This window comes from Dyadobacter chenhuakuii, from assembly GCF_023821985.2.
Lineage (GTDB): Bacteria > Bacteroidota > Bacteroidia > Cytophagales > Spirosomataceae > Dyadobacter > Dyadobacter chenhuakuii.
The window spans coordinates 4983872-5041542 of sequence record NZ_CP098805.1 but is presented as its reverse complement, the minus strand read 5'-3'; the positions used below and the strand labels follow the sequence as shown (position 1 = coordinate 5041542).

Genomic DNA, 57671 nt, shown 5'->3' with positions numbered 1-57671 from the left:
CCGGGCATCATATCATGAAGCATTCCGCGCCAGCGCAGTTCTTCAACAAAATCAATCGTCATTATAAATGGTGTTTCTTATTTCAAAATCGAAGCGCAAAGGTAAACGTTATCGGTTTACCGGGAAAGTGCCTATTTTAGCATGATTAAAAGATTTTCCTGCATTCAAATCTCACATACTAATGATCAGAAATATTTTACAAGCCATTTCCTGCGCATTTATTGTCCTCATTTTCCAGTCTGCCGTTGCACAAACGACCTATTGCAACCCGATGGACATTGATTACAAATACAATTTTGAGCAGTTGAATGAAAAAATAAGTTATCGTTCCGGCGCTGATCCGGTGATCATTAATCATAAAGTTTCGGGAAAAGGCAGTGATTATTACATGTTTGTGACGATTCAGGGCGGTTACTGGCATTCTAAAGACATGATCAACTGGAAATATCTGACTGCCAACCGCTGGCCTTTCGAGGATATGTGCGCACCGGCGGCTGTTTCTGTTCGTGACACGCTTTTTTTGTTCCAATCGACATTCGAATCTCGGCCTATCCTCTATTCCGTTGCACCAGAGAAGGGAATTTGGGAATTTTATAACCGCTGGACGCCGCGCCTGCCGAAGGACATTGGGCCGTGGGATCCGGCCATTTACCACGATCCAGACACCGACAGATGGTTTATGTATTGGGGCTCATCGAATGTCTATCCGATTTTTGGCGCGGAGCTTGACCACAGCAAAAAGCTGGCTTTCAAGGATCAGTATAAGGCCATGTTTTGGTTAAATCAATACGAGCACGGCTGGGAACGCTTCGGCCCGAACCATTCCGATCCATTCAAACCATTCACGGAAGGCGCCTGGATGACCAAGCATAATGGCAAATATTACCTGCAATACGGCGCGCCTGGCACGGAATATAATGTTTACGCCAATGGCACTTACGTCGGCGATGACCCGCTCGGGCCATTCACTTATGCGCCTTACAACCCGGTTTCCTACAAGCCCGGCGGCTTCGCGACCGGTGCCGGGCATGGGAATACATTTCAGGATAATTTTGGCAATTACTGGAACACCGGAACGTCATGGATCGGCTACAATTGGGGCATGGAACGAAGGATTGTAAGATATGCAGCCGGTTTCGACAAAGACGGACAAATGTTCGCCAACACCCGGTTCGGCGACTTTCCGCACAAAATGACAACCAAAAAGTGGGAAGGCAAAGGCGATGAACTTTTCACAGGCTGGATGCTGCTTTCCTACAAAAAACCTGTCACGGCATCGTCCGTTATGGACACCATGTCCGCCGCAAAAATCACCGACGAAAACCCCAGAACTTTCTGGGTCGCCAAACAAAACAAACCCGGTGAAACGCTGACCATTGATCTGCAAAAAGAACAGGAAATCAAAGCAATCCAAGTCAATTATTCAGATTACAAATCAGACATTTTCGACAACAAGCCAGAAGTCGTTTACACACAATTTAAAATTTTGACTTCGGTTGATGGCAAGAAATGGGACGTTGTAAGCGACCTCACGCAGGAGCCCAAACGTGATCGCCCGTGCGCCTACATTGAGCTGGCCAAACCGGTAAAAGCACGCTATGTTCGCTATGAGCATATATATGTTGCTTCACCCAGTCTGGCGATCAGCGAATTCCGTGTTTTTGGAAATGGATTTGGAAAAGCGCCTGAAACGCCCGCAAACTTCTCAGCCATTCTCCAAAAAGACACTAGAAATGCAGACTTAAAATGGGAAAAAGTGCCGGGAGTAATTGGCTATAATGTGCTCTGGGGAATCGCGCCGGATAAATTGTATCAGACTTACCAGTTTTGGAATGATGAGCCGAATACATTTGAGTTAAGGGCATTGAATGTGGGCGTGCCTTATTACTTTGCTATTGAGGCGTTTAATGAGAATAGCGTTTCGAAGATGAGCGAGGTTGTTGGGGTGAAGTGATTTAAACAATCTCTTCATCAGGAATGAAAACGATGTTTTCGTAAATGCCTGAAAGTGTTATGTTAAAATTTAGCAATTCGAAATTGATAATGTCGCTTGGCTGATCAAATGTTTGATACGTCCAAATATCTTTCTGCTCAGTGCGAGTGAAAAGCTCGACATAAAATTCGTTTTGAGACACTAGCATGTAATATTGTAGTGAGGGAATTCCTTTGTACATTCTCAGCTTAAAACCGCGGTCATAGATCGCAGAAGTTCTAGAAAGAACTTCAACCAGAATGCTCGGATGCTTGACGATATATTTTCCGTTCACGTCCTCTTTTGCACAAGTGACGATCACGTCAGGATAAGGATAGAAAAAATTTGGGACAGCCTCAACCTTGATATTTTCTGAGAAAACTCTGCAACCCTTTGGAACAAAAACGCTTTTCAACAGTGACCGAACGTTGTCTACGATATCATTATGATTCATAGTCGTTCCTGCCATGGCGAAAATCTCTCCATCGTAAAATTCATGACGGATTTCGCTTTTCTCCTCCATTTCCAGGTATTCGGCTACGGTGTATTTTTGTTCTGAAATTTGTGCGTGTCCCATATTGGTTGATTTTTCAAAACAAATTACATCAAAATTCGAGCATTTTCAAATTGCACTTAATCCTTCCGCCACAGCAACGAAGAATCCCCATAACTCAAAAACCGATAATCATTCTCCAAAGCCTCAGCGTAAATGCGTTTCCAATCTTGCCCGGTAAGCGCGGCAACTAAGAGAATGAGCGTGGAGCCTGGCTGGTGAAAATTGGTTACTATGGCCTTGCAAAGGCGGAATTTGTAGCCGGGGAAGATGAAGATTTCGGTTTCACCTACAATGTGGTCGGTGTTTTGTTCCTCCATGAAAGCTAAAATTGAATGCAATGCTTCGCTTGCAGATGGAAGATCCTTTTCTTCGAAAGGATAGGGATAAAGCTTTTCTATGAAAAAATCAGTCGTCTCCTGGCGATAGAGCTTTACACCGAACCAATACAAACTTTCCAAAGACCGCAATGATGTAGTGCCGACCGGAATGATCATTTCCAAGTTTTCAAGCAAATCGTTAACCAATTGTTTGGTAAAAACAACCTGCTCCGAATGCATCCGATGCTCGGTTACGGAGCTTACCTTGATTGGCTGGAATGTCCCTGCGCCAACGTGAAGGGTGAGAAAAGATCTCTTAACACCTTTTGATTGGAGTTTTTCAAAAACCTCCGGCGTGAAATGCAGGCCGGCGGTTGGCGCTGCGACTGCGCCGTCGTGATGGGCGTAAACGGTTTGGTAAGTTTCTGAATCGCGTGCCTCAGTGTCGCGGTTCAGATAAGGTGGCAATGGAATTTCGCCAAGAGCTTTTACAATGTCAAGAAAAACACAATCTCCATTCCAATTAAGCAGAACCAAGTTTCGCTCATAATCCTCGTATTTAACACTCAAAACAACAAGCTGACCATTAATGCTGATTTCTGTTGTCAATGTATCGGCTAACTTCCAGCGCTTTTTATTCCCGATCATGCATTCCCAAACGCAGGAATTTTTCACCAACATCGCATCATTAATCACGCGCGTCGGCAGCTCAGGATGCAGCAGGAGAATTTCAACAACGGCTCCTGTTTCCTTTTCAAAATAAGCCCTTGCGGGAATTACTTTGGTGTCATTAAAAACGAGAAGCGTTTCTGCAGGGAGATTTTCAGGCAAATCCGTAAAACGCTTGTGCGCGATTTCGCCGGATTTATAGATTAAAAGCTTCGATTGATCCCGGTTATCCAACGGATATTTCGCAATCCTTTCGTCAGGCAGATCATATGAATAGTCTTCCAAACGAATCGATTCTGCCGCTTTGAGCCAGTCATTTTGCCAATTTTCGCTGCCTTTGGATCCTTCCTCTTTCATTTTCCCTTTTACAATTTGTCCTCAGGAGCTGGCGTCCACAAAAGCCGGAGAGGCAGAAGAAAAACAATGATCATTAATCCCAAGCCAGCATAATACAACCACGAAAAATCGAAAACGTCAAGCTTATATTGCTGACTGTTAATGGTTGCGAGGGCAAAAAGGCTCATCCCAATGATCGTATTGATGACCGCAACGAGGCAGTAAAGCCAGTTGATCAAATGCTCATTCAACTCTTCGCGGTGCTGCGCCCAGACTTTTTTGTTCAGAATAGGCAGGTGCATCGGATCCACATTGGGAATATGTCGCGCAAGGCCGGTTATCAGCACATTATTAAGCAGAAAGAGCGCCATTACGATGTAAAAAATGTGTTCTTTTTCAAGATATTTTTCCGCCAAACCATTGTCTGAGAAATCAACAGCAACCGTCTGCGGAAAAACCGAATAAGTCCATACGAGCGCACCAATAACCAGGACCAACGACAACCAGCGCCATACTTTTATACCAAATGTTGTAACTTTCATGAATCAGTAACCTTCAAGAGGTTTTTTTGCCATAGTAAATTTGGCTGCAAAATTAGGTTGGGGAGTTTCTAAAACCTAATTGGGAACGTTAATGATTATAAATGTTACCTTTGAAAGTTGGCATTTCTTATTACACACTATATACATTTTGATGATTGAATTTGAATGGGATAGCCATAATATTAAACATGTTATAGAGGACTATCCAAGTCGAGAAAATACCATAAGTGAAGTAGAAAGCGTTTTTTAGATCCATTTGTAATCTACCGAAAAGGCAACCATGTTGCTGCCGAGCAGAGATACAGAGCTATCGGTTTAAGCAACTTAGGAAGAATTAATGTTGTTATCTTCACTGTCAATAACGGAAAAATCCGACCTATAAGCAGCTGGCCTGCAAATACACAAACTAGACGACTTTATCATGAAAGAGCGAAAAACTAAGACAATCGCTGTAATCCGAAATCAGCATACGAAGGCGGAGATGAAGGCAATTGAAAAGGAATTATTAGATCCTAATGCGAAAAATTATACGCTTCAGGAAATATTTGAAATGAGTAAAAATGAAAATATACACCAAAACAGGTGACAGAGGAACCACGTCGCTGATTGGCGGGACGCGGTTGAGTAAGGCCCATGTGCGGATTGATGCTTATGGAACTGTGGATGAGCTGAATAGTTATATCGGCATGCTCCGCGATCAGTCGGTGAACGAGCATCGCCGTGATCTTTTAAAGGAAATTCAGGACCGGCTTTTTACGATTGGATCGCATTTGGCTTCGGAATCGGATCAGGTGAAGCGGGTTTTGCCTGATTTGCTGGATACGGACGTGACCTTACTGGAAACTGAAATGGATGTGATTGATTCGCAAATTCCACCTTTGAGAGCATTTGTCCTGCCAGGCGGACATCCGTCGGTTTCGTTTGGGCACATTGCGCGGACTGTCTGCCGACGGGCTGAGCGGGCGGTGATCCATTTGCAGCAGGGAGAAGAGGTTGAGGATATCGTCGTTCGTTACCTGAATAGGCTTTCGGATTATTTATTTATGCTCTGCCGCGCCATGACTTATGAGCTGGAAATTGAGGAAGTTACGTGGAAACCGAGGGTCGCTCCAAAAAAATAATTGTTATACTAAATATCTGTTGATTATTGATTTATTTTTTTAAATTGCGAGACTTAGGAAAGCCGCAAAACTTCCTCAAAAAACAATATCCGCAATCTAAATTTTTGGCATTATGACAGCCGACACGTTGCAAATAGAGGTTCAGCAGACAACAAATTCACGTTTGCAAGAGGTTGATTTCAACAATCTCGTTTTTGGCCGGAACATTTCCGACCACATGTTTATCGCCGAATATCGCGAAGGCCAATGGCAAGACCTCCGGATCGTCCCTTATGGTGATCTCGCGCTAAGTCCTGCAACAGCCGCGCTGCATTACGGTCAGGCTATTTTTGAAGGCATGAAAGCCTATAAAAGTGCCGAAGGAGAAGTGCTTCTTTTCCGCGCTATCGACAACTGGAAACGTCTGAATAAATCCGCCGAACGCCTTTGCATGCCTACAATCCCGGAAGAAATCTTCATGAGCGGGCTTACAGAATTGCTTCGTCAGGATGCGGACTGGGTGCCTTCACAAGAAGGTTGCTCGCTATACATTCGCCCTTACATGTTCGCAACGGACCCCTATATTGGCGTAAAACCATCTGATTCTTACTACTTTATCATATTCACAAGCCCGGTTGGCACGTATTATGCGAAGCCTCCGCGGGTAAAAGTGGAAACGCATTTTATCCGTGCTGCCGAAGGTGGCGTAGGCGCAACCAAATGTGCCGGAAACTACGCAGGTTCATTGTATCCGGCGAAACTGGCGCAGCAGGAAGGTTACGATCAATTGATCTGGACCGACGCCCGCGAGCACGCATACATTGAGGAGTCCGGAACGATGAACATTATGTTTATCCTGGACGGCAAGCTAGTTACGCCATATGTTTCCGAAACCACATTAGACGGCATCACGCGTAAAAGCATCGTTGCCATTGCACAGCACTGGGGCATTCCGGTGGAAGAACGCCGTGTTAGTGTGAAAGAAATCATTGACGGCCTGAAAGACGGAAGTCTGGAAGCTGCATTTGGTGCTGGAACGGCGGTTGTGATCTCTCCATTCGCGAGCATTGCCTACGAAGGCGTGGATTATCCTCTTCCTGAAATCAAAGAAGATTCATTTGTCAATAAAGTAAAGCGTTACCTGACGGATTTACGCACTGGCAAAGAGGAAGATACATTTGGCTGGATGCTGAAAGTATAGTTCTGATATTTTATACAAAAGGCCCGGTTAAGCGATCTTAACCGGGCCTTTTGATTTATACATTAACAGGGCTTGTTTTATATAAATGTCCTCGTCCCTGAATAATTGTCGCGGAATTCCTTTGGCGTGCAGCCATTTTTATTCTTGAAAATCCGGTTGAAATAGGACAAATTATTGAACCCGCATTTGTAAGCAATCTCCGAAATCGTGTTCGTCGTATTAATCAGCGAGCGTGATGCATGGCCGAGCCTTATCTCATTCAGGCTTTCGATGAATGTCTTGCCTGTCCGTTTTTTGATAAATCTACTAAACGAAACTTCCGACATGCCGGCCAGCTTGGAAATGCCTTCCAGATTGATCTCTTTGTCGTAATTATCGCGCATATAAGCAAACACTTTTTCGATTCTTCTGCTGTTATAATTAACGTTTTCGCCTGTAAATGTGCTGTTTGAAAGCGTTCGCATGTTTCTGGAAACGGACAGATCGTGCAGGATAGACATCAATTCAAGAATAGAATCAAAACCACTCTTTTGAACAAGGGCTGTAAGCCGGGGCGTAATGCGTTCAATGGTTTCTCTGGAAAATGCGATTCCTTTCGACGATTTCTCAAGCAGTGAGCGGACGAAAAACAGCTGGTTGCGTTTCAGGAATTTGTCGTCAAACAAGTCGCGATGAAACTGAACGGTGATCTCCTGCACTTCGGGAACGCCTTCCTGCCATTTATACGCATTTGTTAACCACCCATGCGGCAAATTATTTCCAACCAACACCAGCTCCGCATCGTCAATGACCTCGGTATGGTCCCCCACGATCCGCTTCACACCCTTACCCGACAGCACGAGGTTCAGCTCAAATTCATCGTGGCTGTGTAAAGGAAAATCGAAAACGGTTTTTTTCCTGTCAAAGATTGTAAAGCAGTCATACTGAGTCAATGGGGTAATTTCACGGTAAATTTCACTCATACAGATCTTGGTTACAGAATGTGCTAAATATAATGATTTCGTGATAATAATCAGCGATGGGCAAGGGGAAGAATTGGCGTTACATATTGAAATCTGTCATTAGTATTCTAAATTCACTGTGATAAAAATACCATGGACGCCGGACCTTCTTCATGAAAATAAAACTGATTGATTTCCTTGTCATCATTGCCTATCTGCTGCTGGTAACGGTGATTGGAATCATACTCAAAAAACAGGCGCAAAAGAGTAAAAATGATTACATGCTTGGCGGGAGATCCATGCCGTTCTGGATGTTGGGCGTTTCCAATGCGTCGGGAATGTTCGATATCTCCGGAACCGTCTGGATGGTTTCCATCATGTTTGTTTACGGTGTAAAAAGCATTTGGCTGCCGTGGTTATGGCCGGTTTTTAATCAGATATTTATGATGGTGTATCTATCCATCTGGTTGCGGCGATCCAATGTTTCAACGGGCGCTGAATGGATGCTCACACGGTTTGGGGATAAAAAAAATGCGTTGCCATCACATAAGACCATAATTGCCTTCGCGCTCCTGAGCTGTCTGGGTTTTATGGCCTACGGATTTATCGGATTGGGCAAGTTTATCGAAATTTTTATTCCCTGGCATTTTGTCCAGCCATATTTGCCATTTACAATTAGTGCAGCATATGCGGCGCATGTTTATGGCGTCATTTTTACATTGTTTACGGTTTTTTATTCACTACTCGGTGGCATGAAAAGTATCGTCTGGGCCGATCTGATCCATTATGCGATCATGGTTGTCGTATCTGTCGCCATCGCTGTCATTGCTATGACCGCGTTACACGATGCCCGATCGCTGCCTGTGCCGATGGGTTGGAATAACCTGTTTTTTGGCAAAGAACTGGATCTGGATTGGAGCACGCATATTCCTGAGGTGAACGAAAAAATTAAGGCCAATGGCTTCTCACCTTTTGGTTATTTCTTTGCGTTGATGACGGCCAAGGGCATTTTGGCGAGTCTGGCCGGGCCTGTTCCGAGCTATGATATGCAAAAAGTCCTGTCGGCAAAAACACCTCGCGAAGCTGCCCTTATGAGCATGATCGTGAATGTGGTGCTGCTTCCTACGCGTTACCTGCTTATTATCGGCGTCACCGTTCTCGGATTGCTATTTTATAAAGATCTCAGCATTTCAATCGCCGACAAAACGGATTTTGAGCGGATCCTACCTGCTGTACTCAACACCTATATTCCCTCAGGCTTGCTTGGATTGGTGTTAGTTGGACTGATGGGCGCTTTTATGGGGACATTTGCGGGGACATTCAATGCTGCGCAGGCTTACCTTGTTAATGATATTTATCTAAAATCCTTTAATCCAAAAGCGACCAACAAGCAGATTTCCAGGATGAATTACCTGCTGGGCCTTGCCGTGGTAACGATCAGCATCTTGCTGGGTTTTTTGGCGCAAGACGTCAACAGCATTCTGCAATGGATCGTTTCCGCGCTTTTTGGTGGTTATATTGCTTCCAATGTTTTGAAATGGCATTGGTGGCGGTTTAATAGCAGTGGTTTTTTCTGGGGAATGCTCTCCGGCATCCTTTGCGCTTTGGCAGCGCCATCCATTTTCCCGGGAACGGTCCCGCTTTTTTATTTTCCAATAATCCTGCTCATTTCAACAATTGGCGCAATAACCGGCTCATTACTGACGCCCGCAACGGATTTTGATACATTGAAAAAATTTTACAAAACGGTCCGCCCGTGGGGATTTTGGAAACCTGTGGCCATTGCTGTAAAATCGGAAGATCCATCATTTGAGCCCAACCGTCGTTGCAAATGGGATATGTTTAATGTTGTGGTGGGCATCACGGCGCAGACTTCCATCACCGCCTTACCTGTATTTCTGGTGCTGCTCATGCCCGAACAAACCGCCATCGCAGCAGCCACACTGGCCGTTTCAGCATGGGTTCTCTGGAAAACCTGGTACAGGCAGTTACCCGATCATTAAATCATAAAAACCTGACTGCCACAAGGAAATTACCACTAAAACGGCTAAACAATACTTGAACGTATATAGCAAGGCGACACTCTGGAAAATAGTGTCAGCAAGGAGAATTTGCCTTCACAATTTTTCTTAAAGGTTAATGCTGATAAACAAGGCATTAGAGCAAATATTACTGCAAAAAAATAGCCCTGATATCTTGAACAACTGTCAAAAATGTGTTATTTTTAGATAAAAAAGAACTATAAAGGTATGCTCTTCGAAGTGGTATATTTGAACCGGATTGTTCAAGATCCAATGTTATGAATTGATTAACCTATTTTCCAGAAAAAGAAAGCGTATGAAAAAACTTGTACTGAACATTGTGTTGGTACTGCTCTCCATGCTCGCCCTCCAGGGCTATGCACAGGATATGACAGTATCCGGGAAAGTAAATGATGCATCCGGCGGAGAAATCGCCGGTGTAAACGTGGTGGTAAAGGGAACAACCCGGGGAACTACCACGAACGACAAGGGAGAATATTCCATCTCAGTCGAAAAGGGGAAAACATTGACATTCAGCTATATTGGTTATGTTTCGAAAGAAATTGTTGTCAATGCGAGTGTGCTTGATGTGAATCTTGCAGCAGAAGCCACTGCCCTGAATGAAGTTGTGGTTACTGCACTTGGTATCAGTCGTGATAAGCGTGCATTGGCCTACTCCATTACAGAAGTGAGTGGCAACAACCTGACGGCTGCCCGTGAAGCTAACCTTGGAAATTCCTTGGCAGGACGTGTTGCAGGTGTGAATGTGAGCAAAGTGGCATCTGGCCCGGCCGGATCTTCCCGTGTGATCATTCGTGGTAATAAATCGCTGCAAGGCAATAACCAACCGCTTTATGTAATTGATGGTATCCCCATGGATAACAGCAACTTCGGACAAGCGGGCCTTTGGGGCGGTTCTGATGAAGGAGATGGTCTTTCGAGTATTAACCCTGATGACATTGAGTCCATTACGGTGTTAAAAGGCGCCAATGCAGCGGCGCTTTACGGCTCGCGTGCAGCCAATGGTGTTATTAACGTCACCACAAAACGCGGCACGAAAAGAAAAGGCGTCGGCATTGAATTCGGCTCAAACTATGTTTTCGAAAAACTCAATGACCTTTCTGATCTGCAACATTCATACGGAGCTGGGGGTTACGTAAATGGTGTTGCAAGCAAGCCATCAAACCAGGCGCAGGCTTATGACTGGGGTGATGATTCGTGGGGACCAAAATTTGACAATAGCGAAGCAATCGGTTTCGATGGTAAAATGCACCCATATTCCTACGCTGGCGACAATTTCTCCCGTTACCTGAAAACAGGGCATGCTTTTACCAATAACCTGGCATTCTCAGGCGGAAATGAAACACAGAATTTCCGGGCATCTGTTACCAACCTGAAAAGCACGACCATTATCCCTAATTCAGGGTTTGACCGGATTAACCTTTCACTTTCAACGCAATCGAAATTTGGCAAAAGACTTTCTTTCGATGCCAAAGTGCTTTATTCAGAGGAAAAGGCGAAGAACAGACCAAATGTTTCCGATTCCCCTGGTAATGCGATCCAATCAATCTGGCGGATTCCGGGCGACCAGAATGTGCTTGATTATTACGGAGATCCTGCCAAGCCGGGTGCAATTCCAGCAGGCACCGATCCAGCCAGCCTGGCCATCTGGGGTGTTTCCGAGTCGAGAGCAGTAGGAGAAGAAATGCAGCAAGCCAGCAACAACTGGGGCCAAAATCCATACTGGGTTGCTTATCAGTTCATTAAATCGGATCAGAAAAACAGGATTATTACTTCCGGTCAGTTGAAATATCAGATCACCGACTGGCTTTTCATCCAGGGACGGGTTGGTTTGGACAAGTACAGCAGACGCGCAGAGTCCCTCACACCCGAAGGAACCGGTTACCAGCGTGGCGGCGCCAGAAACCTTGGAAACTGGAACGTTTCGGAGCTTAATGCAGAGTATACAATCGGTGCGAGCAAGGAGTTTGGCAAATTCGGTTTCACTGCATTTGCAGGTGGAAACCGGATGAGAAGAAAATATGAATACACAAACGTTTACGGAAACGGCTTTAATGTTCAGTTTTTCCCGGCTTTGAACAACGTAAAAGACAGATCTTTCACTTATGACCCTAAGGAAAGCGGCATTAATTCGTTGTTAGGATCTGCCGAAGTTTCGTATGGCGGTTATTTGTTCCTTACGGCAACGGCAAGAAACGACTGGTTCTCAGTGCTTAACCCTGAAACAAACAGCATTTTGTATCCTTCTGTTGGTGGTAGCTTTGTATTTTCTGATGCTTTCAAAGGACTTCCATCCTGGCTGTCTTATGGTAAAGTAAGGGCGTCGTGGGCGCAGGTGGGCAATGTTACCATTGATGCTTATCAAAACAACCTGACTTACTCCCTGAACGGAAACCCGCATCTGGGCATTCCTATGGCATCATTCTCGCAGGCGATGGGTAACGGCGGAAACATTCCTAACCCGGCTCTAAAACCACTGACAGTTACAGAGACGGAAGTTGGAATCGATTTCAGGGTGTTTAATAACAAACTGGGCATCGACTTCACGTATTACGATCAGCAAACCACGGACGATATCCTGAATGCTACGATTTCACGGGCATCTGGCTTCGGAAGCACTTCGGTGAATTTGGGTAAATTACAGAACCGCGGTTTGGAGCTTTTGTTATCCGCAACGCCACTTAAAAGCAACAATCTGGTTTGGGACCTGACGGTAAACCTTGCAAAAAACAATAGTAAGGTAAAATCGCTGATCGAAGGAACAACCGAGTTGGTGATGGACGAACCAAGAACCCGGAATGCCTTTATCAAAAACGTTGTTGGCCAACCGTTTGGAATGATCACGGGCCGTGTGCAAAAAATGTCGCCTGATGGCCAGCCGGTATTCGATAAAGACGGTCGTCCGGTGAGTGAGGCGGGATATAAGGTGATTGGAAATGGTATTGCAAAGATGACAGGCGGCGTAACCAACTCATTCAATTACAAAGGATTCGACCTTTCTTTCCTGGTTGACTTCAAAGTGGGCGGCGACATTCTTTCCGGAACGAACATGAGACTGGATCAATGGGGATTAAGCAAAAATTCCCTGAAAGGCCGTGAAGGAGAAGAGCCACTTACAGTGACCGGTGTTACCCAAGAAGGCACCGAATACAAGCCATTTACGAAAACATTAACGCCTCTGGAAGCATACAATTACTGGGGAGCTGTGGGTGGTGAAGGCGATAATGCTGTAACCACAATGTATCTCTACGATGCGTCATTCATCAAATTGAGACAGCTTACGGTGGGTTATTCTTTTCCTAAAAAGCTGCTTGGCAAAACGCCTTTGCAAAACCTGACACTTTCATTCGTGGGTCGTAACCTGGCTATTCTGTTCAAGAACACGCCGAACATTGATCCTGAATCGAATTATGCGAATGGTAACTCCCAAGGTTTCGACTACTTCGGGTTTCCTTCGACACGCAGCTACGGTTTCAATTTGAGAGCAACATTCTAATTTACCAAAGATGAAAAATTTGAAAAAATATATCAAATACGGATTGGCAGTGGCCTTGGTGACAGGATGTGATACCAAGCAATTGCACGATCTGAACATTAACCCGCAGGCCCTGAACGAAGTAAATCTGAACTTCATTTTTACGTCGGCTGAACTGGGCATTGCCTCCAATGGTACAACGGGCGACAACCGCTACATCGACTGGCGGACTAACATCGGCATGTTTTCCTATGCCATTCAGCACCTGGCCAACTCGGGCGGCGGCATTGCGCCTGGCGATAAATACACCGTTAATGCGGAAACAAACGCTGCGCCATTTGAATTTACTTACAATGATCAGCTCAAAAACATTGCTGAGATTCTGAAACAGTCCGGACCGGGCGGTTTTGCGGAAGGTAAATACAAAAACACGCGCGAAGCTTCCCGGATCCTCCGTGCATTCAGTTTTGCCCGTCTGACGGATTTGTATGGAAACATTCCTTATTCGGAGGCAAATAAAGGCATTGAAGGCATATTTTTCCCAAAATATGATACGCAGGATGTAATCTACGCCGACTTGCTGAAAGAGCTCGATGAGGCAACAGCAGCATTAAGCACTTCCAATCCGGATGAGGGGTTCAAAGCAGCGGATTTCATCTACAACGGTGACATTGCCAGATGGAAAAAATGGGGTTATTCTTTAATGCTTCGCCTGGCAATGCGTATTTCTAATGTGGATGCGGCCAAAGCGGCAACTTACGTAACCAAAGCAGCTGCGGGAGGTGTTTTCACAAGCAATGCAGACAATGTGTGGGTGAAAATGGCCGATGGCCCGAGCGAGTGGGTGAATCAGAACGGTATTTCGCGTGCGTTTGATGCGGGTGATGGCGGTCAGCCTACTTATTTAAGTGCGACATTGGTTAATTTCCTGAAAGGTGCGAACCCGGCTGTTGCCACAGATGATGATCCGCGTTTGATGATCATTAGCGGCGGAATAGGCAGCGGAACGGTGATTACGGACCCGGTGAAGCAAAAAGGAATGCCTAACGGATATGATCTGGCGATGCTTGAAAAATTGGAAAACAAAAAGCCGATCGATGTCTCTACAACCTATTCAAGAATTAATTCAAAAATGTTGCAGGATTCTGATCCTTACCAGATCATGAATTATGGCGAAGTGGAGTTCCTGCTTGCTGAGGCGATTGAGAGAAAGATTGGAACCGGCATTGCAGGCACAGCCAAATCACATTATGAGGCCGGCGTGAAGGCTTCTATGCAAATGTACACGCCATTCGACGCGTCCCTGACCGTGTCCGATGCAGCGGCTGCCAAATATCTGACGACCTATCCTTATGGCGTTACAAAACCAGCCCTTGAAATGATCGGTGAGCAAATGTGGGTGAACAAATTCTTCAACTGGTGGGAAGCATGGTCCGACTGGAGAAGAACGGGATTCCCTAAATTGACACCAACCAACTATCCAGGCAATGTAACAGGCGGAACAATCCCGGTAAGACTTCGCTACCCAACCAACGAAGTGGCAGGAAACCCGAATTACCAAACCGGGGCAACATTACCTGACGACTTCACTACCAAAGTTTGGTGGGACAAATAATATAAGTTAGTAGATATAATTCAAAAGGTGCCCTGAATATTTTGGGGCATCTTTTTGTTTTTTATCCTAATTTTGAAACCATCACTGATTTTACCAACATCACAATTTATGATACAATCTTTCACCGCGACAGCCGATAAGGATGTTGTATTTGCCAAAGTTCAGCAGTTTATCGACGAACAGGGTTTCACTGTTGTAAGCAAGGATCATTCGCGGCCGTGGGGCGGTTTTTTTGTTTTGGAAGAAACGGAAGCTCCGAAATTCATATCCACATTCTTCCCTCATTTGTCGCTTGAAGATTTTGCAGGTTACGAAAAACTGAGCCCTAAAATATTGGTTGTAGCGCCTAATAAACGTCTTTCCTGGCAGTATCATCACCGTCGCGCTGAAATTTGGAAGGTAATTGGCGGCAATGCGGGCATTGTGATCAGCGATACAGACGAAGAAACACCATTGCGCCAATTGCCGATCGGGACAGTTGTGGAACTGCAAAAAGGAGAGCGTCATCGCTTGGTAGGGGTTGACGAATGGGGTTTTGTGGCAGAAATCTGGAAACATACAGATGCCGCAAATCCATCCGATGAAGACGATATCGTTCGCGTCCAAGACGATTTCGGCCGATAATTCATGAGATTTTTCCGTCGGTTTAAACCGACGGAAATTCTTCTTTATATATATCATTGATCCATTTTAGACATTAGACCATGAAATTCGGGAAAGTTGATAATCCAGAAGATGTTGATTTTAAGTTGCCGGACGATGCGGCTGCTAACAAGCAATTGTTGAACGACGCAAAGAAAGGCAAGCCGAATATTTACATTGGTTGTGCTAAATGGAACAAGGCAGATTTAAAAAGTTTTTATCCGAAAGGAACAAAGGATGAGCTCGGTTACTATGCAACTCAATTCAACAGCATTGAACTGAATGCGACTTTTTATAACAACTTTCCCGTAGAAACGATCGAAAGCTGGTATAACAAAACGCCTGCTGAATTCCGGTTTTTCCCGAAACTGCACCAGGGCATTAGCCATTGGAAACGCCTGAAAGATGCGAAAGAGCCCACAGAAGTGTATCTGGATGGCATCGCACATTTGCAGGAAAAACTGGGCATGCTCTTCCTCCAGATGCCCGACAATTTCGGCCCGAAAAACTGGGACGTTTTGAAAGCATACCTGGAAGAATGGCCTTCCGGCTTCCCGCTTGCATTGGAACTACGCCACACAGGCTGGTACGACGGCTCATTCAACAGCGACGAGCTTTACGAGGTTTTGGAAAAAAATAACATTACCCACATTGTCACAGACTCCGCCGGTCGCCGCGACTTACTGCACATGCGCCTGACCACGCCGACTGCATTTGTGCGTTATAATGGTGCCAATGTGGATTCCGATTATACGAGGCTGGATGACTGGTTTGAGCGATTGAGATTGTGGGTGGAAGAAGGAATTGAGAACATTTACTTTTTTGTCCACCAAAATCATGAAGAGGCTTCTCCGTTGCTTTCCGCTTACTTGATAGAAAAATTCAACGAAAAGCTCGGAATGGAGCTCAAAGTGCCTGTGCATCCGACGCCGGTTCCTGCTAAAAAATAATGCTTTCAACTTCCGGGTGCATGTTATTTCGGCCCGGAAGTTGTTATTTCAATTCAAATGCTTTGCCCTGTTCCGGGAAAATAAGGTTTAATCCAAGCGCATTATCACTCGCTAATTCCGCCTTAATCTGCGACTCATTATCTGCCGTTGGCTTCATATGTGTGATAATTACATTCAGGCCCTTCAAGCTTCCTGCGCCTGAGATTTCTGACAGCACATTCAATTCTTTCATCAGCCATTTTGGCGTTAAATGTCCGTATAATTGTCTGTCCGGCTGCTTGTTAGTATAAGATACTTCTAAAAATATTCCCGCCAACTGTTTTGCCTTCACCAGCGGCGCAACCGCCTTCCAGACCTGCTGCATTTTATCAGACTTCTCAATTTCGTCAGGACCTGTATCACCAAAATACAGGACATATTTTTCGCCTTTCCGGATTAGAAATGCAGTGCTTTCGTATGGATTGGAATGACTTAGTTTAAATATTTTCACGGACATTTCCGTCTGCTCAATATCAACTTCCTGATCCTCACCAAGCATTTTATAACTATACTTTTTCAAAGCCGGACTCGCACCTTCGTTCGTCAGGTTAGGCCAGCTTTTCCAATTGAAATAATGGCTTTTCAGCGTTTCAATGCAATATTCTGTGCCATAAACATTCTTCGCCGTGTCTTCCACCGAATTGATCACCATGCCCGAAACGTGATCCAAATGTGGATGGGAAATCAAATAAGCCTTGATATATTTTCTCAAAACAACATCCGCGGCAACTGAGAACGCCTTGTTTGTCAATGCTTTGGAAATCCCATTCGTCACAGTCCCCGCATCCAAGCAAACATAAGCATTGGAATTTACCGGTGCGACCATGTAGGCCGACAGGTTTCCATCATCCCCGCCTCCCCTAACCCCCAAAGGAACGACTCGGAAGCTGTTTTGAGCAGAACAAACAGAAACAAAACAGGTTAAGAGCAAGAATGCAAGGATTCGCATGGTTTTAGTAAGGAAGTTGGTCGGCATGTATCGATAATGAATAGCAAATGAAGGCAATTACGTTAATTTTTCCACATCAGTTGTTTCATCCCCATCCGGCTGTTGCAGCGGGAAGAGAGGTTTTTCTGATGGAAGAGGATCTATATTTCAACCAATTTTCATTTCACAAGCACAAATTATTCTTCCACCGCGCTTCGATGCAGGCTTACAAGCTGCATTTAGAAAGCCAGAAATTAAATGTGCATTACATTGACGCGCAGGATCTGCTGGCTGATGTCCGGAAACTGGTTCCTATGCTTAAAAAAAAGGGTGTTGAAGAAATTTTCTATGTGAATGTTACCGATAACTGGCTCCAAAAACGACTTTCAACGTCTGCAAAGATGAACAATATCGAGCTGATCGAGTTTGAAACGCCGATGTTCGTGAATTCCAAAGAAGATCTGGAAATGTATTTCATGAACAAGAAAAGATATTTCCAGGCAGATTTTTACAGTGCTCAGCGCAAAAAATACAAGATCCTGCTGGACGAAGACGGTGACCCGGAAGGTGGCAAATGGAGTTTTGATACGGAAAACCGATTAAAATTCCCCAAAAAACAAATGCCGCCAACTATTCATTTCCCGGCTTCAAATGAGCATTATGACGAAGCGAAACGTTACGTCGGGCAACATTATAAGGACAATTACGGCGACATTCCCGACGAAATCCGCTTCCCGATCACCACCGAAGAAAGCGAGGCCTGGCTCGATCAGTTTATGGAAAAGCGTTTTGAAGAATTTGGCAAATACGAGGATGCCATGGTGATTTCAGAACATTTTCTCCATCACAGCGTGTTGACGCCCATGCTCAATACAGGCTTACTAACGCCTAAAAAAGTCATAAACGCAACCATAAAGTATGCGCGAAAACATGATATTCCGCTCAACTCACTGGAAGGCTTTATCCGGCAGATCATTGGCTGGCGGGAGTTTATGCATGGGGTTTACGAATACAAAGGCAGCATAGAGCGGACGCGAAATTATTGGGGCTATACACGCAAAATCCCTGAAACGTTCTGGACCGGCACAACAGGCATCGAGCCGGTTGATATTGTTATCAGGAAAGTCCTCGATATCGGTTACTGCCATCACATTGAGCGCTTAATGGTGCTGGGAAACTTCATGCTATTATGCGAATTCGACCCTGATGACGTTTATCGCTGGTTTATGGAGCTTTTTATTGACGCATACGACTGGGTAATGGTCCCTAATGTCTACGGAATGAGCCAATTCGCAGACGGTGGATTACTAGCAACCAAGCCTTACATTAGCGGCAGTAATTATCTGATGAAAATGAGCGACTTCCCCAAAGGCGACTGGCAGCAAACCTGGGACGGACTTTTCTGGCGGTTTATGGATAAAAACAGAAAATTCTTCCTGAAAAACCCACGCTTGGGTATGCTCATCCGCACATTCGACAACATGGATGAAGGAAAGCGAAAAGCACATTTGCAGCACGCAAATGATTTCCTGACCAAATTGGACAAACAATAATCTGCTATTAATCCTCTAATTTCGCGATCCATTTCCCGACACGCGACCAATGATCAGAACAAACAGCGAAAACCCCGATTTCAAAAAGCTAACCGACCAGCTGGACGACGAACTTTGCGCTATTTACAATACCAATAAGGCTGATTACGAAGACTATAACCGCATTACCAATCTGCCAACCGTGCTTCTTGCTTACGAAAATAATACGGTCGTAGCCTGCGGCTGTTTCAAGATTTACGACGAAAGCACGATAGAGTTAAAGCGCATGTTTGTCGTTCCGGCGTTCCGCGGCAAAGGCATCGCCTCCACCATGGTACGCGAACTGGAACAATGGGCCATCGAACTAGGCTACAAAAATGCCGTCCTGGAAACCGGCACTGGCCAGCCCCAAGCCATCGCAATGTATCAAAAACTAGGCTACACCAACGCCGAAAAACCCGGGCAGAATGAGGAGATCGGGCATAGCGTGTTTATGGTGAAGCGGTTGGTTTGAAACATTTTCCAAGAAGATTCTTTTTTACATTATATTGAGTCACTAAACAATTGAAATGACTTCCCTCACCCCCGCCCCCTTCCACGAAAAGCTTACCTACTCCCTCCTGGCCATAGGCCTCATCATGCTGGGAATCTATCTGGGTCAGGATATTATTGTCCCTCTGGCTTTGGCAGGGTTGATTGCGGTTTTGCTCAGGCCGGTGGAGGCTTGGCTGACGCGGCTGGGGATGCATAAGGTGCTGGCGATCACCCTGGCGGTGTTACTTGCGGTCGTGCTTGTGTCCGGCGTCGCGATCCTGCTATCAATGCAACTTTCAGATTTCTCGGATGAATGGCCGAAATTGAAGCGGAACATTAATGAGTTTTACAGGGATGCGCGGCGCTGGATACGGCGGGAATATAGCGTCAGTTATAGCAAACAGGCCGAATATCTCAAAAATGCCCAGACAAAAACGCTCGAAAATTTCCAGGGTGCCGAGACGCTCGGCGTGGTTACGGGACCGCTCGCAACATTGATCCTTATCCCTATATACGCATTCTTGCTCCTTTATTACCGTACGATGCTGCTGCATTTTATGGTCGTCCTGTTTGCAGAGAAGCATAAGCCGCGCGTGCTGGAAGTGCTTAGCGAGATCAAAGCCATTATTCAAAGCTATATGGTGGGTTTGCTGCTGGAAACGGCTGTTGTTGCGGTGCTGAATTCGGTAGGGCTGCTGCTATTGAATGTTCAGTATGCGATGCTTTTGGGCATCATGGCCGCGATTTTAAATCTTGTCCCTTATATTGGCGGACTTGTGGCAACAGCGCTGGCGGTTATGGTGACGTTTATCAGCCATCCCGATGCGCATACATTGCTGGGCGTTGTGGGCGTATTTATTGCTGTTCAGTTTATTGACAACAATTTCCTGGTGCCGCTCATTGTTGGTTCCAAGGTCAAGATCAATGCGTTGGTTTCGATTGTGGGCGTGCTGGTGGGTGGCGCCTTGGCCGGATTGTCCGGAATGTTCCTATCCATCCCGGCAATTGCGATGATGAAAGTGGTCTTTGACCGGATTGATGGATTGAAACCTTGGGGAATTTTACTGGGAGATCAAACGCCGGAACAGGCGAATAACAATCTGTTCAGGCTTGTGAACAAGCGTAAGCCTAAAAAGAAAACCGACGAAGATGCTTAGTCTTTCGCCGGTTTGAACAATTTGATAATCAATATTTTATGCCACCAACTGCTTCGTTTCCACGGTCGCTTTCAAATCATGCAACAAGCTGAAAAGCCCGAAGAACGTGCGGTTGATGTAAATAAAATGTTTTGAACCGCGGTTGACATTCATTTTGCGCAGTTCTTTATCATTTGCATATTTCTCACCCAATTCTGCCAGTTTTCCAAAGAATATTTCATCCGAAAAATCAAATGTATCCGACTGGAACGGCTGGGTTAGCAACGATAAAATCTCTTTAAAAAGCTTCGAAAAATAAACCGTTTCCTGAGGCGTGTCCTTGCTCGAAAGAATTTCCAGCGCTTCCATTCTTGAATAGAAAACCTCAGGATCATTCAACTTATCCGGCTCTGCCAGCTCAAAATAAGGCGTGTAAAACGACTCCGGAATCTCCTTAATGCACCCAAAATCAATGGCGATCAGGTTCCCGGCATCGTCTACCAGAAAATTGCCCGGATGAGGATCGGCATGCACTTTTCGCAACTGATGCACCTGGAACATATAAAAATCCCAAAGCGCCTGCCCGATCTTGTTGGCCAGATTCTGGTCCGTATTCGTTTTCGTGAATTCCGACAAATGCTTGCCCGTCATCCAATCCATTGAAATCACCCTTTCGCAGGATAATTCCGGATAATATTTTGGGAAACGCAGGTTAGGAATGTGTGCGCAGGCCTCGGCAATTTCCGTGCTTTGGGCTATTTCAAGATAATAATTGGTTTCCTCCGTCAGCTTGGTCTCCACCTCCTTGAAATATTTATCAGAATCCTTCGCCTGAATGTTGAACATGCTCATCGCAATCGGTTTCACCATCGCCAGGTCCGAAGAAATGCTCTCCGCAACACCCGGATACTGGATTTTCACAGCCAGATCCTTGCCGTCTTTCGTCGCTTTATGCACCTGGCCAATGCTCGCAGCATTGATCGCATTAGCGTCAAAGGAATCAAAAAGATCAAGCGGCGATTTGCCGAAATACTTTCTGAATGTCTTCACAACCAGCGGAGCCGACAACGGCGGAACGGAGAATTGGGACAAAGAAAATTTCTCCACATAAGCTTGCGGAAGGAAGTTTTTCTCCATACTCAGCATTTGCGCCACTTTTAGGGCACTGCCTTTCAGGTTCTTAAGTCCGTCGTAAATATCCTCAGCGTTGTTTGTATTCAAGTTATCCCGCGCCGATTCAGGATTGGTGATTTTCTCACCGTAATATTTTAAATAGTTACCCCCGATTTTTACACCGGTCGAAATCAATCTGGTTGCACGCTGAATTTTCGAAGTAGGGATGCTGTCAATTGTTTCCATTCCTACTTTAACTTTTCTTTGATGAGAAATTTACCAAAATCGATAACGCTTTCCAGCGGCGTAATGTCGATCAGATCGAATGTCGCGCGGATTGATTTTTCGATGAAAAGGTCTGTTTTTTCAAAGCCGATAGACTCGTCATCCAGCCAGAATTTGAGGGTTACCATAAACTGTATCCACGCACCTTCTTCCAATGCATCCTGTTGCGCCTTGCGGATCCGCTCGCTTTTGGATTTCAGATAACCTTCGCTGATTTCATTAACGAACGATTTAAACTGACTCCTGAAATCTTTCAACTTCATTAATCCAGCCAAACGGTTCTTTTCACTTTTGAGATCAAATACAACATAACTTCTGTTTGCCGTAAGTATCTCAAAATAAGTAAAATAGTAAGTTAAAAGCTTATCCCGAAAACCAAGCGACGGCATATCGCCACTTTGTCTCATGAGGTTAACGGCCAGTCTGTGAAAGCTCACAAAAACGCTTTTTTCAATTGCTTCGATTGAAGAGAAATGTTTGTAAAATTCCTTCTCGACAATGCCATGCCGCTTGCAGAACAGGTAAACCGACTCCGGCTTTTTATTCTGTTCCAGGCAATCGTGCATATATAATTCAATGATCTTATCGGATGTAATTTCCCGTGCCGCTGCCGGCTCGGCCATATTCGGCTCTCCTGCATTCGGAAGTTCCCTCAATTTTGCTGCCATTATTTTATTTGGTTTACAAGGTGTTGATCCACGCTTACACAACGAATGTTGGTCAGCATAAAATATTCATAGCGGACTATTAGAGAACAAAATAAAGGGCCGTAATCATTCACCGAAAGGCCTATTAATTTTTCGAACTCTGAAAATATTGAGGTTCAGAAAGTCATTCCTGAATTTCCCTTTCGGATCCATTTCCTGGGCCAGCTCCTTGAATTCTTCCATTTTCACATAACGCTTTGCAAGCAGATCCGGCGAAACCGAAAACAGCTTTCCCCAATGCGGACGCACATTGTAGGGCGCAAGCTCACGCTCAATGACTGGCAGCAGCTTGCTCACGGCGTCCCATTCCTGCTTCCACGTAAAATGAATCGCCACAGAATCCTGCTTATAACAAGGGCTCATCCAGAAATTGTCCGCCGCGATAGTTCGTATTTCAGAAGTTAGCAAATGCGGCCCGACCTGGCTTCCCAGCTTGGAAATGGCCATAATCGCATCCACCGCGTTTTTTCTGGGCACAAAAAATTCTGATTGCAGCTCCACACCGCTGCTGGGAGTAAAGCCCATTTTGAAATGCGGCATGCGCTCATACCAGGGACCGGAAACGCCCATTTGCTCGGTGCAGTTTTCGGCAGACAGTTCTGGGATCGGGTGCAGGTTTTTAGTCGCCAGTTTCGCGCCGAAGAATTCTTTTTCTGCTTTCAACGGCTTTCCGTCTTCTATTTTTTGCTTAACCCAAACCTCCGTAATGTCGTTACTTTGCCAGTTTGTGAACAAGCTCACGCTGTATCCGCTCGATTCTATTTTTTCAAAATTATCCTTCAGTTGGTTCAGAGGCAGGTTTTCATACACAAACTGCCCCATCATGAATGTCGGCACAATATCCAGTGTCACTTTCGTCACCACGCCCAAAGCGCCCAGGTTTACAACGGCCGCATTGAATTTCTCCCCATCCTTTTTACGGCTCAGTTGCATCACATCACCCGCCGCTGTAACGATCTCCATTCCCGAAACCGCAGTCGCCAGGCTACCATTTTTATCCCCGGAACCGTGCGTGGCCGTAGCGCAGGCACCCGCAACCGAAATGTGCGGCAAGGATGCCAGATTATGCAGCGCAAACCCTTTTTGATGCAGATAGGGACTTAATTGTCCGTATTTCATGCCGGAATTCACGGTTACAGTTTTGTTTTTTTCATCCAAAACCATCTGCTCCTCCGCATTTACCAAGGAAATAAACTGATCCTTAGTGTCCGCAATGTTATTGAAGCAATGCTTGGTTCCCAGCACTTTAAGCTTTGGATATTTCTTCACAATGTCCTGAACCTGTGCCAGATTCTTCGCCTGATCCAGCTTTTGCGTGCTGTATTCTAAATTCCCTGCCCAGTTTTTCAATTTATCGGTGTTTGCCCAGCCGGTTAATGGTGTAAATAATGGAGCTGTCATTAATGCGGATGAAAGTTTAATAAAGGTTCTCTTATTCATATGTTGGGAAGAAAGCAAAGTGAAAACCAGAAGGATATGATTAAATCACAAATTAATTGAATAATTCAGGATTTCAACCGCCGTCCGGATTTCTCCTTCATCCAGATTCCCAAATCCAAGCCGCATAGCACTCAGCTGGCCGGTTTGGAAGAGTAGTGTCTGTGGTAAATGCAGGTTTTGTTTCAAACAGTTCTTGCTAAGGCGCATTAGATTAACATCCTTCCGCCATTCTGTCCAGATCGCCAGGCCGCCGGGAGGTGTTTTAAAATGGAGATATTCCTGGAAATCTGCTTGCAGTAATGTTCCCAAAAGATCGCGTCGCTGATGATAAACCTTCTGTGCTTTCTTGATATGCCGCTGAATTTCTCCTTCATCCAAAAGTTCACCCAATGCCTGCTCCATCATCAGATCTCCCTGGCGGTCGATGATCCTCCGAAATTTCCCCAGTTCCGTAATCAGGTTTTGCGGCGCCACAATGTAGCCGGAGCGCAGTCCGGGCGCCAGCGCTTTGCAGAATGAGCCGATATAAACCACCATTCCCGCCGGATCGGCGCTTGCAAGCGGCAAAACCGGACTGCTATTATAGTGAAAATCATAATCATGGTCGTCTTCCAGGATAATGAAGCCATATTGCACCGAAAGATTAAGCAATTCCATGCGCCGCTCCGCGCTCAGCGTCACCGTTGTGGGATAATGATGATGCGGTGTGATGTAAAGCATCCGTATCCGTTTTGTTTCGCACAACTTCCGCACTGCTTCCACCGATATGCCATGCTCATCCACCAGAACCGAAATAATGTTGGCCCCGGCCTGTTGGAAAATCATATTCGCAGTATAGTAACTCAGGTTACCCACCACCACGTGATCGCCTTTTTTGAGGAGCAGCATGGAGGCCAGGTAAATGCCCATTTGAATGCCTCGCGTGGTGATAATGTTCTCTTTGCCAATATGCAAGCCGCGCGTATTATTCAGGTAATCAGCCAGTTTCGTCCTGAAAAACGCATTGCCTTCCACATGCGAGTAACCGAGCAATTTGCGGTTATTATTTCGCCTTAAAACGCTGGAATAGGCTTTTGCCAGCTTGTCCATGGGAGCCAGGCGCACGTCGGGAAGACCGTCGGTGAATTCCAGCTCGGCTTTGGAAACGGAAACCGGCCTGTCCAGCAGCATGCTTTCTTCAAATGCAAAACCCGTTTTTTGAGGATATTTGACAAGATAATCAGCATTAAAAGACGCCGGACTATCAGCAATTGCAGGTGATTTTTGGGTGACGAATGTCCCCTTGTTCGGCCGAAGTTCGATCCACCCCTGCGCATCGAGTTCATTATAAGCGGCCACCACGGTTTTTCTATGAACCGATAAGATCTCAGCCAATGACCGTGTTCCGGGCAATCTGGCACCTGTATAAAGCACGCCGCGCTGGATCGCATTGATCATCTGACGCGAAATTTGGAGATAAACCGGCGTCTCATTTTGCCGGTCAATGGTCACAATACTTTGGAATGGGATTTCAACCGGACTACTCATAAACTTAAAACCGGAGCATGTTAACAGTCCGGCAAGATAGTAAGTTTGTAAAAAATATATTTGATTCTGATATCTCAGCCATGATGACAACTATCCTTTCTCTTCTGATCCGGGCTTTGAAAAGCCCGGCAATTTTTGTTTTTACAAGCCTTGGACTTATTAGTTTATTAGGCATTTTGCATCCGCTTTATGCGCAGGATATTTCGCTTGACCCGGTTACTGTCACTTCCTCTCTTGTTGAAAAGCGCGCTTCGCAAACCGGCCGTAACATTGCTGTTATTAAAGGGGAGTATTTCCAAAACCTGCCCGTGCACAGCATCGATGATCTGCTGCGTTATGTGCCGGGCGTGGAAATTCAGGCACGCGGGCCGATGGGTTCGCAGAGTGACATTGTGCTACGCGGTGGAACGTTTCAGCAAGTCCTGATCATTCTGGATGGTTTACGATTGAATGATCCCAACACCGGCCATTTCAATGCTTATATCCCAATTTCTCCTGCTGAAATTGAACGGATTGAAGTTTTGAAAGGCGCATCTTCGGCTATTTATGGCTCCGATGCGGTGGGCGGTGTGATCCATGTTATTTCCAAAACATTTGCAGCACGGTTACAGTCAGGTAATGGTGCTGAAAATGCTGCTGAAACAACAAAAACGAGCATTAATGCAGCATTGACGGGTGGAGAATATGGGTTAAGAAATGCAAATGTCGGCGCATTCGTTCAAAGAAATAAACTGGCGGTTTCAGGTGGTTTTTTATCAAATAATGCCTCAGGCGTTCAGCAGCGTGGCATAAAAGGATACTTTCATAACAACACCGCATCCCTATCCCTGAACTACGCACTTTCCCCGAACTTGAATGTGGCCGTGAGAAGTTCCTATGATCACCGGGATTTCGCTGCTCAGAATTTCTACACAGCTTTAAAATCCGACACGGCCAGTGAGAAGGTAAAAACTTCCTGGAATCAGATTAAAATCGGTTATAGGAAAGCTAAAACGGCCATCACGCTCGATGGAGGCTATAAATTTGTAAGGGATCAGTATATGTTTAACCCGCATTCCATTGCGAATGACAGCAAATCACAACTGTGGCAGGGCTTGCTGACCTGGCAGCAAACATTTACCCAAAGCACGAACCTGATCGCCGGACTCAATTACCAGAACCGCAACATTGCCTCCAATGACCGTGGCGATCATTCGCTGAGCCAGCTCGCACCATTTATTTCTTTGGTACAAAATATCGGTTCCGATTTCACTGTAACGCCTTCTGTCAGATTGGATTGGCGGGAAAGCATTGGTTCGGAAGTGGTGCCGCAGATTAATTTATCTTACAGAAAAGAAAACTGGCAAATACGCGGAAGCGCAGGCAAAACGATCCGGGATGCCGATTTTACAGAGCGGTTTAATAACTTTCAAAAAGCATTGGTAACGGGCGGAAATGTGGGCAATCCTGCATTAAAAGCGGAAAGATCATTCAGTTATGAAGCGGGCGCCGATTGGTTTTTGACTAATAGCAGCACCAATCAGCTGAAAATTTCAGGCACATTTTTCCAAAGGCTCCAAAACGACCTGATCGATTATGTTTCAACGCCGTATGCCCAGATGCCGCGCAAAGACAACCTTTCACCCACCGGGACTTTTGGACTTGCATTGAACATTGCGGAAGTGAACACAACCGGCTTTGAACTTGATTTTCAAACATTCAATACAATTTCTGCCAATCAAAAAGTCATTTTCAATGCAGGGTTAACCTGGCTGAACAGCGAAAGCAGCAATGTTGAGCCCTCATTCTACGTCTCGTCACACGCCAAATTCCTGGGTAACTTTTCTGCGATTTACCAGATTTCCGCGTTTTCGTTCAGTGTGAATGGTTTGTATAAAAATAGGGCAGAACGGGCGGCTTCGGCCATTGAGGCGAACATTTCGAAAGATTATTTTTTACTCAATGCTAAGGCTGAATATGCTTTCCTGAACCGCAGTCTGGCCGTATTTGTGCAGGCCGATAATGCATTCGACGTTCGGTACAGCGACTTGCTGGGATCCAAAATGCCGGGGCGATGGGCTATGGGCGGACTCAGGTTCAATTTCGCGAAGTAGCTCAATCTTTTTCTTAGTCCCTTACGTATATTCGTTTGGCTTTTAAGATCGATTATGCTTTCGAATATCAACATTTCCCACATTTGCCTGACCATCTATCTAACGGTTCGGAGCGCCGAAATTTTCGGTCAGTCTACGTTAAATGGTGCGAACCGACCGTTAGAAAAATCGTTTGTAGCAAATTTAGGAAATGAGCATACTTTATCGGCTGGAACGGCGAATACGCACCAACGACCAACAGCGCCGGACAACGATAAAATGAATCTCTACTTTTTGAGCGGCTTAGGCGCTGATAAACGTGTTTTCAGCAAATTGGAACTGGACGACCGTTTTGCGGTACATTATATAGATTGGATAGAACCATTAAAAAAGGAAAGTATAACAGATTATGCGGGCAGGCTCGTTTCACAAATTGACACAACCCGTCCCTTCCAGTTGGTAGGCTTATCATTTGGCGGGATTGTCGCCTCAGAACTTGCACATATCGTTCATCCAGAGCAGATTGTCATCATTTCTAGCACACCAACCGGCGTCCCGGTTTCAAAATTTTATCAGGGGTTAACCAAATTTTTGTTACTAAGCCCATTCGCAGCTCCGTTTTTGAAATCAACCAATACATTTACCTATAAATTTTTCGGTGCGGATACACCCGAGCTGAAATCGCTGCTGAAATCCATTTTACACGACACCGACAGCCGTTTTTTAAAATGGGCTTTGGTAAGAATGGGCAGCTGGAAAAGACAGGACAATCTGGAAAACCTGTATCACATTCACGGCACCGCCGATAAATTGATCCCGATAAAAATGGTGAAACCCGATGTGTCAATCGATGGCGCCGGACATTTGATGGTATACGCGCAGGCAAAACAGATTTCAGATATTTTGAATAAGAAATTAAGCGACAACTGGGTTACGACTCCCAATCATTAACCAGGACAATTTTCCCGATATGCCCGCTCGTTTCCATTAATGCCTGTGCTTTTGAGGCTTCGTTTAATGGAAATTGAGCTGCTATAACGGTTTTGAAATCTCCGCTTTCTATAATCGGCCAAACATTCGCCCTTATTTCCTTCGCAAGTGCCGTTTTGAATTCATCGCTTCTATTGCGTAGCGTGCTGCCGGTGATTGTCAGGCGCTTTTTCATGATCATGCCGAAATCTACTTCGGTGCCTTCGAGCTTGCCGCCTTTCATGGTGTTGATAAAAACAAGCCGCCCATCTTCCCGCAGTAACCGGATATTTTTAGGAATATAATCACCGCCTACCATATCCAGAATGACGTCTATGCCTTCATTTTTCAGCTTTTCTTCAAAATCATCGGTTTTGTAGTTAATACAAATATCCGCACCCAGCGTAACGCAAGCACTGCATTTTTCCTCCGAGCCAGCCGTCGCAAAAACCTTTGCGCCCCAGGCTTTTGCAAGCTGAATGGCCGTAATCCCGATTCCGCTTGTGCCACCATGAACCAGGAAATTGTCGCCGCTTTTTAAACCGCCCCTTTGAAATGCATTGTGCCAAACCGTAAAAACCGTTTCCGGAAGGGAAGCCGCCTGCACGAAATCGAAGCCGCCGGGAACAGGCAGACAGTGGCCTGCTTGCGCAACCGCATAATCCGCATAACCGCCTCCTGGCAGCAATGCACAAACGGCATCGCCTTTTTTCCAATCAGCAACATCATGCCCAACCTGCTCAATAATTCCAGCAACTTCCAGTCCCGGAATATCCTGTGGCGCCCATGCCGGCGGCGGATAATTTCCCTTCCGCTGAAACACGTCGGGACGGTTGATCCCTGCCGCATAAACCTTGATCAGGACTTGGTTAGCAGCCGGTTGAGGCATTGGCCGTTCCTCTATTTGAAGCACTTCCGGGCCGCCGGGCTGCGAGATTATAATGGCTTTCATGTTTTTTACAGTCAAATGAAATAATGACTAGTAAATTTCTTTGCCAAACGGCGTGAAGGACAAGCTCATCAGCTTAAAATGTTGGCGCGCAAAGGGCAGACCGATAATCGTTATGGCAAGGATCACACCAAAAATAAGATGCGTAAGCGCAATCCAGATGCCGCCCAGCACAATCCAGAGAATGTTGAAGATCGTGGATAAACAGCCGGTGTTCCCCGGAACCTCCCTAACCTGCTGCCCGAAAGGAAATAGCGTCAGAAGACCTATTTTAAAGCATTGTATACCAAACGGAATGCCGATGATGGTCAGGCAGAGCGCCAGCCCGGCAATCATATATTCCAGAAAGACGATGAATCCGCCAAAGATGAGCCAGATGATGTTGCCTATTAAGTTCATGTCGGGGTTGTTTTCGTTATTGCCAGTTATCGATCTTCAATAACCTAAAAAATTCGCTTTCCTCAATTTCTTTTACACCACCGGCAGCAAGGTCTCCCAATTCCAGATCCTCTATACTGACCCGGATAAGTCGTTTGCAGCGGTGACCAGCGGTCCGCACCATTTTACGGATCTGATGATATTTCCCCTCTGTCAATGTGATTTTGAGCCAGGTGTTGGGCACGCCTTCCCAGCTTTCACTCGCATGTGGCACTAATATCTCAGGCCTGGGAATGATCTCAACTTCGCAAGGTGACGTCACATATTCAACGTCGCCTTTTATCCGTATTCCAATGCCCGTCCTGAGTTTATGCAGCGTTTCCTCACTGACGTGATGCCCCACATTCACCCAGTAAGTGCGCTTATGCGGAACCTCTCCCTGAAACAGCAGATTGGTTACTCTCTTATTCGTGGTAAGGATCAAAAGCCCCTCAGAATGTCCATCCAACCGTCCAATCGCATGAATCCCTTCCGGAAATTCAAACGCCAGATCCCCCAGCAACCCCACATCATCCGGACTCACAAACTGTGAAACCATATTGGGGGGCTTGTTGATAATGTAGTAATGGTGGTGGGTGTGGGTTGTTATCATACACAAAGTTAATGCGCCTTCTCATAATGCCTCCGCAACATATCTTCCCCAAAATCATTTACCAAATCCCTTACCACCGAATGAATGTGGTTGCCGCTGTTTTGGGTGTTGTCAAATTCGATGAGGAAGGTGGGGCCGTGGATTCGGTAATAGTGGCCCTGGCCTGATCCGATGATGTTTTTCTGATCGCCCATCCAGGCGAAATGTATTTTGTCGAGGCCGGTTTTTTCCAGCTCGGCCCATTGCTGGTTTTTTAATGTTACGTGGTAACGCTGCAAATATGACATGATGAGTTTTTTGAATGCTGCTTTCTGCGTAGCGATCATTTCTCCCATCGGGATGCCTTGCATTTTCTCCAAAGATGCCTTCCTGGAATTGGAAGTGAACATTTCGTTGGGTGCGGGGTTTCCTATAACGGCTTTTTCTAGCTGCTTTTCATTCAATAAGTGTAATAGTTCAAATGCTGAATCTTCTTCATTTTTCAGGATCCGCAGGCCCTTTTGAGGAACATTGGCCATGACGTTACCCGGATTACTGCCCATAAAACTCGGTGTGTAAGCAATTTCACCTTTGATGGATGAGAAGTGCAGCGATAAATGATGGCCTTCCACCCGCCAACCCCAGGGATCGCTTCCCGGCTCGCCAAAAACGAGGAATGCAAAGTTTTCGGGATCGCGGTAAGTGTCGTTAGCAGGGCGTGTTTCAACAACCCTGAGCACGTTTTCCAGGTCAATGATCTGCTCGGCTTTGGTATAACCTTCCTGGCTCAAAACAAGCCTGATCATATCCATGGCCGACTTACGCTGCGATTCACTCATGGTCTTGAAAGTAATCCCTTTTCGCTTGCGGGGCGTAAAATTCCAGTCGAAACGGGCAGGATCGTCGTAAGGAAGCTTGGTTTCTGAAAGCTGGTCGGCAGAAAGTGATTTGAGAAATGCCGTGACAACAGTCGCCATTTCTTTGGCAAGTTTCTCGTCTTTTGTATGACCTTCCAAATCGTGGCCGGATGCAGCCGACAATGTTCCGGAAGTGCTTATGATGAGCACATTGGCTAAGAATGCGATTATTATTAAAAGCCTTTTCATATATCTTCAATTTAGATCTTCAAATGGAATCCGTGTAGAAATCAAAAGCGCCCCGACTTGCGAAACTACCAATGCCAGTTGTCGGCCCATTGCAATCCACAGCGCCTGTTATTCCTTAATTACCGGAAAGGGATTAGTTTTGCCGACAATTAAAATTCTTGAATAATGAAGTGGGAGAAATTACTTTCGGCGAAACGGTGGGGCAGTGAAGACAAATACAATGCCGATCCGGCTGAGGCAAGATCGGAATTCCAGCGTGATTACGACCGCCTGATTTTTTCCTCCCCATTCCGAAGACTGCAAAACAAAACACAGGTTTTCCCGCTCCCGGGCAGCGTATTTGTCCATAACCGGCTTACACACAGCTTGGAAGTGGCTAGTGTCGGCAAGTCCTTAGGAAGGATTTTCTATAATAAAATCAAAAAGGACGATCCGAACATTGATGATAAATTGCCGCTGATCAGTGAAATAGGGAACATTGTGTCGGCCGCCTGCCTGGCGCACGACCTCGGTAATCCTGCATTCGGGCATTCTGGTGAGGCGGCGATCTCACATTATTTTACCAATGATGCCGGTTTACAATATCGCGACAAGGTTACCGAATCACAATGGGCTGATCTGACGCATTTTGAGGGCAACGCCAACGCATTCCGCATTCTCACGCACCCTTACGCGGGCAAAGGTTACGGCAGTTTTGCACTCACCTACTCTACGCTTGCAGCCATTGCCAAATATCCCTGCGAGTCCATTGCAGGACATAATAAATCGAACATTTACACTAAAAAATACGGCTTCTTTCAGTCGGAGCAGACTGGTTTTCAAAAGATTGCAGCAGATCTGGAACTGGATATGGTTACGGAATCACCATTGGTGTACAAGCGCCATCCACTGGTTTACCTGGTTGAAGCTGCGGATGACATTTGCTACAACATTATCGATCTCGAAGACGCCCACAGGCTGAAAATATTGTCGTATGGCGAGGTGGAAACATTGTTGCTACGCCTTTGCAACGATCCTAAAATGCCAGCCCGCCTTTTGGAAATTGATGATGAAGATGCCAAAATCAGCTTGTTACGGGCTAAATCCATCAGCACATTGATTTTCCAATGTTCCGAGTTGTTTTACAACGAACAGGATGCTATTCTCAGCGGCGACTTCAACTCAGGCCTGATCGACGCAATCCAGGAGCCTTACCGCTCTGTTATGAAGGACATTGCGAAGATTTCAGTCAATAAAATCTACAATTATTCTTCCGTTGTACAGATCGAAGTGGCCGGTTACAAGGTGATGGGCGGCTTGCTGGAAGAATTTGTCCCTGCTTATCTCAATAATAATTCACATTATTCACGCAAGCTGGTAGATCTGATTCCCAAGCAGTTTATAACTTCAAAAACGGACGAATATGCGAAAATCCAGACTGTTCTCGACTTCGTTTCGGGGATGACAGACTTGTATGCGGTTGAATTATTCAGGAAAATCAAGGGAATTTCGTTTCCATCACTCTCTTAATGTTCGTTTCACCAGTATAAATTTTTGGTTCAGCGTAAAATTAATTCGCCAGTCAAAAGTTTTCTGTAAATTGTTGATCAAATTCATGAGCCCGATCAATCTTTTATGGAAATCAATCAATTGGTGTACACCAATGCCTCCTCGAACGTCACCTTTTCCTTTTCACCCCAACTCTTTTTTGTATTCGGAAACCGGGAACTCCTCGAAAAAAGCGATGTAATTGCCCAGCTGGCAGCACTTTATCCCGAAGCTCTTTTTTCCGGTTGCTCCACAGCAGGCGAAATCTCTAACGTCTCCGTAAAAGACAATACCATCATCATTACTGCCATCCGATTTGATGATACAATCGTCAAAAGCTCCAAAGTTGCGCTGGAAGACATTCATTTCAGCAGCATTGAAGCCGGTAAAAACCTCGTTTCACAACTTCCGAAAGAGGGCCTGAAACACGTTTTTGTAGTCTCAGACGGACTGAAAGTAAATGGCACCGACCTCGTAAAAGGCATGGCTGAAGGGCTGGGTTCCGAAGTTTCGCTTACAGGCGGACTCGCCGGCGACGGATCGCATTTTGCAAGAACTGTGATCGTTGAACCAGACGGAAACATTGCCAGTGAGACGGTGGCTGCCATCGGCTTTTATGGTGAAAACCTGACGATCGGCTTTGGTTCGCGGGGCGGATGGGACAGCTTCGGGTTGGACAGGCGTGTGACGAGATCAAAAGAGAATATATTGTTTGAAATTGACGGCGAGCCTGCGCTTGATCTGTACAAATCGTTCCTGGGCGACAAGGCCAAAGAACTGCCTGCTTCCGGGTTACTTTTCCCGCTTAGCATGCGTGACAGCGAAGATCGTGCACCGGTTGTGCGGACGATCTTGGGTATTAATGAAGATGAAAAAAGCCTCACTTTCGCAGGCGACATTCCCGAGGGCTCATTTGTTCGTTTGATGAAAGCAAATAACGACAGGCTTATTAACGGCGCCGAAGAAGCCGCCCAGGCCGCTTCGGAAGGTCTTAAAAACAACCCTGAGTTTGCCATTCTGGTAAGTTGTGTGGGCAGGAAGCTGGTGCTCAAACAAATGGTTGAAGAAGAAGTTGAAAGCGTATCCGATGTGCTGGATAGTCCGGTGATCACAGGCTTTTATTCGTATGGAGAGCTTGCGCCGTTCAACCGCAATTCGCTGTGCGAGCTGCACAACCAGACAATGACCGTTACAACTTTCAGAGAATATTAAAATGAACATGCCCGAACTTACGGACGTCAATTATCACCGGTTACTGAAACGTCAGATCCGGAAATCGCTGCCGCCCGAACTTGCCGAACATCCCGATCTGCAGGACTTTTTGTTATCGGTAAATCAAGCATATACTGAGTATCAGGACGACCTTGGCCGCGTGGAGCTTATTCTGGAACAAAGCTCCGGCGAACTTTTCAAGGCCAACCGCGAACTGAGCCGCATTGCCGCAGAGAAAACCGAAGAAGCCGAACTGACCAACAAGCGACTGGAAGAAGTGGTGAGCAGTATTACCGAAGTTTTGGTGCAGCTGGATCGGAATGGCAACATTATTTACATGAATAAGGCCTGGGAAACCATCACAGGCTACACGGTAAGTGAATGTCTTAACCGCAACTGGATGGATTTTTTCTCCGATTCGCAAGTGGAGATCAGTGAAATGCTGAGTTCCGGGGAATCGACGATCAATGCGACCATCAAGGTTTTCACGGCACAGAAAAAAGAGATCTGGATAGGCGTTTCGCTTACAAAACAATTCCATGATCATGCGCTGACTGGCTACATTGGCACATTTTCGGACGTTACGGAGCGCGTTTCGGCAGAAAAGAAATTAAAATCCTACATGCGTGACCTGGAACGCATCAATGCTGAGCTGGACCAGTTTGCATATGTCGTAAGTCACGATTTGAAAGCGCCTCTGCGCGCTATCAATAACCTTTCTGAGTGGATTGAAGAAGATATCAGCCATTTGCTCGAAGGCGATACGCTGGACCAGTTCAAACTGCTCCGCGGGCGCGTTCACCGTATGGAAAGCCTTATTAATGGTATTCTATCGTATTCAAGAGCGGGCCGGATGAAGACGGTGAAAGAGCGGTTTGTGATTAGTTCTCTTTTGGAAGATCTGCACGAAACATTCAACAGCAAAAAGCCCGTCAGTTTCGTTTTCGATGGAAATATGTCCATGGAGCTCGAAACGGAAAAAATCACATTGACCCAAATCCTTCAAAACCTGATTTCCAACGGCATTAAATACAATGATAAGCCTGAAATAGAAATCACGGTGGGCTGGACGGAGGAAGACACTAAGTACAAATTTTACGTTCGTGACAATGGCCCGGGCATAAGCCCCGAATTTCACGATCGCATTTTTGTCATTTTCCAAACCTTGCAGGCACGCGACGAGATAGAGAGCACAGGCGTGGGACTAGCCATTGTTAAAAAGATCCTTGACGAAAAAGGCGGTTTGATCCGTATCGAATCTACCATGAAGGAAGGCACCAAATTTATATTTACCTGGCCCAAAAGCGAAGCCAAAGAAGCAGAAATTCCCCTCTAAACATAACCCTTTCCGTAACTAGAATTTCACAAAAATGTTCCCCTTAACCCCAGTCCCCATGACCATATTATTGGTTGAAGACGATGAAGTAGATGTAATGAATGTGAAGCGCGCATTTAAAAAGAACAATATTTCCAACCCGCTTATCGTGGCTTCAAATGGCATTGAAGCGCTTGAAGTGCTACGCTCCGGTTCATCCGACAGCCCAAAGCCGAGAATTGTGCTATTAGACCTTAATATGCCCAGAATGGGTGGAATTGAGTTTTTGAAAGAGATCCGCCAGGATCCTGAACTGAGCTCTTTGTCGGTTTTTGTAATGACAACTTCCAATGAAGACAGCGACAAAATTGAGGCTTTCAACCTGAATGTAGCGGGCTATATTTTAAAACCGCTTTCAATGGACCGCTTCATTTCGGCCGTTTCCACGCTCAACAGTTACTGGACACTCTGCGAATATCCCGGATAATCCAAACAACGCATATTCTCCATTCTATGACCCCTTTCAGTATTCTTCTGGTTGAAGATGATGAGATCGACGCAATGAACTTATTGCGGGCGATCAGGAAGTCTCAGGTGGAGATTGGAGAGGTAAAAATCTGCAAATATGCCGAAGATGCGCTGCTAACCCTCGATTCCTGGGTGCCGGGCTGCGTATTCCTGGATTACCAGCTGCCCAAAACGAGCGGACTGGAATTGCTGAAAAAGATCAAAGAAAGGGCGCCGCAGCTGCCCGTTATCGTGCTCACTTCCCAGGGCGACGAGCGGATTGCCGTGGAAATGATGAAAGCGGGTGCAACGGATTATTATCCCAAATCCGAGATCACGGCCGAAAAGCTGACCAAGGCTTTTCACACACTCGGGCAAATGCTCGAAGTGGAAAAAGACCGGGAAGACGCAAGGCATGAATTAGCAGAGAAAGAGGAATTTATAAATAAAATCGCCCTCCTGTCTCCCAACATTATCTATGTGATCGACATTGAGAAATGGACCAACATTTTTCATAATAAACAAATCTGGAAAATACTGGGCTACTCCGAAGATGACATTGCTACCGACTCTAAGAACGGGCTGAAACAGATTATTAATAATCAGGATCAGCTTACTTTCCGGCGGCATTATCATTATATGCGGCATTATGTGAAGGATGAAGATGTGATTGAAAAGGAGTTCAGGCTCAAACACAAAGATGGTTCGGAAGTCTGGATTATCACGCGGGAAGTGCCGTTTAAGCGCAATGAAGCAGGAACGGTGCAGGAAGTGCTTGGCACGGCCATTGACATTACCAGCCGGAAACAGGCGGAACAGGAACTCATACAAGCGAAGCGCGACGCCGAAGAAGCAACGCGCATCAAGTCCGACTTCCTGTCCACAATGAGCCATGAGATCCGCACGCCCATGAACGGGATTATTGGTTTTACCGATATTCTGTTAAACAGCGATTTCCAGGGACAGGACAAGGAATATTTGAAAATGATCAAAAGTTCGGCTGATAACCTGCTCGTTATCCTGAACGACATTCTTGATTTTTCTAAAATTGAAGCTGGAAAATTCGGGCTGGAAAGTTTTCAGTTTGACTTAAAAGAAAAGCTGGATGTGCTGATCCGGACATTTGATGTGAGGGCAAGGGAAAAATCCATTGACCTGCTGTTTGAATGTGCCGATGATGTTCCTCAGATCCTCATGGGCGACGCATATCGCCTGAATCAAATTCTCAATAATCTGGTTGGCAATGCCATTAAGTTTACAGAAAATGGTTTTGTCAAAATTGCCGTTCAGCTGGAAAAAGACCATGGCAGGAATGTGGATCTCAGGATTGATGTATCTGACTCAGGCATAGGCATTTCCGAAGACAAGTTAAACGACATCTTCGAAAGCTTTTCGCAGGCGCACCACAACAATGCTACCAGATATTTTGGTGGAACCGGCCTCGGTTTAAGCATTACCCGCAAAATTACAGAACTGATGAACGGCACCATTTCCGCCAAAAGCAAGCTTGGCGAAGGTGCGACTTTCAGTGTTGTGCTCAATTTTGGAAAAGGCGGACTTTCGTTAGAAGAAGAAAAAGCCAGCGCGCCCGAAAACCTCTCACTGAAAGGTTTCAGGATCCTGGCAGCGGACGATGTTCCTGCTAACCAGATGCTGCTCAAACATTTACTGAAAAGATGGGAAGCAGAATTTACCATTTGCGGGAACGGCCGGGAAGTGCTGACCAGCCTCAACGGAAACGATGGCTATGACCTTATTTTAATGGACATTCAAATGCCGGTTATGGATGGCATTACGGCCATGAAAACCATCCGGAGCCAGTATCCGAAATATACGCATGTTCCCGTAATCGCCTTTACAGCAGACACTTTCGCTGAAAACGCCCCGGAACTTGAATCCTGCCATTTCAATGATTTTGTGACCAAGCCATTCAAGGCGGACGAGCTGATCCGTGTTATCGCCAGGCATCTTGCATCCAGTAATGCTGCCCGACCTGTCCCGGTCAGCTGATTTTCGTCCAATCGATTTTATCAGGAGTCAACGGAAGTTCTCGCAAACGGCTTCCCGTCGCATCAAAAATAGCATTTGCAATCGCAGCTGACACAGGCCCTTGTGCCGCTTCTCCCGCACCCAGCGGTTCAAGTTCCGGCCGGTCAATCACAAACACTTCTGTGTGAGGCACATCTTCAAAACGGAAAATCGGATAAGTTTCCCACGAACTGCTTTCCACACCATTTGCACCATACTGAACTTGCTCCAACATGGTCCAGCTCGCAGCCTGGATCATCCCGCCGGAAGTCTGATTGATAATTCCGTCCGGATTAATGGCTTGCCCTGCATCAATTACGCCTGTCAATTTTACCAGACGGTAGGTTTTTGCCGCCCTATCCAGCTTGATTTCGGCCTTTACAGCGAAGTAGGAAGCATTATTTTTATATTGAGCAAAAGCAAAACCCTTTCCTAATCCGGGCTCTTTTTTCAAATCCCAACCTGCTTTTTTCACCAAAGTCGTAATCACTTCTCTGGCCCTGTCATCATTTAAATGATCCAAACGGAATTGAACGGGATCTTTCCCGGCTTTCACCGCCAGCTCATCCATGAAAGATTCCAATGCGAAAATGTTGCCATAGGCACCCAAACTTCGCAAAGCAGAAGTCCGTAAAGGGCCTTTATAACTGTGAACAGAAGCATTTTTGAATTCAAAATCATACAACGGAAGCGAATTCCGATGCGTGCCTCCTGCAAATCCACCGCCTTCAAAAGCAAATGGCTTTTCCAAATGCTGTCCTGCAATTAAATGCCCCGCCTTTCCACCTGGCCGTGAACTATGTGTGTCCGACCATATATCTGTTTCCCAGGCAGTTACTTTGCCATCAGCAGTCAATGCAGCTTTAATTTTCAGCACCATAGCAGACCCATAAGGCTCCCATTTGTGCTCATCTTCCCGCATCCATTGCACACGCACCGGCTTTCCAGGCATTTGCAGAGCCAGTAATGCAGCATCACCTCCCACATCATCGGCGCCATTATGTCCATAGCAACCCGCGCCCGGCATGCCTATGACCCTGATTTTTTCCAGAGGCAAACCCACCAAATCGCTGATTGTGCTTCGCAAAGGATACACGCCCTGCGTATGTGACCAGATCGTCAGCTGATCATCCTTCCAGAGACCGATCGCGCAAGACGGGCCTATGGAGCCATGCATTTGATAAGGCCGTTTGTATTCCGCTTCGAGTGTTATTCCGTTCTCCCAAACCTTACTATTTGCACTTTTATCTCCTTCCACAATTTCGCCGGCACTGCTATTTTTGATCATATCAGCGTACAAATGACCTGGCAAAGGCGCTATCCGCGTGCTTTCCCACTTGGCCAGCTCCTTCATTTTACCCAACGCCTTCATGCTCTCGTATTCCTGCGAAGCAATCACAGCAACGAAACTTCCGTTAATTACGATTTTCAAAACGCCAGGGGATTTTTGGATTTGTTCCGTTGGAAGCGAAATCAATTTGGCATTATAAACCGGTGGCCTCATCACCCGCGCATGCAACATATCCGGGAACCGCAGATCCTGGATAAAGTGCGTTTTCGCCACCGCTATCTCTTGAATGTCAGTCCTTTTGATCGGCTTACCGACAAGCTTGTAATCACCAGGCTTTTTCAGATCAGCCTTTCCAGTGACTTCTGCTTCCAGACGTTTTCCTTTTACAAGATCTTTATAGGCAATTGTTTTCTGATTTTTGGCGGATTTAACAATTCCATTTTGAACCGAAAGTTCATTCACATTTGAGCCTAATTCCTTTGCTGCCAATGTCAAAAGATACTTCCGAGCCTCAGCAGCAGCATTTCTGATCGCATTTCCGCTTCCTTCAATGGACCCGCTTCCGGCCGTATAGCGCTCGTCCTGCGTTTGCCCGGTGTCCGCAATGATGATACGAACTTGCTTCATCTCAATGTCCAGTTCCTCAGCTGCCATTTGCATTAATGCCGTCCGTATTCCCTGCCCAAGCTCCATTTTACCTGTTAACACCGTCAGAATGCTCGTATCATCAAATCTGATCCACGAATCAATTGCCTCGCGATCTGCGATCAACGTTTGTTCCGGCGAGTAACATTCATCCGGCTGCATAGTAAATCCAAGTCCGGGCATGAGCGTAAAACCCATCAGCAGATAACCCGAACTCCGGAGAAAACCACGTCTGCCAGACCTTATATCATTCAATTCGTCCATCATTTATTCAATTTAGCAGCCGCCTTTTTTACAGCATTAATAATGCGCGTGTGCGTTCCGCATCGGCACAAATTCCGTTGCAAAGCCTGCCGTATTTGCTGGTCAGTTGGATTTTTGTTTTCTGTTAAAAGTGCCTTAGCAGAAATGATCATCCCGCTAGTGCAATAGCCACATTGCGCAGCCTGCTCTTCAATAAATGCCTCTTGGATCGGATCAAGCACATTATTAATGGAAAATCCTTCCAATGTTGTCACTTCATAAACTGCCGCAGCCGAGCCGGGAATTACGCAAGAAGGTTGCGCTTTGCCATTCAAGAGCACCATGCAACTGCCGCAACGTTCTATGCCACAGCCATATTTCGGGCCATTCAGTTGCAGGTTATTTCGTAAAAGATAAAGCAGCGGCATTTCCGGGTCCGCCGTAACGCGGTGGGTTTTGCCGTTCACTTTAATGTTAATCACCTCAGCCATATTGCCCTCAATTTTTTTACACCAGAATAATAAAATTAAGCCGCCGCCATGATTTAACTACTTGCTTTTAAATCTTTTAAGATGCTTCTCTCGTATGTGTTATCATATTCAGAAAGATTTATGAAAGCGCAGGCACGGATCACACTAATACTTTTAATGATTTTATTGGGCGCATTTATGCTCACATTATCAGGTTGTTCTTTTAAAAGGATAACGAAGTCGAAGAATATTGTATACCAAAAAGCAGATAAAACTTCCGCAGAACAGCAACTCAATGTGTTTGCGCCAAAGAAGCATTCCGAGGCCAGTGATGTCCTGATTTTTGTTCATGGCGGCAACTGGAATTCCGGCAAGAAGTCGCAATACAACATTATTGGAGGACATTGGGCCAAAAAAGGGGTGGTAACCGTGCTTGTGGACTACCCACTAAGCCCCACTGCTGGCTATGATGCCATGGCCGTTTCGGTTGCCAAATCTGTTGATTGGGTTAAGAAAAATATCAGTCAGTATGGAGGAAATCCTGACAGAATCTTCCTGTCCGGACATTCCGCAGGCGGCCATCTTGCGGCATTGGTTGCCACGGATGAACATTATTTCAAAAACATCGGCCTGGAAAATCCGCTTGCGGGTGTAATCCTCATTGACGCCGCCGGGCTGGATATGTACGGATATTTGCAAGAAGAAAAATTCGAAAAAGGCAACACCTATCTCAACACATTTTCCAACAACCCCGACACCTGGAAAAAAGCCACACCACTGTATCACCTGCACAGCAACATGCCTCCCATGCTCATATACCGGGGCGGAAAAACCTATCCTTCTATCCTGGCAAGCAACGAAAAATTCATCAAAGCCCTAAAAACCTACGCACCAGCAACACCCTATCACATTCAAAAAGGCAAAAAACACATTCCCATGATCACTCAATTTTTCAATCCCTGGAATGGTAGATATGGGGAGATTTTGGAGTTTATGAAAACCGCGGATAATAAGAGAGAATTGCCGGAGGATAAGGGAGAGGCAGAAGCTTTTCTTCGGGATTGACAATCATGAATCCAAACATTACTTGCAATTAATAGATCTGCGCTCCACAATGCGCTTAATAGTCTCCATTGCCTGCTCAATAGCAACATGCCTGTTCTCTCGGACCGCTTTTATAAGCTTTTTAGCTTCTTTGCCAATAACGGCTTTGGAAACTGTATTTGATATAAATCTCATAGTGTTAGATGCATCTTGACCCATACGAATATATAAATACGACTCAACTATAATCTCACAAAAAAAATAAACGGCAGGAATGGAAAATTTAAAGATAATACCAACATTATGGATTTCTCCGTAAAACAACTATCTTTGGAAAATGAAAACATTCAGCTCCGTAGAAGAAGCTTTTGAGTGGTGGGTAAAGAATTTATATCCTACATTGACGCCGGAGATGAAAAGAGGGAAAGCGGTGCAGGCAATGCAGGATTACATATACGGAAAAGGAATATCCGAAAAACGAATGAAACAAATTTTGCTCGAATATGGTCATTTTGAGATCGAAACATTGGTCAAATACAAGCCTTAACAAGGCTTTTTATTTACCAGAATTTTATGGAGTTCTCCGTAAATCAGGTCTGCAAAAAAACCCGGAGCATTGCCACAGAACAATGGCATCCGGGTTCGGTTCAATCAAGTTCACAATCAAACTTCATCAAAAATATGTACACACTACAAAATTCAACAAACAAAGAAATGAACGGCGGGAATGAAAAAATTATCGGTAACGAAGCTGCGTTAAGGCAGCAATTTGAGATCGTAAAAGAGTTTTTTCAAACAGATAAAGGAAGCGAAATGATTGGGTCGCTGCACGCAATGATAGAAAGCTTTTTATTTACAGAAAACCTGAGCCAGGTAACACCAGAAATGCGGGAACATATCGTGAACCAGCTCCGTGTGGCAACTTTGATTGCGAAACTCGGGGATGGTTATAAGAACACATTATATGTCTGAAACATAGCCAAATCAAGGAAAACCGCATTAACAAACCGAAAAAACCTTGGTCTCCGTAGTAATATAAATCTTCCTATCCTTGGCCAGGTCCATTTGGAAACCGCCTGTGAAAACGCCGAAGCTGGGGACGATGGCTTGATGGTTATCGATTACGAAACACGGCAGACGCACGCTTTGGCGGCCTTTTCCGTAGGTTGTGAAAACGGGGTGAACGTGGCCGGCGAAAATGAATTTTTCTGAAACTGCATCGACTTTTGGGTGGTGGGTGAAAATGAAATTGCCTTCTTCATAATCGTTTAAATGCACTTCCAGGTTGCATTCCAGGAACATACTTACCGGCAAAATGTCGTGATTGCCGATAACGATCAGCATTTCAATGTAATGATGTGCCGTGCGCCAGTTCTTAAAAAGCTCCCATTCAGCGTTGTATTGTGCATGAAACAGGTCTCCCAGGAAAATGATACGGGTGGCGCCGGTGTTTTGGACCAGCTCGTTTAATCTTTCGAAATTGTTTTCAATCGCATTGGGCGGCACCGCAATTCCCTCTTTTCTGAAATGGGTGATCTTGCCTAAATGAAGGTCTCCGATTAGTAATGTCTGCGTTTCCTGCCAAAAAATGGCTCTTTGTGTGAGTAAAATAAAATGGTTTTCTTTGATTTCAATCTGCATTACTATACTGTTTGATCATTTTCTGGATCCGGTCATCCAGCTTTTCTGATGTAAGTTGCTCGCGTAGCCGATCTACCATTATAGGGAACGAAAAAGGCGTTGGTTTGCGGGTTTGTTTTACAATTATTTTCTGAGTTGCGATCCGGTCAAGCGCCTCCCGCATCCGCACTTCCTCCAACTGGTAAGTCAAAACTTCCTGGTAAGCCTGCTTGATCAGCAAATTGTTGTCTTCATATTTGGTCATTACCGTAAACAGCAGCGAGCTGGAAGCCTGTAACTGCCGTGTTTTGACATTTTTGCCCGGATAACCCTGAAACATTAATCCCGAAATTGCGGCAATTTCCCTGAATTTCCGTTTGGCCATTTCGGTTGCATTCACACTTTGATAAATGTCATCGACCAAATGCTTCGTAGAAAAAAGATCAACTTCCTTCATTACCTGCTCAAAATCAACATATTGATCGCTCAATAATTCAAAACCATAATCATTCATAGCCACTGAGAATGTAATGGGTTTAAGTTGACTCAGGCGATAGGCCAGTATAATGGACATCCCTTCATGCACCAAACGGCCTTCAAATGGAAATATGAAAATATGGTGCCCTTCCCGGGTTTCACATTGCTCTATAAGCAATTCGTCGGTCTTTGGAATCATAGACCGGCTTGCCTGCAATTCCAATAACGGCTGCATTTTGGCTAGTTCGAGCTCTTTATGCGGATTTTCGAGGGCATCGGCCAATCGCTCGCGGATGAATGTGGACAACTGCGACGACAGCGGCATTCTTCCGCCAGCCCAGCGCACCAGAAAGCCTTTTTTACCCTCTGCTTTTTTGACACTAACCGTCATTTCATGGATCCGCAAGAACTCAACGGTCATGCCGGCGAAAGTAAAAACGTCCCCGGGTTTCATCCAGGTAACGAACGATTCCTCAACCGTTCCCAGATATTTCCCGCTTTGCAGCTTCACCTTAATGCCTGTTTCTGAGACAATCGTTCCCATACTCAGTCTGTGACGCAATGCAACGCGTCGGCTCGTCACCTTATACAGGCCATCGACGCGCTCTACTTTTTTGTACTCATCATATACATGAAGCGAAGAGCTTCCGGTGGTAATGTATCCCAAAAGCCACTCCCACTCCTGCCGGTTCAGATATTGATAACCATAAGCGTCACAAACTTCATCAAATAATTGAGCCTCATCAAAACCTTCGCCCACTGCCAAAGTCATCATCCACTGCGCCAACACATCGAATGCATGAGCCACGGGCGGACGGTCTTCCAGCATATTTTTGGCGACGCCTTCCCGAAGCGAAACAGCCTCAATGAGCTCCAAAGCATTGGTAGGACAGAAATAAATTTTGCTATCCACGCCTGGCCTGTGACCACTCCTGCCCGCACGTTGAATAAACCGGGCAATGCTCTTGGGACTGCCAACCTGAATGACCGTATCAACGGGCCGAAAATCGACCCCTAGATCGAGGCTGGCCGTGCATATCACCAGTTTGAGCCGCTCGTCGTGCAGTGCTTCCTCCACCCAATCCCTTATTTCCCGGTCCAGCGATGCATGGTGTAACGCCATGATGCCCGCAAATTCAGGATATTTATCAATAATGGTGCGATACCAGATTTCGGTTCCGGAACGCGTGTTGGTAAAAAGCAGCGTCGTATTACTCTCATTGACGATTTTTACCACCTGGTCAACCAGGCTCGTCCCCATATATCCCGACCAAGGCAACGTCTGCACGCGTTCAGGGATAATGCTTTCGACCAGGATCTTTTTATCTGTATTTGCCTTGATCACCGTGGACTTGGCAACCGGGAACTTCATGCCGACCAGCACATGTTTCGCCTCGTCGAGGTTGCCGATGGTTGCCGAAATGCCCCAGGTTTGGAGATCCGGCCTGATGCTTCTGAGCCTTGCCAACGCCAGTTCCGTTTGTGTTCCGCGCTTGCTGCCCATAAGCTCGTGCCATTCATCGACGACGATGGTGTGCAGGTTTTTAAATATTTCTGTGCTGTTTTTTTGTGCAAAAAGAATGTGCAGGCTTTCCGGCGTAATGATCAGTGCATCTGGCATTTGCTTTTTCTGATCGCTTTTTTCTTTGGCATTGGTATCGCCGGTGCGAATGCCTACGCGCCAGGTCAGGTTCATTTCCAGCGCAGCACTTTCCATATTCCGGAATAAGTCCTTGGACAATGCACGCAAAGGCGTGATCCACAGAACTTGCAAACCTCGTTTTGGTTTGAGTTCCTTATTCGCCTTTTCATTAATATGCCGGATTAATATCGGAAGCCAGAGCGAATAAGTCTTTCCACTCCCCGTCGGCGCATTCACCAGGCCGCTTTTCCCATCCAGATAAGCCTCTGCCGCCTCCTTCTGAAACGCCGCCCACTTCCACTTCTTGGCCTTAAACCAATGTTCAACGATTGTATGTCCGGGGGATTTGGTCAAAGGGATCTTTGTAAAGTGTATTTCAATTTAATTAAAAACTTATTCCACCAAATAACGTTTGGTTACTCGATGAAGAAAATCGGCTGTCCGACAAAGCTCGTTCTATCATTTCCGATTTCAGTAATACAACGAGATCTTGCCGGTCATTTGGTAGACCTCACTTATACATCTCCAAAATCCCCTTCAACGCTTCCAGCGTGTCGGCTTCCTCTGCTTTTTTGTCCTTTCGCCAGCGGAGGATTCTTGGGAACCTTACTGCAATTCCGGATTTATGCCTGGATGATTCGTTGATGCCTTCGAAGCCTATTTCGAAAACTAATTCGGGCTTTACGGTCCTTACCGGACCAAATTTTTCCAGGACGTTTCGTTTGATGAAATAATCGACCTGGCCGATTTCTACGTCTGTTAGTCCAGAGTAGGCTTTTGCGAATGGGACCAGCTTCCCGTCTTCGCCCCAGACGGCAAATGTATAGTCAGTGAATAATTCAGCGCGTCTGCCGGAGCCTTTCTGGGCATAAATAAGCACGGCGTCCACACTTAACGGATCGATTTTCCATTTCCACCAATCGCCTTTTTTACGGCCAACCTGATAAGTGCTTTCTTTCCTTTTGATCATAAAACCTTCCGCAATATGCTGCCGGGAAAGTGTGTGCAACTCCCGCAAAACTGCCCATTCATTAAAATCAATGAGCGGCGACAGATTAAATACAAATTGATCAGGCGCTTTTTGATGAATGAGTTCCAGCTCGGTCCGGCGTTGTTGCTGGGTAAGCCCCCTGATATCTTCACCATTGACTTCCAAAATATCATAAGCCAGAAAGGCGACTGGTGCTTCTTCCAGCACTTTTTTGGATAGGTTTTTCCTGCCTATGCGCGTTTGCAGCACATTAAACGGCATTGGTTTATCATCCATATAACTTACGATCTCTCCGTCGAGGACCGTTCCGTTTGGCAAAACTTCACTTAAAAAATGCAGTTCCGGGAATTTTTCGGTCGATAATTCTTCGCCGCGAGTCCAGATAAAAAGCTCATTGTTGCGATAAATAATTTGTGAGCGAATGCCGTCCCACTTCCATTCGGCAAACCAATCTTCGGGGTTTCCCAAACCAGAAACGTCGCCTTCGATCGGATAAGCCAGGAAAAACGGATATGGGCGCGATGCGTTGTCATTTTCCCCTTTATCCAATATCAACTGCTCAAAGGTTGTCCCCGACGGCTCCCACTGACCCATAACCCGGTGTGCGATCACATTAGAATCGGTTTCGGTGGCTTCCGCCAATGCACGCACCACCAATGTCTGCGAAACCCCGATCCGGAAACTGCCCATCAATAATTTATTAAAAACAAAAGTCTCGTGCTGAGACAATTGCATCCAGGCTTGCAGGATATGGTCACGTTTTTCTTCGTCCGTCATACCGGGCAAAAGTCCCAGATAATAGAACCATTCGGTAAGCGATTTGTCCGATCCGTCGACCTTACTTTTAGGCAAAAGCAATGAAATGGTTTCACCCAAATCGCCTACACTATGGTAACTTTCCTGGAAAAGCCACATCGGAATACCCGCTTCTTGTGCGGCCCATTCTTTTACCATCGTCCTGTTCACCTTAAACGAAGGCCGGCGACCGGTAAAAAGCGTTAATGCCCAGAGTTTGTCCTCGTCGGATGCAGTCAGAAAATATTGCTTCATCAACTCCACCTTTGCATTGGTTTTGTTGGTGCGGTCCAGGTTCATGAAAAGTTCTGCGAATTGTTTCATAGTGTGATGCCTCCTTCCCCTTCCGCTAAATCCCCTAAAGGGGACTTTTTTGTTGATGCCTTTGTATCAGTGATGAATTCGCCATCTAGTAATTCTTTGTGCTTTTCATAGGCGTCGGTTCCGGCGCTGATGTCTTGTACAACTTCTTCTTCCTCGTTTTCATCTTCGTTACCGTACATGGTGTGGACCTCACCTGCTTCAATGCCATTTTCGTTCAGATATCTCGCGTAAATGCTTGTATATCCGTGTGTTACATATACTTTTTCGGCTCCCGATTCTTTTACAGCAGTGTTCAGATCCGGCCAGTCCACGTGATCGCTCAATACGAAACCCTGGTCCACGGCGCGGCGGTTTTTGGCGCCCCGAAGGGCCATCCATCCTGAGCAATAACCGAGGGAATAGGGGGCGAACTTTTTGATCCACGTGCTGCTGTCGACCGAGGGCGGGGCTAACACCAATGATGCCCGGAATAGCTTCCGGTCGGTTTCTTTGGTGACCAATGTTAATTCAGGCAAATGAAAACCGGCCTGCCTTAACCTCTCGTTTAATGTATAAATAGCGCCGTGTGCGTAGATTATTTTGTCCTGTAATTCAATATTTTTCAATATCCGCTGCATTTTTCCCAATGAATAGCCCATCAGCACACTGGCTTTGTCTTCACTTTTATTCTGTCGCCACCAGTTGTCGATTTCGCTCATCACCTCATGCTGAGGCTGCCATTTGTAAATAGGCAAACCGAAGGTTGATTCAGTAATAAAAACATTGCACTTGACTGGCTCATAAGGCGTTGCAAAGTTGTCATTTTCAAGCTTGTAGTCTCCGCTCGCAACCCAGACTTCCCCCTTATACTCCACGCGAACCTGTGCAGAACCAATAATATGTCCCGCAGGATGCAATGAAAATGTGACACCATTGATCACAAATTTCTCGTAGTACTCAACGGTTTGTAAGGAAATATCCTGCCCTAATCGCAGCCGTAAAATGGGTTCGCTATCCTTGTGGGCCAGATAATGTTTGCTCCCCCAGCGCGCGTGATCGCTGTGCGCATGCGTGATGATCGCCCGGTCTACGGGGATCCATGGATCAATGTGCGCATCTGCAACGGCGCAGTATATACTTTTCCCTGTAAACTGTAAAAGAGATTGTGCTGGCATGGCTTGAAAAATATTAAAAGTGTGCCAATTGCGGACCCAGGCCTCTGACGCCTTTGAAAAATAAGTGCTATTTTTGAGTGACCAATTTCCCTGGCCTGCGTCTAAACAAATATCATTATCAAATACACAACTATGTCTAAGAAAAGTATGGAAAACCCTTTATCTCCAAGTGCGGAAGCGGCAAGATATCTTGAAAATGCCAGACAAATACTGACTGAAAAAGCAGGCAAAAAGGATGGATTGTATTCGGACATTAAATATGTAAGAATGGCCGCAGGCACTGCTTATTCAGCGGCGCTGCTAATTCTTGATGAATATCTGAAACAAAAAGAAGGTATTCATTTTGTAAAGCCACAAAGCATTGAGGACTACAAGGGCAGATTAAGAAAATATGACAAAAAATTGCTGAAACATACGATCAATGCTTACAGCGAATTACATCTTATTGGTTACTATCAAGGAACAGAATCAGCTGAGGTCATCCAGAATGGCTTGGCAAATGTGAAGCAAATGCTATCTTATATCTGATTCTTGTTTCTACATTTTTATTCTGCTCAACGCTCCTTACATCGTCTAATGATCAAAAACCTCTGCCTTTCGTGTTTTCTTTATTTAATAATCCTTAGCTGTAATCCCGAAAATTCATCGAAAAGGGAGGAGAACATAACTTCGAAATCGGTTAACTATAAGGACCAAACCAAAATCAATCACGCACAAGGATTTACGATAACCTATCACAACAATTACAAAATCGTAAGCATCCTGAGCCCTTTTGAAACAGCAACGGATACTTCAAAATACATTTTACTGGAAAAAGGAACACCACGACCGAAAGGTTTCGAGAATGCGCAGGTAATTAACATTCCGGTTACAAGCATTGTGGCTACTTCCTCCATGCATGCTGCATTACTGGAATTTCTGGATTCGGAGAACATTATCACTGGCCTTAGCAACCCGCAATACATTTATTCGCCTAAAATTCAATCGCGCATTGAAGCTGGCAAAGTGGCTAACATTGGACGGGATCAGGGATTGAATAATGAAAAACTCGTGGAAATGCACCCGGATGTGCTCATGGCCATGGGCGGGCCCGGCGCGAAAGTGGACCAATACAGCATTTTAACGCAGGCAGGAATTCCCATTTTGATTAATTCGGAATGGATCGAAAAAACGCCGCTGGCCCGTGCCGAGTGGGTTAAGCTTATTGCCGCATTATTAAATAAGGAAGAGCTGGTCAATGAAAAGTTTGGCAAGATCGAAAATGAATATCTTCGGTTGGCTCAGCTTGCTAAGGAGGTGAAAATCAAGCCATCCGTTATTTCGGGCTTGAATACCAAAGATGCGTGGTTCTTACCGAATGGGGACAGCTATATGTCGCAGTTTTTCAGGGATGCGGGAGGGGATTATCATTGGAGTAATATGAAGGCGACGGGCAGTCTGCCTTTGAACTTCGAATCTGTATATCCAATTGCTCTACAAGCCGATGCCTGGCTGAATGTTGGGTTTGATAAAAGTGATACGAAAGCCAACATTCTGGCGCAGGATTCACGTTACAGCGATTTTAAGGCTTATAAATCGGGGCAAATGTTCAGTTACAATGGACGTGTTAATGAGCAGGGCGCGAATGATTTTTTTGAATCCGGAACTGTAAACCCACACATTGTCCTTTCTGATCTGATCAAAATATTGCATCCCGAACTCCTGACGAATCATAATTTGGTCTACTATAAGCAACTCGAATAATGGTCGGATCCCTCAACAAAGCACCATTGCTTAAAACGCCCCTGAATGCGCACCGGCTCACTTTTTCGGGACTGGCAGCGCTGGCAATTGTGTTTTTTGTGCTGGATGTAATGCTGGGCTCCGTGCAAATTCCGCTTAAAGAAGTTTTTAGAATCATTTTTTTACAAGACTCCGAAAATACTGCCTGGCTTTTCATCATTGAAAAAATCCGCATCCCAAAAGCGATAACGGCAATGCTGGTCGGTTGCGGACTATCCGTCAGTGGATTACAAATGCAAACCTTGTTCCGAAATCCTTTGGCGGGGCCGTCGGAGCTGGGCATAACAGCAGGCGCCGGACTGGGCGTGGCGGCGGTAATGCTTGCAGGCGGAAGCAGCGCGAGCATGTATGCGATCAGCAAACTTGGCGTTTCGGGCAGTTGGCTCATCATTGTGATGGCTTCGCTGGGATCGGCACTGGTTCTTTCGCTGATATTGCTGATTGCAGGAAGGATCCGGGACAATGTAATATTGCTGATCGTGGGGGTGATGATAGGGACGATAACGCTTTCCATTGTCAGCATTTGGCAATATTTCAGTCAGCCCGAACAATTGCAGGAATACATTATGTGGACATTCGGGTCGTTGGGGGGCGTTACGCAGTATCACCTTTACGCGCTTTCGGGTGTGGTCGCATTTGGGCTGCTACTCGCTTTTATATCTTCCAAATCGCTTAATGCACTATTGTTGGGGGAAAATTACGCCAAAAGCATGGGCCTTACCATTGGAAAAACACGACTGATCATCATGCTCAGCACCAGCTTGCTAACCGGAAGCATTACCGCATTTTGCGGTCCGATCGGATTCGTCGGCATTGCTGTTCCGCATATAACGCGCTCGCTGTTTGGCACGTCGGACCACCGGGTGCTCATGCCCGGCTGCTGCCTCACCGGCATGGTGCTGCTGCTTTTATGTGACATCATTGCCCAGTTGCCGGGCATGCAAACCGTCATTCCGGTGAATGTTGTCACCTCGCTACTTGGCGCACCGGTGGTTATCTGGATCATTATCAGCCGCAATAACCTCCGTTCTTCTTTCTCATGAGTGATGTAAAACCATTTCTGGTAACGAAGGATTTGTCTATTGGATATAAGACCAAGCGTACAGAACGCATTATTTCAAAACACCTGAACCTAACCCTCCTACCGGGGCAGCTTGTGTGCCTGCTTGGCTCCAATGGCTCAGGAAAATCGACATTAATGCGGACAATTGCAGGCCTCCAACCCGCTTTGGAAGGCACTGTTTACATTGGACAGCAACTTCTTTCCGGATTAAAATCGGCTCAGCTCGCACAAACATTGAGCCTCGTTTTGACCGAGCGCATCGAGGCTGGCAATCTTACCGCGCTGGAAGTGATTACATTAGGACGCACGCCCTACACCGGCTGGCTTGGTGCATTAAGTGAGATCGACCATAAAAAGATCGAAGAAGCTATTTTACTGGCCAATGTTGAAAATTTGGTAAACAGGAAAATCCATCAGCTGAGCGATGGCGAACGGCAAAAGGTCATGCTGGCACGTGCGCTTGCACAAGACACAGAACTCATTCTGCTCGACGAGCCTACCGCGCATCTGGATCTGCCCAACCGCGTGGAAATGATGCGCTTGCTTCATAATTTGGCCAGACAAACCGGAAAAGCCATCTTACTAAGCACACACGAACTAGACCTTGCATTACAAGCTGCTGATATTCTCTGGCTTATGCAGCAAAACGGCAAGCTGGTAGCCGGTGTCCCCGAAGATCTTGTTTTGAACGGGGCATTTGAAGCAGCGTTTGAAAAGAATGGATTCTTTTTTGATAAATCCAGCGGCACATTCAACATTTATCAGGACGTTTGCACACATTCAATAAGCATTGCGGGTGATCCTGTCTTGGCTTTCTGGACCAGACGGGCCTTGCAACGAGAAGGTTTTGGTTTGACCGACGACATGAATGCAACATTCAAAGTCCGTTGCGATCGGGATGCAGCTGGTACAACATGGCAAATGGAATGGCAACAAAAAAATGCAAAATACTTCACTATTGCTGAATTGGTTGCGGCAATCAAACTGGCCGCGAAATAACGGCTTCCTCACTTTTATATATGTTCCGGTGAACTAGTTAGTGCTCTATTTTCTTATTATTAAATAACATTAATGAACTGACATGGCTTCTCTGGACATCGTACAAGCATATTATTCAAGCTTTAATCATAAAAACTGGGACGGCATGCTCGCCCTGGTGCACCCGGAAGTTAGGCATGAGCCTAACCAGGGCGAAGTGCGCATCGGCATCGAAAAATTCACTGAGTTTCTTGGCCAAATGGACGAATCCTATGAAGAAACCCTCACCGACATGGTCTTTTTCACAACCACGGACGACTCCCGGGTGGCGGTTGAATTCACAGTGAGAGGAATTTACAAAAAAGGCGAAGAGGGCTTCCCTGAGGCTTACGGACAGGCTTACAAACTTCCGGCAGCCGCTTTTTTGGAATTAAAAAATGAAAAAATCTGCCGCGTAACCACTTATTACAATCTGCCGCATTGGATAGAGCTGGTTTCTAACCCGAAAAATGACTGAGCAACTGACTTTTGCATCTTATAAGGGTGTTGAAATAGCATCCGTGGTGGAAGCATTGGGCGCATTGCGCATCGCAGTTTTCCATGATTATCCTTATTTGTATGAGGGGTCGCTGGATTACGAAAAAGAGTATCTGCAAATTTACGTTCAGTCCGAACGCGCCTTTTTGTTCGCTGTCTTTGATAAAGGAAAAATGGTAGGCGCAACAACGTGCATTCCATTAACCGACGAAGCTGCGGAAGTCCGGAAACCGTTCGAAGATGCGGGATTCGATATTAGCACTATTTTTTACTTTGGCGAAAGCATATTACTTCCCGAATATCGGGGTTTAGGGCTTGGACATCGTTTTTTTGATGAACGCGAGGCGCATGCCAGAAGCTTCGGACATTACAATTTATGCTGTTTTTGCTCCGTCGACCGGGGTAATAACCACCCCGCCAAACCAGCCGATTATCGTCCTAATGACGCATTCTGGATCAAACGCGGATATGTAAAGGAACCTGCGTTGCAAAGTACCATGGAATGGCCCGATATTGGCGAAACGGCTTCTTCCTCAAAACAAATGATTTTCTGGATCAAACCACTCGATCACTAAATGCCTATGTCTGTAATCGTTGCGTCAGCTCAATATCCGATCTCCCAACATGTCGACCTTGCGGGCTGGCAAAGACACATTGAAAACTGGGTAGCCGATGCAGCTGCGAGCGGAGCCGGACTATTGCTGTTTCCTGAGTACGGCGCCATGGAATTGGTTAGCATATTATCCCTTGACATTCAGCAAGATATCTTCCTGCAAGTTGCGGCGATGGATGGCTTTGTGGAGTCGTTCTGCCAGATCTTTGCAGACCTGGCGCGCCGATATAATGTGGTGATTGTTGCGCCAAGCTTGCCAGTTATTGATGATGGAAAGCACCATAACCGTGTTTTTGTTTTTTCAAACAAAGGCCTTGTCGGTTACCAGGATAAGTTTTTCATGACCCGCTTTGAAAATGAAGAATGGGGCATTCAAAGCGCTCCCAAAGTGCTGACGGTATTCGAAGCGGCTTGGGGCAAATTCGGCATTCAGATCTGTTATGACGTTGAATTTGGGTTAGGATCCCAATTATTGTGCAGCGCAGGGGCATCACTGATCCTCGTTCCAAGCTGCACGGAAACCATCCGTGGCGCTACGCGTGTACATGTAGGCGCGCGGGCTCGCGCCCTGGAAAATCAGACTTATACAGTTGTTTCTCAGACCGTCGGCAACGCAACCTGGTCACCGGCAGTGGATATTAATTACGGGTATGCAGCCTATTATTCCACGCCTGACAAGGGCTTACCTGAGGAAGGCATCATTGCTGCCGAAATCCCCCAAAAAGAAGGCTGGCTCGTACAGGAGCTGGATTTTTCTAAAATTGATGAAGTAAGGCGGGACGGGCATGTGCTGAATTTTAATGATCAGCAAAGGATCACTGTCGAAATGCGGTCGGAACAAGTGCACGTTTTGCATGTAACCATTTGAAAAACGGAAGCAGATAATGTGTGATTTTATTTTCAAAAATTGCACATTATCCAGATATCCGTTTCAAAATAAATATAACTATTCCAATCCATTATAAATCACCGCAATTAACTTGGGTAAGTATTCGGTAATCATGGATCGCATTTTGCATAAGTCACTTCAAAGCACTTAGTCTACCCCTTTGTTTTAACATAAAAATACTTACAATCAGCAAGATACATGTATTTTTATGTAAATCGATACGGACATTCTACATTACTATACGGAGATTTAATTGTATAATAAATATAGTTTGAGATTGACCGTAGTAAGCTGAAATATTATTAAGAGTAACTGACGAAAGAGCGTGAATTTAATTTTTTTAAGATGAATGATGGTATATTAATTCATCATTATCACTCTTAAAAACGTACTCTACCGTGAAAACACTCTACTTATTTCTATGGACGACCGTAGTCGGTCTTTTCATAAATTTGAGCGCTCAGGCTCAATGCACGATTCTCGATCCCACAGTTGAACTAATTGGCTTTTCGGGTAGCGAAGAAAATTGCACTGCCAATGTAACCATCTCATTTACAATTGATAAAAACAATGGGAATAAATACACCTACATTCATTTATGGAATGAAGCAGACTACCCTGAACCGGCATATGATTACAAAAAAGCGCCGGAAGGAGACGATCTGGCTAGTGCGCTGGCAACGATAGCCATCAGCACCAATGGCTCCTCTTCCCTCCTTTCCACTTATGGTCCCGATGAAACGGTAACCCCACTTTTTGCCGGCTTATTTATTGCCGAAGAAGACCTGGGCGGCAAGCAGACCAGAATCACAATCAGCAATGTTCAAATCGTCATTCCCGGGGCTTGCGAGAACCCGCCCAAATTGATCAGCGACATTTGGTCTACGCAGGCGGAAGCAGATAAACACCCTCCTGTTCATTGTGTCTTCACGAATATCCCGCTTACGATAAAGGGACCAGAGATTACAGGAGAAATCAATTGTAATGAACCGGAAGGCCCCAGAACATATGATCTCAGCATTACCACGACCGATCCGAACGCTATCCAGGTTACTTACAAGCTTTATCTGGATGACGGGGCATTAACAAATAACCAACCCACTTTCGGGCCGGATGACGAGTTGTTTCTGACCAGTTCGATCACCCTTTCTTCAACGCTTCCGATCACAAAAACAGAAGCAACATATCCGTATGATTTTATGGAAGATAAGCGATCTATCTGGGTTGTACTGACGGGACCTTCATTGCCGCATGACATTATTTATGAAATCGTAAACAACTGCTCCCTAACACTTCCAGTTAAGTTGGCGAAGTTCAAGGGCGACTTGCTGGACAACGCGATTGCGCTTTCATGGATTACAACCGAAGAATCAGGAAGCAGTTATTTTGATGTGGAACGCAGCAAAGACGCCGTGGAATTCGTCAACCTTGGCCGCATCCAGGCAACAGGAACAACCGATGTGACGCAGCATTACAGTTTCCTGGACCAGCTGCCGTTGCAGGGAAATAATTATTACAGGCTCACGATGGTCGATCTGGATGGCAGCACAGCCCGATCCAGCATTATAGCTGTGGCTAACCATGCATCCAGCATTTCATTTGAGCTTTTGGGAAATCCGGTCACGAACCGGGAAGTGCGGTTTATTCTGAAAAATGAAAAATCCGAGAACATTATGCTGCACGACCTGAACGGCAGAAGCATTGATTTTTCCATAACGAAAACAGGAAACACGTATACGCTTAAACCTGGACACAGCATTTCCAGCGGTTTATATCTGCTCAATTTACGCAACTACCCGGGCCAAATTAAGAAAGTGCTGATTCCTTAAAAAAGTCTGACTACTATACATGCCAGGCGCCGGACATTAATTGTCCGGCGTTTTCTGTTTCAGGTTTTTTCAATCATTTTTTCAAAACCCGGTTCACGTCGTCCACCGAAATGCGGTCGGGCATGTTGCCGAATTGCTGCCTTACGTAGGTGAGCAGCTGGGCCATTTCTGCCGGAGGGATAAAATCGTGTTTGGGCATCAGATCATTGTAAGGCTTACCCAGCACCTCTATCGGCCCTTCCAAACCATTTGCTACGGCCTGGATCAGCTTTCTTTTATCCTCAGTAACCCATTCGGAATTTACCAAAGGCGGAAAGCGGCTGCCGTCGCCGAGGCCGTTGGACTGGTGGCATGGCGTACAATAAGTGCTGTAAATTTTTTCACCGGCGAGCTTTGTATCCTTATCCAGGTTATCCTTTACCGGATCCGGCGTTCGGATGTTTCCTGCCAGCTTGTGCTTCTCCATAGCAGCCAGTTGCGGCGCTCCGAATGACTGCTTATTTCCTTTAAACATAATCCGCCAGATCTTGCCTTTTTTCGAATCTGTAATGTAAAGGGAACCGTCCGGTCCTTGTGCAAGGCCCATTGGCCGGGCTTTGGCATCGCTCACATTAATGATCGGATCCATGCCTGCAAAGCCATCTGCAAAAACCTCCCATTTTTCTGAAAATTTACCATTTACCCAAGGCACAAAACAAACGAAAAAGCCAGCCTGCGGATATGGAGCACGGTTTGTGGAACCGTGAAAGGCGATGAATGCGCCATTCTTGTAACGTTCCGGGAACTGATTTCCGGTGTAAAACAGAATGTCGTTGGGTGCCCAATGTCCAGGGAATCCAATGATCGGGTTTTGATATTTAGCTCCTTCACCCTCTTTTTTGCCATCACCGCCGTATTCGGGGTTCAGGATCTTCTTGCCTTTCATCTGGTCAAAATAATAGTATGGCCAGCCCAGGTTGGTCCCCTGGATCACTTTTACGAATTCTTCGGC

The 57671-nt window shown here is 45.8% G+C and carries 51 protein-coding genes (2 of these 51 running past the window's edge); 30 read left to right on the top strand and 21 right to left on the bottom strand.

Going from position 1 to position 57671, the window contains the following annotated elements; genetic code table 11:
- Window positions 1-56, bottom strand: the 5' portion of a protein-coding gene (tyrS, locus tag NFI80_RS21055) for a tyrosine--tRNA ligase (protein ID WP_235166248.1). The gene continues 1240 nt to the left of window position 1, outside the view; only the first 56 of its 1296 coding nucleotides appear in the window; the start codon lies at window positions 54-56; its stop codon lies beyond the left edge, outside the window.
- A gap of 125 nt (window positions 57-181) precedes the next feature.
- On the opposite strand from tyrS, the gene NFI80_RS21050 reads away from it, so the two are divergent.
- A complete protein-coding gene (locus NFI80_RS21050; protein WP_235166205.1) occupies window positions 182-1954 on the top strand; it encodes a discoidin domain-containing protein in 1773 nt (590 codons plus the stop codon).
- A gap of 1 nt (window position 1955) precedes the next feature.
- Here NFI80_RS21050 and NFI80_RS21045 read toward each other — a convergent pair whose 3' ends face one another.
- Genes NFI80_RS21045 through NFI80_RS21035 form a run of 3 tightly spaced genes read right to left on the bottom strand, consistent with a single transcriptional unit; the run spans window position 1956 to window position 4392 of the window.
- Window positions 1956-2549, bottom strand: coding sequence for a Uma2 family endonuclease (locus NFI80_RS21045; protein WP_235166204.1), 594 nt, complete (start codon window positions 2547-2549; stop codon window positions 1956-1958).
- A gap of 56 nt (window positions 2550-2605) precedes the next feature.
- Window positions 2606-3871, bottom strand: a complete 1266-nt coding sequence (locus NFI80_RS21040) for an S-adenosylmethionine:tRNA ribosyltransferase-isomerase (RefSeq protein ID WP_235166203.1) — start codon at window positions 3869-3871, stop codon at window positions 2606-2608.
- Between the two features lie 8 nt (window positions 3872-3879).
- Window positions 3880-4392, bottom strand: a complete 513-nt coding sequence (locus tag NFI80_RS21035; protein ID WP_235166202.1) for a hypothetical protein — start codon at window positions 4390-4392, stop codon at window positions 3880-3882.
- Window positions 4393-4813: 421 nt separating this feature from the next.
- Between NFI80_RS21035 and NFI80_RS21030 the strand changes: the two genes are divergently transcribed.
- The 3 genes from NFI80_RS21030 (at window position 4814) to NFI80_RS21020 (ending at window position 6693) form a co-directional block, all read left to right on the top strand.
- Window positions 4814-4978, top strand: coding sequence for a hypothetical protein (locus NFI80_RS21030; protein WP_235166201.1), 165 nt, complete (start codon window positions 4814-4816; stop codon window positions 4976-4978).
- Window positions 4953-5513, top strand: a complete 561-nt coding sequence (locus tag NFI80_RS21025; RefSeq protein WP_235166199.1) for a cob(I)yrinic acid a,c-diamide adenosyltransferase — start codon at window positions 4953-4955, stop codon at window positions 5511-5513. Before NFI80_RS21030 ends, NFI80_RS21025 begins: the two co-directional genes overlap by 26 nt.
- A 112-nt stretch (window positions 5514-5625) precedes the next feature.
- The gene (locus NFI80_RS21020; RefSeq protein WP_026632376.1) at window positions 5626-6693 is read left to right on the top strand and encodes a branched-chain amino acid aminotransferase; all 1068 of its coding nucleotides are present in this window, start codon (window positions 5626-5628) and stop codon (window positions 6691-6693) included.
- A 77-nt stretch (window positions 6694-6770) separates the two neighbouring features.
- Here the strand turns inward: NFI80_RS21020 and NFI80_RS21015 are convergent, their stop codons facing one another.
- Window positions 6771-7655 carry an AraC family transcriptional regulator gene (locus NFI80_RS21015; RefSeq protein WP_235166198.1) on the bottom strand — a complete coding sequence of 295 codons (885 nt, stop codon included), beginning with the start codon at window positions 7653-7655 and terminating at the stop codon, window positions 6771-6773.
- Window positions 7656-7807: 152 nt separating this feature from the next.
- Between NFI80_RS21015 and NFI80_RS21010 the strand changes: the two genes are divergently transcribed.
- The 5 genes from NFI80_RS21010 (at window position 7808) to NFI80_RS20990 (ending at window position 16358) form a co-directional block, all read left to right on the top strand.
- Window positions 7808-9637, top strand: a complete 1830-nt coding sequence (locus NFI80_RS21010; RefSeq protein WP_235166196.1) for a sodium:solute symporter family protein — start codon at window positions 7808-7810, stop codon at window positions 9635-9637.
- Window positions 9638-9971: 334 nt separating this feature from the next.
- Window positions 9972-13172, top strand: a complete 3201-nt coding sequence (locus NFI80_RS21005) for a SusC/RagA family TonB-linked outer membrane protein (RefSeq protein WP_235161502.1) — start codon at window positions 9972-9974, stop codon at window positions 13170-13172.
- Window positions 13173-13182: 10 nt separating this feature from the next.
- A complete protein-coding gene (locus NFI80_RS21000) occupies window positions 13183-14766 on the top strand; it encodes a SusD/RagB family nutrient-binding outer membrane lipoprotein (protein WP_235166194.1) in 1584 nt (527 codons plus the stop codon).
- A gap of 108 nt (window positions 14767-14874) precedes the next feature.
- The gene (locus tag NFI80_RS20995; RefSeq protein WP_233798851.1) at window positions 14875-15390 is read left to right on the top strand and encodes a cupin domain-containing protein; all 516 of its coding nucleotides are present in this window, start codon (window positions 14875-14877) and stop codon (window positions 15388-15390) included.
- Between the two features lie 80 nt (window positions 15391-15470).
- Window positions 15471-16358, top strand: a complete 888-nt coding sequence (locus NFI80_RS20990; protein WP_235166192.1) for a DUF72 domain-containing protein — start codon at window positions 15471-15473, stop codon at window positions 16356-16358.
- Between the two features lie 43 nt (window positions 16359-16401).
- On the opposite strand, the gene NFI80_RS20985 is transcribed toward NFI80_RS20990, so the two are convergent.
- Entirely contained in the window at window positions 16402-17346 is a 945-nt protein-coding gene (locus tag NFI80_RS20985) for an MBL fold metallo-hydrolase (protein WP_252172077.1), read from the bottom strand.
- Between the two features lie 47 nt (window positions 17347-17393).
- Here NFI80_RS20985 and NFI80_RS20980 point away from each other — a divergent pair, with 47 nt between their 5' ends.
- The 3 genes from NFI80_RS20980 to NFI80_RS20970 are packed head-to-tail and all read left to right on the top strand — an operon-like array spanning window position 17394 to window position 20548.
- Entirely contained in the window at window positions 17394-18878 is a 1485-nt protein-coding gene (locus NFI80_RS20980; protein WP_235166188.1) for a cryptochrome/photolyase family protein, read from the top strand.
- Window positions 18879-18927: 49 nt separating this feature from the next.
- Window positions 18928-19371, top strand: coding sequence for a GNAT family N-acetyltransferase (locus tag NFI80_RS20975; RefSeq protein WP_235166187.1), 444 nt, complete (start codon window positions 18928-18930; stop codon window positions 19369-19371).
- Between the two features lie 55 nt (window positions 19372-19426).
- Window positions 19427-20548, top strand: a complete 1122-nt coding sequence (locus NFI80_RS20970) for an AI-2E family transporter (protein WP_235166186.1) — start codon at window positions 19427-19429, stop codon at window positions 20546-20548.
- Window positions 20549-20584: 36 nt separating this feature from the next.
- Here the strand turns inward: NFI80_RS20970 and NFI80_RS20965 are convergent, their stop codons facing one another.
- From NFI80_RS20965 to pdxR, 4 genes are all read right to left on the bottom strand, one after another.
- Entirely contained in the window at window positions 20585-21886 is a 1302-nt protein-coding gene (locus NFI80_RS20965; RefSeq protein WP_235166185.1) for an ABC1 kinase family protein, read from the bottom strand.
- Between the two features lie 2 nt (window positions 21887-21888).
- Complete coding sequence (locus NFI80_RS20960) at window positions 21889-22593, bottom strand: TetR family transcriptional regulator C-terminal domain-containing protein (protein WP_235166184.1); 705 nt, start codon at window positions 22591-22593, stop codon at window positions 21889-21891.
- 105 nt (window positions 22594-22698) lie between these two features.
- Window positions 22699-24072 carry a D-arabinono-1,4-lactone oxidase gene (locus NFI80_RS20955; protein WP_445438753.1) on the bottom strand — a complete coding sequence of 458 codons (1374 nt, stop codon included), beginning with the start codon at window positions 24070-24072 and terminating at the stop codon, window positions 22699-22701.
- 45 nt (window positions 24073-24117) lie between these two features.
- On the bottom strand, window positions 24118-25599 hold the full coding sequence (pdxR, locus tag NFI80_RS20950) for a MocR-like pyridoxine biosynthesis transcription factor PdxR (RefSeq protein WP_235161512.1): 1482 nt from the start codon (window positions 25597-25599) through the stop codon (window positions 24118-24120).
- A gap of 80 nt (window positions 25600-25679) precedes the next feature.
- Here pdxR and NFI80_RS20945 point away from each other — a divergent pair, with 80 nt between their 5' ends.
- Both NFI80_RS20945 and NFI80_RS20940 read left to right on the top strand, forming a co-directional pair.
- On the top strand, window positions 25680-27692 hold the full coding sequence (locus tag NFI80_RS20945; RefSeq protein WP_235166182.1) for a TonB-dependent receptor plug domain-containing protein: 2013 nt from the start codon (window positions 25680-25682) through the stop codon (window positions 27690-27692).
- 54 nt (window positions 27693-27746) lie between these two features.
- Window positions 27747-28622, top strand: a complete 876-nt coding sequence (locus tag NFI80_RS20940) for an alpha/beta fold hydrolase (RefSeq protein ID WP_235166181.1) — start codon at window positions 27747-27749, stop codon at window positions 28620-28622.
- On the opposite strand, the gene NFI80_RS20935 is transcribed toward NFI80_RS20940, so the two are convergent.
- The 4 genes from NFI80_RS20935 to NFI80_RS20920 are packed head-to-tail and all read right to left on the bottom strand — an operon-like array spanning window position 28603 to window position 31704.
- Window positions 28603-29592: an NAD(P)H-quinone oxidoreductase gene (locus NFI80_RS20935; RefSeq protein WP_235166179.1), complete on the bottom strand. Its 990-nt coding sequence runs from the start codon at window positions 29590-29592 to the stop codon at window positions 28603-28605. The genes NFI80_RS20940 and NFI80_RS20935 overlap by 20 nt on opposite strands.
- 27 nt (window positions 29593-29619) lie before the next feature.
- Complete coding sequence (locus NFI80_RS20930; protein WP_233798865.1) at window positions 29620-29988, bottom strand: YccF domain-containing protein; 369 nt, start codon at window positions 29986-29988, stop codon at window positions 29620-29622.
- A 16-nt stretch (window positions 29989-30004) separates the two neighbouring features.
- A complete protein-coding gene (locus NFI80_RS20925) occupies window positions 30005-30619 on the bottom strand; it encodes a pseudouridine synthase (protein ID WP_235166178.1) in 615 nt (204 codons plus the stop codon).
- 8 nt (window positions 30620-30627) lie between these two features.
- On the bottom strand, window positions 30628-31704 hold the full coding sequence (locus NFI80_RS20920; RefSeq protein WP_235166177.1) for a DUF3500 domain-containing protein: 1077 nt from the start codon (window positions 31702-31704) through the stop codon (window positions 30628-30630).
- A gap of 165 nt (window positions 31705-31869) precedes the next feature.
- Here NFI80_RS20920 and NFI80_RS20915 point away from each other — a divergent pair, with 165 nt between their 5' ends.
- The 5 genes from NFI80_RS20915 (at window position 31870) to NFI80_RS20895 (ending at window position 38275) form a co-directional block, all read left to right on the top strand.
- Window positions 31870-33213 (top strand): deoxyguanosinetriphosphate triphosphohydrolase, encoded by a 1344-nt coding sequence (locus tag NFI80_RS20915; RefSeq protein WP_235166176.1) that lies wholly within the window; start codon window positions 31870-31872, stop codon window positions 33211-33213.
- 105 nt (window positions 33214-33318) lie between these two features.
- Window positions 33319-34443, top strand: a complete 1125-nt coding sequence (locus tag NFI80_RS20910) for an FIST signal transduction protein (RefSeq protein WP_235166175.1) — start codon at window positions 33319-33321, stop codon at window positions 34441-34443.
- 7 nt (window positions 34444-34450) lie between these two features.
- Window positions 34451-35779 (top strand): sensor histidine kinase, encoded by a 1329-nt coding sequence (locus NFI80_RS20905; RefSeq protein ID WP_235166174.1) that lies wholly within the window; start codon window positions 34451-34453, stop codon window positions 35777-35779.
- Between the two features lie 58 nt (window positions 35780-35837).
- Window positions 35838-36245 (top strand): response regulator, encoded by a 408-nt coding sequence (locus tag NFI80_RS20900; protein WP_233798871.1) that lies wholly within the window; start codon window positions 35838-35840, stop codon window positions 36243-36245.
- A gap of 26 nt (window positions 36246-36271) precedes the next feature.
- Window positions 36272-38275, top strand: a complete 2004-nt coding sequence (locus NFI80_RS20895; protein ID WP_235166172.1) for a response regulator — start codon at window positions 36272-36274, stop codon at window positions 38273-38275.
- Here NFI80_RS20895 and NFI80_RS20890 read toward each other — a convergent pair.
- Both NFI80_RS20890 and NFI80_RS20885 read right to left on the bottom strand, forming a co-directional pair.
- Complete coding sequence (locus NFI80_RS20890; RefSeq protein WP_235166170.1) at window positions 38268-40496, bottom strand: xanthine dehydrogenase family protein molybdopterin-binding subunit; 2229 nt, start codon at window positions 40494-40496, stop codon at window positions 38268-38270. The two genes, NFI80_RS20895 and NFI80_RS20890, sit on opposite strands and share 8 nt — an antisense overlap.
- Window positions 40493-40963, bottom strand: coding sequence for a (2Fe-2S)-binding protein (locus NFI80_RS20885; RefSeq protein WP_235166168.1), 471 nt, complete (start codon window positions 40961-40963; stop codon window positions 40493-40495). Before NFI80_RS20885 ends, NFI80_RS20890 begins: the two co-directional genes overlap by 4 nt.
- 120 nt (window positions 40964-41083) lie before the next feature.
- Here NFI80_RS20885 and NFI80_RS20880 point away from each other — a divergent pair, with 120 nt between their 5' ends.
- The 3 genes from NFI80_RS20880 to NFI80_RS20870 all read left to right on the top strand — a co-directional run bounded on the left by NFI80_RS20880 (window position 41084) and on the right by NFI80_RS20870 (window position 42958).
- On the top strand, window positions 41084-42007 hold the full coding sequence (locus NFI80_RS20880; protein WP_235166167.1) for an alpha/beta hydrolase: 924 nt from the start codon (window positions 41084-41086) through the stop codon (window positions 42005-42007).
- A 316-nt stretch (window positions 42008-42323) separates the two neighbouring features.
- Window positions 42324-42533 (top strand): hypothetical protein, encoded by a 210-nt coding sequence (locus NFI80_RS20875; RefSeq protein ID WP_233798877.1) that lies wholly within the window; start codon window positions 42324-42326, stop codon window positions 42531-42533.
- Between the two features lie 134 nt (window positions 42534-42667).
- Complete coding sequence (locus NFI80_RS20870) at window positions 42668-42958, top strand: hypothetical protein (protein WP_235166166.1); 291 nt, start codon at window positions 42668-42670, stop codon at window positions 42956-42958.
- 27 nt (window positions 42959-42985) lie between these two features.
- Here the strand turns inward: NFI80_RS20870 and pdeM are convergent, their stop codons facing one another.
- The 4 genes from pdeM to NFI80_RS20850 form a co-directional block, all read right to left on the bottom strand.
- Entirely contained in the window at window positions 42986-43627 is a 642-nt protein-coding gene (pdeM, locus tag NFI80_RS20865) for a ligase-associated DNA damage response endonuclease PdeM (protein ID WP_235166164.1), read from the bottom strand.
- Window positions 43617-46079 carry a ligase-associated DNA damage response DEXH box helicase gene (locus NFI80_RS20860; RefSeq protein WP_235166162.1) on the bottom strand — a complete coding sequence of 821 codons (2463 nt, stop codon included), beginning with the start codon at window positions 46077-46079 and terminating at the stop codon, window positions 43617-43619. Before NFI80_RS20860 ends, pdeM begins: the two co-directional genes overlap by 11 nt.
- 157 nt (window positions 46080-46236) lie before the next feature.
- Window positions 46237-47835 carry an ATP-dependent DNA ligase gene (locus tag NFI80_RS20855; protein WP_235166160.1) on the bottom strand — a complete coding sequence of 533 codons (1599 nt, stop codon included), beginning with the start codon at window positions 47833-47835 and terminating at the stop codon, window positions 46237-46239.
- The gene (locus NFI80_RS20850) at window positions 47832-48989 is read right to left on the bottom strand and encodes a ligase-associated DNA damage response exonuclease (RefSeq protein ID WP_235166158.1); all 1158 of its coding nucleotides are present in this window, start codon (window positions 48987-48989) and stop codon (window positions 47832-47834) included. Before NFI80_RS20850 ends, NFI80_RS20855 begins: the two co-directional genes overlap by 4 nt.
- A 132-nt stretch (window positions 48990-49121) precedes the next feature.
- On the opposite strand from NFI80_RS20850, the gene NFI80_RS20845 reads away from it, so the two are divergent.
- The 8 genes from NFI80_RS20845 (at window position 49122) to NFI80_RS20810 (ending at window position 56680) form a co-directional block, all read left to right on the top strand.
- Window positions 49122-49517, top strand: coding sequence for a DUF5618 family protein (locus tag NFI80_RS20845; protein ID WP_051350346.1), 396 nt, complete (start codon window positions 49122-49124; stop codon window positions 49515-49517).
- A 48-nt stretch (window positions 49518-49565) separates the two neighbouring features.
- Window positions 49566-50732, top strand: coding sequence for an ABC transporter substrate-binding protein (locus NFI80_RS20840; protein ID WP_235166156.1), 1167 nt, complete (start codon window positions 49566-49568; stop codon window positions 50730-50732).
- Window positions 50732-51814, top strand: coding sequence for a FecCD family ABC transporter permease (locus NFI80_RS20835; protein WP_255703609.1), 1083 nt, complete (start codon window positions 50732-50734; stop codon window positions 51812-51814). The genes NFI80_RS20840 and NFI80_RS20835 overlap by 1 nt, the downstream gene beginning before the upstream one ends.
- Window positions 51811-52833, top strand: coding sequence for an ABC transporter ATP-binding protein (locus tag NFI80_RS20830; RefSeq protein WP_235166154.1), 1023 nt, complete (start codon window positions 51811-51813; stop codon window positions 52831-52833). Before NFI80_RS20835 ends, NFI80_RS20830 begins: the two co-directional genes overlap by 4 nt.
- 82 nt (window positions 52834-52915) lie before the next feature.
- A complete protein-coding gene (locus NFI80_RS20825; protein ID WP_235161533.1) occupies window positions 52916-53329 on the top strand; it encodes a nuclear transport factor 2 family protein in 414 nt (137 codons plus the stop codon).
- A complete protein-coding gene (locus NFI80_RS20820; protein WP_235166153.1) occupies window positions 53322-53924 on the top strand; it encodes a GNAT family N-acetyltransferase in 603 nt (200 codons plus the stop codon). The genes NFI80_RS20825 and NFI80_RS20820 overlap by 8 nt, the downstream gene beginning before the upstream one ends.
- Before the next feature lie 6 nt (window positions 53925-53930).
- Complete coding sequence (locus NFI80_RS20815; RefSeq protein WP_235166152.1) at window positions 53931-54830, top strand: carbon-nitrogen hydrolase family protein; 900 nt, start codon at window positions 53931-53933, stop codon at window positions 54828-54830.
- Between the two features lie 419 nt (window positions 54831-55249).
- Window positions 55250-56680: a T9SS type A sorting domain-containing protein gene (locus tag NFI80_RS20810; protein WP_235166148.1), complete on the top strand. Its 1431-nt coding sequence runs from the start codon at window positions 55250-55252 to the stop codon at window positions 56678-56680.
- Between the two features lie 73 nt (window positions 56681-56753).
- Here NFI80_RS20810 and NFI80_RS20805 read toward each other — a convergent pair whose 3' ends face one another.
- On the bottom strand, window positions 56754-57671 hold the 3' portion of the coding sequence (locus NFI80_RS20805; RefSeq protein WP_235166244.1) for a PQQ-dependent sugar dehydrogenase. The gene runs 777 nt beyond the window's last position; only the last 918 of its 1695 coding nucleotides appear in the window; its start codon lies beyond the right edge, outside the window — the gene reads right to left on this strand; the stop codon is at window positions 56754-56756.

Excerpts from the sequence above, each read along its gene's own strand:
- NFI80_RS20945 (WP_235166182.1), top strand. The coding sequence starts at position 25,680 with ATGATGACAACTATCCTTTCTCTTCTGATCCGGGCTTTGAAAAGCCCG.
- NFI80_RS20960 (WP_235166184.1), bottom strand. The coding sequence starts at position 22,593 with ATGGCAGCAAAATTGAGGGAACTTCCGAATGCAGGAGAGCCGAATATG.
- NFI80_RS20990 (WP_235166192.1), top strand. The coding sequence starts at position 15,471 with ATGAAATTCGGGAAAGTTGATAATCCAGAAGATGTTGATTTTAAGTTG.
- NFI80_RS21020 (WP_026632376.1), top strand. The coding sequence starts at position 5,626 with ATGACAGCCGACACGTTGCAAATAGAGGTTCAGCAGACAACAAATTCA.
- NFI80_RS20965 (WP_235166185.1), bottom strand. The coding sequence starts at position 21,886 with ATGGAAACAATTGACAGCATCCCTACTTCGAAAATTCAGCGTGCAACC.
- NFI80_RS20930 (WP_233798865.1), bottom strand. The coding sequence starts at position 29,988 with ATGAACTTAATAGGCAACATCATCTGGCTCATCTTTGGCGGATTCATC.
- NFI80_RS21035 (WP_235166202.1), bottom strand. The coding sequence starts at position 4,392 with ATGAAAGTTACAACATTTGGTATAAAAGTATGGCGCTGGTTGTCGTTG.
- NFI80_RS20825 (WP_235161533.1), top strand. The coding sequence starts at position 52,916 with ATGGCTTCTCTGGACATCGTACAAGCATATTATTCAAGCTTTAATCAT.
- NFI80_RS20915 (WP_235166176.1), top strand. The coding sequence starts at position 31,870 with ATGAAGTGGGAGAAATTACTTTCGGCGAAACGGTGGGGCAGTGAAGAC.
- NFI80_RS20900 (WP_233798871.1), top strand. The coding sequence starts at position 35,838 with ATGACCATATTATTGGTTGAAGACGATGAAGTAGATGTAATGAATGTG.
- NFI80_RS21050 (WP_235166205.1), top strand. The coding sequence starts at position 182 with ATGATCAGAAATATTTTACAAGCCATTTCCTGCGCATTTATTGTCCTC.
- NFI80_RS21040 (WP_235166203.1), bottom strand. The coding sequence starts at position 3,871 with ATGAAAGAGGAAGGATCCAAAGGCAGCGAAAATTGGCAAAATGACTGG.
- NFI80_RS20995 (WP_233798851.1), top strand. The coding sequence starts at position 14,875 with ATGATACAATCTTTCACCGCGACAGCCGATAAGGATGTTGTATTTGCC.
- NFI80_RS21045 (WP_235166204.1), bottom strand. The coding sequence starts at position 2,549 with ATGGGACACGCACAAATTTCAGAACAAAAATACACCGTAGCCGAATAC.
- NFI80_RS21015 (WP_235166198.1), bottom strand. The coding sequence starts at position 7,655 with ATGAGTGAAATTTACCGTGAAATTACCCCATTGACTCAGTATGACTGC.
- NFI80_RS20855 (WP_235166160.1), bottom strand. The coding sequence starts at position 47,835 with ATGAAACAATTCGCAGAACTTTTCATGAACCTGGACCGCACCAACAAA.
- NFI80_RS20985 (WP_252172077.1), bottom strand. The coding sequence starts at position 17,346 with ATGCGAATCCTTGCATTCTTGCTCTTAACCTGTTTTGTTTCTGTTTGT.
- NFI80_RS20895 (WP_235166172.1), top strand. The coding sequence starts at position 36,272 with ATGACCCCTTTCAGTATTCTTCTGGTTGAAGATGATGAGATCGACGCA.
- NFI80_RS20920 (WP_235166177.1), bottom strand. The coding sequence starts at position 31,704 with ATGAAAAGGCTTTTAATAATAATCGCATTCTTAGCCAATGTGCTCATC.
- NFI80_RS21000 (WP_235166194.1), top strand. The coding sequence starts at position 13,183 with ATGAAAAATTTGAAAAAATATATCAAATACGGATTGGCAGTGGCCTTG.
- pdeM (WP_235166164.1), bottom strand. The coding sequence starts at position 43,627 with ATGCAGATTGAAATCAAAGAAAACCATTTTATTTTACTCACACAAAGA.
- NFI80_RS20975 (WP_235166187.1), top strand. The coding sequence starts at position 18,928 with ATGATCAGAACAAACAGCGAAAACCCCGATTTCAAAAAGCTAACCGAC.
- NFI80_RS20815 (WP_235166152.1), top strand. The coding sequence starts at position 53,931 with ATGTCTGTAATCGTTGCGTCAGCTCAATATCCGATCTCCCAACATGTC.
- NFI80_RS20940 (WP_235166181.1), top strand. The coding sequence starts at position 27,747 with ATGCTTTCGAATATCAACATTTCCCACATTTGCCTGACCATCTATCTA.
- pdxR (WP_235161512.1), bottom strand. The coding sequence starts at position 25,599 with ATGAGTAGTCCGGTTGAAATCCCATTCCAAAGTATTGTGACCATTGAC.
- NFI80_RS20820 (WP_235166153.1), top strand. The coding sequence starts at position 53,322 with ATGACTGAGCAACTGACTTTTGCATCTTATAAGGGTGTTGAAATAGCA.
- NFI80_RS21010 (WP_235166196.1), top strand. The coding sequence starts at position 7,808 with ATGAAAATAAAACTGATTGATTTCCTTGTCATCATTGCCTATCTGCTG.
- NFI80_RS20980 (WP_235166188.1), top strand. The coding sequence starts at position 17,394 with ATGAAGGCAATTACGTTAATTTTTCCACATCAGTTGTTTCATCCCCAT.
- NFI80_RS20955 (WP_445438753.1), bottom strand. The coding sequence starts at position 24,072 with ATGAATAAGAGAACCTTTATTAAACTTTCATCCGCATTAATGACAGCT.
- NFI80_RS20890 (WP_235166170.1), bottom strand. The coding sequence starts at position 40,496 with ATGATGGACGAATTGAATGATATAAGGTCTGGCAGACGTGGTTTTCTC.
- NFI80_RS20840 (WP_235166156.1), top strand. The coding sequence starts at position 49,566 with ATGATCAAAAACCTCTGCCTTTCGTGTTTTCTTTATTTAATAATCCTT.
- NFI80_RS20875 (WP_233798877.1), top strand. The coding sequence starts at position 42,324 with ATGAAAACATTCAGCTCCGTAGAAGAAGCTTTTGAGTGGTGGGTAAAG.
- NFI80_RS21005 (WP_235161502.1), top strand. The coding sequence starts at position 9,972 with ATGAAAAAACTTGTACTGAACATTGTGTTGGTACTGCTCTCCATGCTC.
- NFI80_RS21025 (WP_235166199.1), top strand. The coding sequence starts at position 4,953 with ATGAAAATATACACCAAAACAGGTGACAGAGGAACCACGTCGCTGATT.
- NFI80_RS20870 (WP_235166166.1), top strand. The coding sequence starts at position 42,668 with ATGTACACACTACAAAATTCAACAAACAAAGAAATGAACGGCGGGAAT.
- NFI80_RS20910 (WP_235166175.1), top strand. The coding sequence starts at position 33,319 with ATGGAAATCAATCAATTGGTGTACACCAATGCCTCCTCGAACGTCACC.
- NFI80_RS20835 (WP_255703609.1), top strand. The coding sequence starts at position 50,732 with ATGGTCGGATCCCTCAACAAAGCACCATTGCTTAAAACGCCCCTGAAT.
- NFI80_RS20830 (WP_235166154.1), top strand. The coding sequence starts at position 51,811 with ATGAGTGATGTAAAACCATTTCTGGTAACGAAGGATTTGTCTATTGGA.
- NFI80_RS21030 (WP_235166201.1), top strand. The coding sequence starts at position 4,814 with ATGAAAGAGCGAAAAACTAAGACAATCGCTGTAATCCGAAATCAGCAT.
- NFI80_RS20880 (WP_235166167.1), top strand. The coding sequence starts at position 41,084 with ATGAAAGCGCAGGCACGGATCACACTAATACTTTTAATGATTTTATTG.
- NFI80_RS20935 (WP_235166179.1), bottom strand. The coding sequence starts at position 29,592 with ATGAAAGCCATTATAATCTCGCAGCCCGGCGGCCCGGAAGTGCTTCAA.
- NFI80_RS20970 (WP_235166186.1), top strand. The coding sequence starts at position 19,427 with ATGACTTCCCTCACCCCCGCCCCCTTCCACGAAAAGCTTACCTACTCC.
- NFI80_RS20885 (WP_235166168.1), bottom strand. The coding sequence starts at position 40,963 with ATGGCTGAGGTGATTAACATTAAAGTGAACGGCAAAACCCACCGCGTT.
- NFI80_RS20845 (WP_051350346.1), top strand. The coding sequence starts at position 49,122 with ATGTCTAAGAAAAGTATGGAAAACCCTTTATCTCCAAGTGCGGAAGCG.
- NFI80_RS20925 (WP_235166178.1), bottom strand. The coding sequence starts at position 30,619 with ATGATAACAACCCACACCCACCACCATTACTACATTATCAACAAGCCC.
- NFI80_RS20905 (WP_235166174.1), top strand. The coding sequence starts at position 34,451 with ATGCCCGAACTTACGGACGTCAATTATCACCGGTTACTGAAACGTCAG.
- NFI80_RS20850 (WP_235166158.1), bottom strand. The coding sequence starts at position 48,989 with ATGCCAGCACAATCTCTTTTACAGTTTACAGGGAAAAGTATATACTGC.